General features: G+C 62.2%; 48 protein-coding genes (1 of these 48 running past the window's edge). 23 read left to right on the top strand and 25 right to left on the bottom strand.

The features are described from left to right. From GWK63_RS06030 to GWK63_RS06015, 4 genes are all read left to right on the top strand, one after another. On the top strand, nt 1-5,131 hold the 3' portion of the coding sequence (locus tag GWK63_RS06030) for a GH36-type glycosyl hydrolase domain-containing protein (RefSeq protein ID WP_099963243.1). It extends 3,419 nt beyond the left edge of the window; 5,131 of the gene's 8,550 nt are visible here — the last part of the coding sequence; the start codon falls outside the window, past its left edge; its stop codon occupies nt 5,129-5,131. Between the two features lie 236 nt (nt 5,132-5,367). Next, nucleotides 5,368-5,643 (top strand): hypothetical protein, encoded by a 276-nt coding sequence (locus GWK63_RS06025; protein ID WP_007398078.1) that lies wholly within the window; start codon nt 5,368-5,370, stop codon nt 5,641-5,643. A 162-nt stretch (nt 5,644-5,805) separates the two neighbouring features. After that, nucleotides 5,806-6,150, top strand: a complete 345-nt coding sequence (locus GWK63_RS06020; RefSeq protein ID WP_034930591.1) for a hypothetical protein — start codon at nt 5,806-5,808, stop codon at nt 6,148-6,150. Between the two features lie 258 nt (nt 6,151-6,408). Continuing rightward, complete coding sequence (locus GWK63_RS06015; RefSeq protein WP_166498136.1) at nt 6,409-6,567, top strand: hypothetical protein; 159 nt, start codon at nt 6,409-6,411, stop codon at nt 6,565-6,567. Between the two features lie 145 nt (nt 6,568-6,712). Here the strand turns inward: GWK63_RS06015 and GWK63_RS06010 are convergent, their stop codons facing one another. The 8 genes from GWK63_RS06010 to GWK63_RS05970 form a co-directional block, all read right to left on the bottom strand. Continuing rightward, on the bottom strand, nt 6,713-6,922 hold the full coding sequence (locus GWK63_RS06010) for a hypothetical protein (protein WP_007398075.1): 210 nt from the start codon (nt 6,920-6,922) through the stop codon (nt 6,713-6,715). A 644-nt stretch (nt 6,923-7,566) separates the two neighbouring features. After that, nucleotides 7,567-8,346 (bottom strand): IS21-like element helper ATPase IstB, encoded by a 780-nt coding sequence (istB, locus tag GWK63_RS06005; protein WP_003630803.1) that lies wholly within the window; start codon nt 8,344-8,346, stop codon nt 7,567-7,569. After that, complete coding sequence (gene istA, locus GWK63_RS06000) at nt 8,336-9,859, bottom strand: IS21 family transposase (protein ID WP_035366403.1); 1,524 nt, start codon at nt 9,857-9,859, stop codon at nt 8,336-8,338. The genes istB and istA overlap by 11 nt, the downstream gene beginning before the upstream one ends. A 209-nt stretch (nt 9,860-10,068) precedes the next feature. After that, complete coding sequence (locus tag GWK63_RS05990) at nt 10,069-11,562, bottom strand: MFS transporter (RefSeq protein ID WP_007398071.1); 1,494 nt, start codon at nt 11,560-11,562, stop codon at nt 10,069-10,071. After that, the gene (locus GWK63_RS05985) at nt 11,559-12,998 is read right to left on the bottom strand and encodes an FAD/NAD(P)-binding protein (RefSeq protein WP_039998809.1); all 1,440 of its coding nucleotides are present in this window, start codon (nt 12,996-12,998) and stop codon (nt 11,559-11,561) included. The genes GWK63_RS05990 and GWK63_RS05985 overlap by 4 nt, the downstream gene beginning before the upstream one ends. 14 nt (nt 12,999-13,012) lie before the next feature. Beyond that, nucleotides 13,013-14,176 (bottom strand): FMNH2-dependent alkanesulfonate monooxygenase, encoded by a 1,164-nt coding sequence (ssuD, locus tag GWK63_RS05980; RefSeq protein WP_007398069.1) that lies wholly within the window; start codon nt 14,174-14,176, stop codon nt 13,013-13,015. Between the two features lie 2 nt (nt 14,177-14,178). Beyond that, nucleotides 14,179-15,609: an LLM class flavin-dependent oxidoreductase gene (locus GWK63_RS05975; RefSeq protein ID WP_007398068.1), complete on the bottom strand. Its 1,431-nt coding sequence runs from the start codon at nt 15,607-15,609 to the stop codon at nt 14,179-14,181. Continuing rightward, nucleotides 15,606-16,883 carry an acyl-CoA dehydrogenase family protein gene (locus GWK63_RS05970; protein WP_007398067.1) on the bottom strand — a complete coding sequence of 426 codons (1,278 nt, stop codon included), beginning with the start codon at nt 16,881-16,883 and terminating at the stop codon, nt 15,606-15,608. Before GWK63_RS05970 ends, GWK63_RS05975 begins: the two co-directional genes overlap by 4 nt. An 800-nt stretch (nt 16,884-17,683) precedes the next feature. Here GWK63_RS05970 and GWK63_RS05965 point away from each other — a divergent pair. The 3 genes from GWK63_RS05965 to GWK63_RS05955 are packed head-to-tail and all read left to right on the top strand — an operon-like array spanning nt 17,684 to nt 19,706. Further along, entirely contained in the window at nt 17,684-17,968 is a 285-nt protein-coding gene (locus tag GWK63_RS05965) for a hypothetical protein (RefSeq protein ID WP_099963244.1), read from the top strand. Next, nucleotides 17,968-19,452 carry a PepSY-associated TM helix domain-containing protein gene (locus GWK63_RS05960; RefSeq protein WP_007398062.1) on the top strand — a complete coding sequence of 495 codons (1,485 nt, stop codon included), beginning with the start codon at nt 17,968-17,970 and terminating at the stop codon, nt 19,450-19,452. Before GWK63_RS05965 ends, GWK63_RS05960 begins: the two co-directional genes overlap by 1 nt. Continuing rightward, nucleotides 19,449-19,706 carry a hypothetical protein gene (locus GWK63_RS05955; RefSeq protein ID WP_007398061.1) on the top strand — a complete coding sequence of 86 codons (258 nt, stop codon included), beginning with the start codon at nt 19,449-19,451 and terminating at the stop codon, nt 19,704-19,706. The genes GWK63_RS05960 and GWK63_RS05955 overlap by 4 nt, the downstream gene beginning before the upstream one ends. A gap of 36 nt (nt 19,707-19,742) precedes the next feature. On the opposite strand, the gene GWK63_RS05950 is transcribed toward GWK63_RS05955, so the two are convergent. The 4 genes from GWK63_RS05950 to GWK63_RS05935 all read right to left on the bottom strand — a co-directional run bounded on the left by GWK63_RS05950 (nt 19,743) and on the right by GWK63_RS05935 (nt 23,332). Next, complete coding sequence (locus tag GWK63_RS05950; protein ID WP_051672061.1) at nt 19,743-20,126, bottom strand: hypothetical protein; 384 nt, start codon at nt 20,124-20,126, stop codon at nt 19,743-19,745. Nucleotides 20,127-20,293: 167 nt separating this feature from the next. After that, nucleotides 20,294-21,301: an FAD binding domain-containing protein gene (locus GWK63_RS05945; protein ID WP_007398058.1), complete on the bottom strand. Its 1,008-nt coding sequence runs from the start codon at nt 21,299-21,301 to the stop codon at nt 20,294-20,296. Further along, nucleotides 21,298-21,795, bottom strand: coding sequence for a (2Fe-2S)-binding protein (locus GWK63_RS05940; RefSeq protein WP_007398057.1), 498 nt, complete (start codon nt 21,793-21,795; stop codon nt 21,298-21,300). Before GWK63_RS05940 ends, GWK63_RS05945 begins: the two co-directional genes overlap by 4 nt. Before the next feature lie 184 nt (nt 21,796-21,979). After that, nucleotides 21,980-23,332: an LTA synthase family protein gene (locus GWK63_RS05935; RefSeq protein WP_223846658.1), complete on the bottom strand. Its 1,353-nt coding sequence runs from the start codon at nt 23,330-23,332 to the stop codon at nt 21,980-21,982. 336 nt (nt 23,333-23,668) lie between these two features. On the opposite strand from GWK63_RS05935, the gene tmpT reads away from it, so the two are divergent. After that, the gene (gene tmpT / locus GWK63_RS05930; protein WP_007398053.1) at nt 23,669-24,310 is read left to right on the top strand and encodes a thiopurine S-methyltransferase; all 642 of its coding nucleotides are present in this window, start codon (nt 23,669-23,671) and stop codon (nt 24,308-24,310) included. A gap of 21 nt (nt 24,311-24,331) precedes the next feature. On the opposite strand, the gene GWK63_RS05925 is transcribed toward tmpT, so the two are convergent. Next, the gene (locus GWK63_RS05925; protein WP_007398052.1) at nt 24,332-25,132 is read right to left on the bottom strand and encodes an alpha/beta fold hydrolase; all 801 of its coding nucleotides are present in this window, start codon (nt 25,130-25,132) and stop codon (nt 24,332-24,334) included. An 89-nt stretch (nt 25,133-25,221) separates the two neighbouring features. After that, complete coding sequence (locus GWK63_RS05920) at nt 25,222-26,586, bottom strand: amino acid permease (protein WP_039998806.1); 1,365 nt, start codon at nt 26,584-26,586, stop codon at nt 25,222-25,224. A gap of 428 nt (nt 26,587-27,014) precedes the next feature. Between GWK63_RS05920 and purU the strand changes: the two genes are divergently transcribed. Together purU and GWK63_RS05910 are read left to right on the top strand one after the other, a co-directional pair. Next, nucleotides 27,015-27,893: a formyltetrahydrofolate deformylase gene (gene purU, locus GWK63_RS05915; protein WP_007398050.1), complete on the top strand. Its 879-nt coding sequence runs from the start codon at nt 27,015-27,017 to the stop codon at nt 27,891-27,893. Between the two features lie 119 nt (nt 27,894-28,012). Beyond that, entirely contained in the window at nt 28,013-28,603 is a 591-nt protein-coding gene (locus GWK63_RS05910) for a hypothetical protein (protein ID WP_039998737.1), read from the top strand. A 133-nt stretch (nt 28,604-28,736) separates the two neighbouring features. Here the strand turns inward: GWK63_RS05910 and GWK63_RS05905 are convergent, their stop codons facing one another. After that, nucleotides 28,737-29,633: a fructose bisphosphate aldolase gene (locus tag GWK63_RS05905; protein WP_007398048.1), complete on the bottom strand. Its 897-nt coding sequence runs from the start codon at nt 29,631-29,633 to the stop codon at nt 28,737-28,739. 492 nt (nt 29,634-30,125) lie between these two features. Beyond that, nucleotides 30,126-32,588: a TonB-dependent receptor plug domain-containing protein gene (locus tag GWK63_RS05900; protein WP_172459710.1), complete on the bottom strand. Its 2,463-nt coding sequence runs from the start codon at nt 32,586-32,588 to the stop codon at nt 30,126-30,128. Nucleotides 32,589-32,938: 350 nt separating this feature from the next. Between GWK63_RS05900 and GWK63_RS05895 the strand changes: the two genes are divergently transcribed. Further along, entirely contained in the window at nt 32,939-33,877 is a 939-nt protein-coding gene (locus GWK63_RS05895) for a LysR substrate-binding domain-containing protein (RefSeq protein WP_034932589.1), read from the top strand. 4 nt (nt 33,878-33,881) lie between these two features. Here the strand turns inward: GWK63_RS05895 and GWK63_RS05890 are convergent, their stop codons facing one another. After that, on the bottom strand, nt 33,882-35,378 hold the full coding sequence (locus tag GWK63_RS05890) for an aspartate ammonia-lyase (protein WP_083824430.1): 1,497 nt from the start codon (nt 35,376-35,378) through the stop codon (nt 33,882-33,884). Between the two features lie 237 nt (nt 35,379-35,615). Between GWK63_RS05890 and GWK63_RS05885 the strand changes: the two genes are divergently transcribed. Next, nucleotides 35,616-36,818: a pyridoxal phosphate-dependent aminotransferase gene (locus GWK63_RS05885; protein WP_039998736.1), complete on the top strand. Its 1,203-nt coding sequence runs from the start codon at nt 35,616-35,618 to the stop codon at nt 36,816-36,818. Nucleotides 36,819-37,066: 248 nt separating this feature from the next. Here the strand turns inward: GWK63_RS05885 and GWK63_RS05880 are convergent, their stop codons facing one another. From GWK63_RS05880 to GWK63_RS05865, 4 genes are read right to left on the bottom strand one after another with little or no spacing between them, the layout of a single operon-like run. After that, nucleotides 37,067-37,534 (bottom strand): acetyl-CoA carboxylase, encoded by a 468-nt coding sequence (locus tag GWK63_RS05880; RefSeq protein WP_039998735.1) that lies wholly within the window; start codon nt 37,532-37,534, stop codon nt 37,067-37,069. After that, complete coding sequence (gene accC / locus GWK63_RS05875; protein ID WP_039998734.1) at nt 37,531-38,898, bottom strand: acetyl-CoA carboxylase biotin carboxylase subunit; 1,368 nt, start codon at nt 38,896-38,898, stop codon at nt 37,531-37,533. The genes GWK63_RS05880 and accC overlap by 4 nt, the downstream gene beginning before the upstream one ends. Further along, nucleotides 38,895-39,341, bottom strand: coding sequence for an acetyl-CoA carboxylase biotin carboxyl carrier protein (locus GWK63_RS05870; protein WP_007398036.1), 447 nt, complete (start codon nt 39,339-39,341; stop codon nt 38,895-38,897). The genes accC and GWK63_RS05870 overlap by 4 nt, the downstream gene beginning before the upstream one ends. Nucleotides 39,342-39,346: 5 nt before the next feature. After that, entirely contained in the window at nt 39,347-40,102 is a 756-nt protein-coding gene (locus GWK63_RS05865) for an SDR family oxidoreductase (RefSeq protein ID WP_007398035.1), read from the bottom strand. 405 nt (nt 40,103-40,507) lie between these two features. On the opposite strand from GWK63_RS05865, the gene pxpB reads away from it, so the two are divergent. The 7 genes from pxpB (at nt 40,508) to GWK63_RS05830 (ending at nt 47,420) form a co-directional block, all read left to right on the top strand. After that, on the top strand, nt 40,508-41,140 hold the full coding sequence (gene pxpB / locus GWK63_RS05860; RefSeq protein ID WP_083824429.1) for a 5-oxoprolinase subunit PxpB: 633 nt from the start codon (nt 40,508-40,510) through the stop codon (nt 41,138-41,140). Continuing rightward, complete coding sequence (locus tag GWK63_RS05855) at nt 41,137-42,147, top strand: 5-oxoprolinase subunit C family protein (RefSeq protein ID WP_007398033.1); 1,011 nt, start codon at nt 41,137-41,139, stop codon at nt 42,145-42,147. Before pxpB ends, GWK63_RS05855 begins: the two co-directional genes overlap by 4 nt. Next, on the top strand, nt 42,144-42,911 hold the full coding sequence (locus GWK63_RS05850; protein WP_039998733.1) for a LamB/YcsF family protein: 768 nt from the start codon (nt 42,144-42,146) through the stop codon (nt 42,909-42,911). The genes GWK63_RS05855 and GWK63_RS05850 overlap by 4 nt, the downstream gene beginning before the upstream one ends. A 160-nt stretch (nt 42,912-43,071) precedes the next feature. Continuing rightward, nucleotides 43,072-43,998 (top strand): DMT family transporter, encoded by a 927-nt coding sequence (locus GWK63_RS05845; protein ID WP_007398031.1) that lies wholly within the window; start codon nt 43,072-43,074, stop codon nt 43,996-43,998. A gap of 72 nt (nt 43,999-44,070) precedes the next feature. Beyond that, nucleotides 44,071-45,324 (top strand): MFS transporter, encoded by a 1,254-nt coding sequence (locus GWK63_RS05840; RefSeq protein WP_007398030.1) that lies wholly within the window; start codon nt 44,071-44,073, stop codon nt 45,322-45,324. Between the two features lie 262 nt (nt 45,325-45,586). After that, on the top strand, nt 45,587-46,624 hold the full coding sequence (locus GWK63_RS05835) for a Dyp-type peroxidase (protein ID WP_007398028.1): 1,038 nt from the start codon (nt 45,587-45,589) through the stop codon (nt 46,622-46,624). Nucleotide 46,625: 1 nt separating this feature from the next. Next, nucleotides 46,626-47,420 (top strand): family 1 encapsulin nanocompartment shell protein, encoded by a 795-nt coding sequence (locus tag GWK63_RS05830; protein ID WP_007398027.1) that lies wholly within the window; start codon nt 46,626-46,628, stop codon nt 47,418-47,420. A gap of 142 nt (nt 47,421-47,562) precedes the next feature. Here the strand turns inward: GWK63_RS05830 and GWK63_RS05825 are convergent, their stop codons facing one another. The 4 genes from GWK63_RS05825 to GWK63_RS05810 form a co-directional block, all read right to left on the bottom strand. Continuing rightward, nucleotides 47,563-48,501: a DMT family transporter gene (locus GWK63_RS05825; protein ID WP_039998732.1), complete on the bottom strand. Its 939-nt coding sequence runs from the start codon at nt 48,499-48,501 to the stop codon at nt 47,563-47,565. Between the two features lie 140 nt (nt 48,502-48,641). Then, nucleotides 48,642-49,562, bottom strand: coding sequence for a helix-turn-helix domain-containing protein (locus tag GWK63_RS05820; protein WP_223846657.1), 921 nt, complete (start codon nt 49,560-49,562; stop codon nt 48,642-48,644). Nucleotides 49,563-49,720: 158 nt separating this feature from the next. After that, nucleotides 49,721-50,611: a transporter gene (locus GWK63_RS05815; RefSeq protein WP_039998801.1), complete on the bottom strand. Its 891-nt coding sequence runs from the start codon at nt 50,609-50,611 to the stop codon at nt 49,721-49,723. Between the two features lie 796 nt (nt 50,612-51,407). Then, the gene (locus tag GWK63_RS05810; RefSeq protein WP_007398020.1) at nt 51,408-52,328 is read right to left on the bottom strand and encodes a LysR family transcriptional regulator; all 921 of its coding nucleotides are present in this window, start codon (nt 52,326-52,328) and stop codon (nt 51,408-51,410) included. A gap of 158 nt (nt 52,329-52,486) precedes the next feature. On the opposite strand from GWK63_RS05810, the gene GWK63_RS05805 reads away from it, so the two are divergent. From GWK63_RS05805 to GWK63_RS05790, 4 genes are all read left to right on the top strand, one after another. Next, nucleotides 52,487-52,966, top strand: coding sequence for a lipocalin-like domain-containing protein (locus tag GWK63_RS05805; RefSeq protein WP_007398019.1), 480 nt, complete (start codon nt 52,487-52,489; stop codon nt 52,964-52,966). Between the two features lie 596 nt (nt 52,967-53,562). Then, on the top strand, nt 53,563-55,062 hold the full coding sequence (locus GWK63_RS05800; RefSeq protein WP_007398015.1) for a carbohydrate porin: 1,500 nt from the start codon (nt 53,563-53,565) through the stop codon (nt 55,060-55,062). 147 nt (nt 55,063-55,209) lie between these two features. Next, complete coding sequence (gene glpK / locus GWK63_RS05795; protein ID WP_039998799.1) at nt 55,210-56,709, top strand: glycerol kinase GlpK; 1,500 nt, start codon at nt 55,210-55,212, stop codon at nt 56,707-56,709. 35 nt (nt 56,710-56,744) lie between these two features. Further along, nucleotides 56,745-57,584 carry an MIP/aquaporin family protein gene (locus GWK63_RS05790; protein WP_007398013.1) on the top strand — a complete coding sequence of 280 codons (840 nt, stop codon included), beginning with the start codon at nt 56,745-56,747 and terminating at the stop codon, nt 57,582-57,584. The last annotated feature ends 87 nt before the right edge of the window (nt 57,585-57,671 follow it).

The raw sequence follows: 57,671 nt of genomic DNA, 5'->3' as shown, positions 1-57,671 counted from the left end.
GGCCAGCACCTGCCAGCGCTGGCAGGAAAACGGACCGGAAACCGACCCGTGGCGCGAAGGTACGGCTGATGCGCTGAACATCGCCATTGCCGACCTGACCTTCCGCGATGGCACGCGACTGAGCCACGGCCCGGCGGAACGCCAGTTGCTGCGGCGCCTGGCCGCATTCAAGAACAGCGTCCTGTCCGCCCCGGCGCGCTCGGCCACGGGCCTTGCGGCACTGCTGGACCACGGGCGCGCCCTGGTCCAGCAGGCGGCCCGCCTGCCCCCCGTGGCGGATGCCGCCACCGGCACGGACCGCATGTTCTGGATATCCGCCCCGCTGCGCACGCTGGAAAGCCACCAGCGCGACATGGACACGGACCTGCACGCAACGCTTGGCGCGCGACTGGGCGTGATCGCGCACAAGGCGCGGCGCATGGCGGAGGAAATGGATTTCCGGTTCCTGTGCAATCCCGCGCGCAAGCTGCTTTCCATCGGCTATCTTGTGGCGGAGGACGCACAGGATGCCAACTGCTACGACCTGCTGGCATCCGAAGCGCGGCTGGCGGTCTTCCTTGCCATAGCCAAGGGGGACATGCCCGCCCATGACTGGTTCCGGCTGGGGCGGCCGATCACGCCGGTGGGCAATGGCGCGGCACTGGTCTCGTGGTCGGGGTCGATGTTCGAATATCTCATGCCCTCGCTGGTCATGCGCGCGCCCATGGGCAGCCTGCTGGCACAGACCAACATCCTGATCGTGCAGCGCCAGATCGCCTACGGGCAGGCACGCGGCATTCCGTGGGGCATATCGGAATCCGCCTATAACGTGCGGGACCTGGAATATACCTACCAGTATTCCAATTTCGGCATTCCCGGCCTTGGTCTCAAGCGCGGGCTGGGGCTGGATACGGTGGTGGCCCCCTACGCCACCATGCTGGCGGCGATGGTGGACCCGAAAAAGGCGGTCGCCAACCTTTACACGCTGGAGAAAACCGGCGCGCTGGGCCGCTTCGGGCTGTATGAATCCCTTGATTACACACCCGGGCGCGTGCCCGATGGCAGCACGGTTGCCATCATCCGCGCCTATATGGCCCACCATCAGGGCATGTCCATCCTGGCGGTGGCGGATGCGGTGATGAACGGGATCATGCGCACGCGCTTCCATGACGACCCGGTCATCGCCTCGGCCGAACTGCTGCTGCAGGAACGCGCGCCCCGCACCGGGGCGGTGGCACGGCCCCTGCCCACCGAGGAGGCGGCCCCGCCCCCCGTACGCGCCATCAGCGCGCCATCGGGACGGTACATGGACCATGCCGAGACACTCTCCCCCGTCACGCATCTCCTTTCCAACGGGCGTTACGTCGTGATGCTGACCGCGGCGGGGTCGGGCTACAGCCGCTGGCAGGGTCAGGCCATTACACGCTGGCGCGAGGATGCGACCTGTGACGATTATGGCCAGTACATCTACCTGAAGAACCGCCGGACCGGGCAGGTCTGGACCGCGGGCCTGCAGCCGGGGCGGACGCGGCCCGATGAATATGGCGTGGGCTTTCATGAAGACCGTGCCGAGTTCGCCCGCCGGGACGGTGTCGTGACCACAACGCTGGAAATACGTGTCTCGGCCGAGGATGACGCCGAGATCCGCCAGCTTTCCATATTCAATGGCGGCAGCGAGACACTGGATATCGAGATCACGTCCCATGCCGAACTTGCCCTGTTGCCACAGGCGGCGGATCTTGCGCATCCGGCCTTTACCAAGCTGTTCGTGCAGACGGAATACCTGGCTGGCGCCCGCGCGCTGATCGCCACCCGCCGCAGGCGTACCCCGGACGAGGCGGAAATATGGGTCGCGCACCTGATCATGTGCGACACGCCTGTCGAGGTCGAGACCGACCGCGCACGCTTCATAGGCCGCAGGCGCACCGTGCATGACCCTGCCGCACTGGACACGCCAGCGCCCCCCGCCGGGCATACCGGCACGGTGCTGGACCCGGTCTTTTCCATCCGCACGCGCACGGCCATCCGCCCTGGCGCCATGGCGCGTGTCACGTTCTGGACCCTGGCCGCATCCAGCCGTGCCGCCCTGATGGACCTGATCGAAACACATCGTGACCTGGCCGCCGTCGAGCGTGTCCGCACGCTGGCCTGGACACAGGCGCAGGTCCAGCTGCGCCATCTGGACATGACGCCCGCCATGGCGGACCTGTTCCAGCAACTGGCCGGGCATGTCATATTTGCCGCCCCGACCCTGCGCGCCGGTTCCGCCACGATAGAAAAGGGCGCGGGTCCCCAGCCACTTTTATGGGAGCAGGGCCTGTCGGGCGACCTGCCGGTCATGGTGCTGCGCATAAGGGAAAACGCCAGCACGGATATCGTGCGCATGCTCTTGCTGGCACATGAATACTTCCAGCTCAAGCAACTGGCGGTGGACCTTGTCATCCTTAATGAACATCCGGCCTCCTACCTGCAGGACCTGCAGGTCTCGCTGGACCAGCTTGTGCATGGCAGGCCGCGCGCGGGCAGTGGCGTGGGATCCGTACGGGTGCTGCGCGCGGACCTGCTTTCCCCTGCCGTGCGCAACCTGATCCTGTCGGTGGCGCGCGTGGTGCTGGACGCGGACCGGGGACTGGCCGAACAGCTGGGCCAGGCGGAACGGACCCTGCCGCGCCCGTTCGGGACAGCCCCACGCCAGCCACGGCCCGAAGCCACGGATTTTGGCATGCCCGCCGTGCCGGCACTGGAATTCTTCAATGGCCATGGCGGCTTTGCCCGACAGGGGCGTGACTATGTAATCGTGCTGGGTCCCGGCCAGACCACGCCCGCGCCATGGATCAACGTGATTGCCAATGATACGTTCGGCTTCCAGGTCTCGGCCGAAGGCAGTGGCTATACATGGTCGGGCAACAGCCGCGAGCACCAGATCACCCCCTGGTCCAACGACCCGGTAAGCGACCACGCGGGGGAGACCTTCTATTTCCGCGATGAAAACACCGGCATGCTGTGGTGCCCCACCGCCGCCACGCGCCGCGACCCGCAGGCAACCTACGTGACCCGCCATGGCCGTGGCCATACCCGGCTTGAACGGATTGCCCACGGCATTGCCAGTTCCCTGCTGCAGTATGTGCCCGTGACGGACCCGGTCAAGATCACGCGCATCCAGCTTCACAACCAGTCGGAGCGGCCGCGCACGCTGTCCGTCACCGCTTATGTGGAATGGGTTCTGGGCGCCGCGCGCAGCGTGACGGCCCCCTTCGTCTCCACCACCATGGATGCCGAGACGGGGGCGCTGTTCGCGCGCAACCGCTGGAAGCCCGAATATGCCAGCCGCGTGGCCTTTGCCGATATTGGCGGCTACCTGAGCGCAAGTTCGGGTGACAGGGGCGCGTTCATCGGCCGCAATGGCACGCTGGACAGGCCGCTGGCCTTCAGCCATCCCAACGGCGTGCAGGGCCGCACCGGGGCGGGACTGGACCCGTGTGGCGTGGTGCAGACCGTGGTCACCCTGCCACCGGGCGGACGGGCGGAAATCGTGTTCCTGCTGGGGGAAGGCGTGGATGAGGACCATGCCCGCGCACTGGTCAGCCATTATCGCGGCACCGACCTTGACGATGTGCTTGCCACGGTCGAGGCACACTGGAACCAGGTGACCGGCGGCATCACGGTCAGTACGCCAGACCGTGCGATGGACATCATGCTCAATGGCTGGCTGCTGTACCAGACACTGGCCAGCCGCGTGCAGGCGCGCGCGGGCTTCTATCAGGCCAGCGGGGCCTATGGCTTCCGTGACCAACTGCAGGATGGCATGGCCCTGGCCGCATCCTGCCCGCAGCGCGTGCGCGCCCACCTGCTGCGCGCGGCGTCACGCCAGTTTGTGGAAGGGGACGTGCAGCACTGGTGGCTGCCCGATACCGGGGCGGGCGTGCGGACCCATATCTCCGATGACTGCGCGTGGCTGGCCCATACGGTGGCGCATTATGTCAATGCGACCGGCGATGTCGCGGTGCTGGATGAACCGCTTCCCTTCCTTGAAGGACCGGCGCTGCCCATGGACGAGCATGACCGCTTCATGATCCCGGCCCGCTCCGCCCGGACCGGCACCCTGTTCGAACACTGTGCCCGCGCGCTGGAACACGGCATGGCAGTGGGCGCGCACGGGCTGCCGCTTATGGGCACGGGCGACTGGAACGACGGCATGAACCGCGTGGGCGAGAAGGGACAGGGCGAGAGTGTATGGCTGGGCTGGTTCCTGCACGCGACACTTGCCAGCTTCATCCCGCTGGCGCGCGCGCGCGGCGAACATGCACGCGCGCAGGCATGGCAGGACCATGCCCGCGCGCTGGCCACGGCGCTGGAAGCCACATGGGATGGTGACTGGTACCTGCGCGCCTATTTTGACGACGGCACGCCACTTGGCGCCCATACCAGCGCGGAATGCCAGATCGATGCCATTTCCCAGTCCTGGGCCGTGCTTTCGGGGGTGGCGCCGCTGGAACGGGCGGAGCATGCCATGCGCTCGGTCATGGCGCGGCTTGTACGCGGGCAGGACGGGCTGGTCCTGGTGCTGGCCCCCCCGTTCAACACCATTGGCCCCGATCCGGGCTACATACGGGGCTACCCGCCGGGCATACGTGAAAACGGGGGCCAGTACACCCATGCGGCGCTCTGGACGGTCATGGCCATGGCGGCACTGGGTGAAGGGGACCAGGCGCATGACCTGTTCCACATGCTCAACCCGGTCAACCATGCCCTGACCCCCGCCGATGTCGCCCGCTACCGGCTGGAGCCATACGTGGTCGCGGCCGATATCTATTCCACCCCGCCCCATGTGGGCCGGGGCGGATGGTCATGGTACACCGGATCGGCGGGATGGATGCAGCGCGTGGGAACCGAGACCATACTGGGCATCCGCATCATCGGCACGCAGCTTGCGCTCAACCCGTGCATTCCGCGCCAGTGGCCACAATTCTCGGCAACCCTGCGCTGGCGGACGGCGACCTACGGCATTACCGTGCATAATCCGCACCAGCTCTGCCGGGGGACAGGTCACATCACGCTTGACGGCACGGCCCTGCCCGCGGGCGCCATGATCGACATGGTGGATGATGGCGCGACCCATGCCGTCATAATAACACTGGGCGCCAACGCATAGGGTCCCGCCCTGTATACTGATGCAATACTGCCTGAACGGCTGCAGCATGCATCCCGCGTATTTATTTGGCTCCCGCCGCCGGACAGTCCAGAACCATCCCCACCGCGCACCGTTAAGCTCCTGACGGCATGACACGAGGGCCGGGCCGTTTGCCTGCCCCTCTGACGCCACGCGCAGGCCACCTGCCGCCCGGCGGCATATGCACCTGTCGTGCCCCCCACGCAAAGGATGCAACCATGGCTTATGACATACATTCCCGCACGCCGCCCTGTGGTGTCGTGCTGTCTCCCCCGCAGCAGGGCACGCCACCGCATACGGCCCCACCGGGACATGGCGGCCCCCGCGCGGGTGAGGACGAGCCGGAATCCACCCTTGATAATGATGAAAAGATAGAAAAGACCAGCCATCGGGACACCCGGCGCGACAGCCCCGGCAGCCGCCCCGGACCGCATGCCGATACACCGGACGCACCCGGCCACCCGACCGGCCCGCAGGGACAGGCACCCTGCTGAGCGGCACGATATGAGGCGTGATGGTATTGACGGCAGTGTTTTCATGCCCCGGTGCGCCCCACGGCAGTATTCACCGGGACAGGACAGTCCGCATGCAACCTTCCCGCGCATGATTTCTTTAATGAGCAGTATATTCTTCCCGACACGAAAAGGCATGAGCAAATGGCCAAGACAATCCGTTCAGCCCTGCTGGCAGCCCTTATCGCCAGCACCCCCGCACTGGCCCTGGCCCAGTCCGACATGCAGACTGGCCCGGCCCCCACTGCTGATTCAGCAGCATCGCAGGTGGGCAGGAACCCGCCTTCAGCCACATCGCCCTCAGGCGGGCGCGTCGAACCGTCCGACAGGCTGTGGAACAACCCGCGCACCGTCAGTGAACAGCCGGGCACACAGCCACCCGCCAGCACTTCCTCCGGCGGCATGCACCGTCACGGAGGGGCCGAAGCCGGACGCAGCAGCCGTGGCGGCAACAAGACCCCCTCCCCCGCCGATAGCAGCGAACAGTAAGGCCCGCCGCCACCGCGCGCGCCCCGTCCTTCACGCATCAGCCAGATGAGAACGGCCATGTCGATACCGTATGCTCATATGTCCAGCCAGCCCCCCCTGCCCCCGCCCGCGCCACCCGGTCCACGGGGCTGTCCCCCCATGGCGCCGGACAGGTCGCAGCCCATTGATGCGCCCTTCCCCCCGCCGCCCCCGTTACAGCACCACGGCCGCCCCTTCATGGCGCGCAGGACCGGCTCCATCCGGCAAGGAATACTGAAAATGCACAAAGATCCGCCCCCCGAGACGGAAAAGCAGCCCACCCCGGCCCAGAAGCACGAAGATGAAGGCCGCGATGAAGCGCTGGATGAAAGCTTTCCCGCCAGCGATCCGCCCGCGCAGGGACGCACGACCGAACCGAACAGAAGGCCCGGCAGGTAGCAACGGCCTGTCGCCGCCCGTAAAGCCAATCCCGGCCGGCCTGTCCCACCTGCGGGCCAGGATACCGGTCAGGCAACTGTTCCCGAACCATTCCCAACAGCCCGGACATCCAGTGTCCGGGCTGTTCTGTTCTTCCATATCCGTCCTATGACGGCTGCTGGCCATGCACCGTATGGTTACGCCTGTACAGGCGGGCAACCTGATGGGTCAGGTCATCGGCGCTGCGCAGCGTGCGGTTATGAAAGGCGCGTACGCTGTCATGTGCCGCGTAGAAACGCCGGGTCACCCGGTCCGCTTCCACGATGACGGTGCCGACAAATGTGCCGTCCACCTCAACAATACGGGATTCAAGCATCGGATTACTGCCCCTGTTCGGCTGCGGTCAGGGCCGCAACCTGTGCCCGGCAGGATGTCCGCCGGCTGTTCTAGTAAGTGCCGCCCCACATGCCAGGCATCGGGGCATGGATGTTACATCGACCGATGCGGCACATTCGCATGGCTGGCTGGCACATGGCAGATCCCCCTGATCGGTATGACGCCACGACATGAGGCGCTGGAGCCGGATCATACATGCCGGGCGGGGACGGTCAACATATTATCTTTATGATAAGTGTTATTTTTTATATAACATTTTTTATGTTGTTATGCCCGCAGGATGCCGCCCGTCAATTGCCAGTCCGAAAATTATATATTTATATACAATATGTTAATTAAATTTCCGGGCCAGACCGGGCCGCTCTTCACCTGTTTTATCTGAAAGCGCCCATCCTACAGGGGCTTCCCGTCATTCAGGGGCGCAAGGACGCTGGCGCCGGTTAAATCCTTTATTTTTTGTTATATATTTTTATAACATTTTTATTCGCATAATTTAAGGATATGCGCTAGGTTAATCACGTTACATAACAGGGTGAAATGTTGATTTTCACTGAGAACTGACCCGGGTTTTTCATCAGGAATTGACCCAGCCAGATGCTATTTCAGGCATAGTCGGGCGGGCGGTCAAGAAGAGGATTTATCCTTCCTGTTTTTTGACGCGGCGGTGCTGGCGCGGAACCTGTAGCTGTCATTTCCTGTCTCGAGGATATGACAGTGATGGGTCAGCCGATCGAGGAGCGCCGTCGTCATCTTCGGGTCACCAAAGACGTCTCCCCATTCACTGAAGCTCAGATTGGTTGTGATGATGACACTGGTGCGCTCATAGAGGCGGCTGAGCAGATGGAACAGCAGGGCGCCCCCAGACGCGCTGAAGGGGAGATAACCGAGTTCATCAAGGATCACGAGATCCAGGCGGAGCAGCCTGTCGGCAATCTGCCCGGCCCGATTGGCAGTCTTCTCCTGTTCAAGAGCATTGACCAGGTCGACCGTTGACCAGAAGCGCGCCTTCTTGCGGTGATGGGTAATCGCCTGGATGGCCAGGGCGGTCGCCAGGTGGGTTTTCCCGGTTCCCGGGCCGCCGATCAGCACGACATTTTCGGCACGCTCGATGAAGTCCCCGCCATGAAGCTGGCGGACCATGGGCTCGTTGACCTGGGTGTCGGCAAAGGAGAACCCAGACAGGTCCTTGTAGGCGGGGAACCGGGCTGTCTTTGTCTGGTAGGCGATGGAGCGCACTTCGCGTTCGGCCAGTTCCGCCTTCAGAAGCTGCGAGAGAATGGGGATGGCCGCCCCGAAGGCGGGCGCGCCCTGCTCAATGAGGTCAGCCGTGGCCTGGGCCATGCCATACATCCGCAGTCCACGGAGCATGACGACAAGTGAGGCGGCGGCAGGATCATGACGCATGGCGACTGTCCCCACGCAGGATGTCATAGCGCCCTGTATCGGCGCACGGTTCGTGTTCGAGCACCAGGGCCTGTGGAGCATCAAGCCGGAGAACCACGGTTCTTTTGGCATCAATCAGGCGATGCAGCGTATTGAGAACATGGGTCTTGGTCGCCACGCCATCTTCAAGAGCCAGTTCAACCGCGCAGAGGACGGCCTGCTCATCATGCTGCAGCACCAGGGCCAGGATTTCAGCCATTTCCCGGTCGCCTCCAGGCCGCCTGAGCAGTTGATCCTGCAGGGTCCGGAAGGCGGCTGGCAATTCGGTAAACGGTGCGCCATTGCGCAGGGCGCCCGGTTTGCGCTGGATGACCGCCAGATAATGCCGCCAGTCATAAACCGTGCGGCCTGGCACACCATGCGAACGCGTGATGATCCGGTCATGCACGCACAGAACCTGCCCTTCGGCGATAATGCGCAGCTTGTCAGGATAAACCCGCAGGCTGACCGGACGATTGGCAAAGGAGGCCGGCACGCTGTAGCGGTTGCCTTCGAACTGGATCAGGCAGGTTGGTGAGACGCGCTTGGTCTGTTCGACAAACCCGTCAAAGGGACGCCCCGGCACCATGAGGTGGGGACGTTCGCTTGCATGGACCTCGGAGACGCTACACGGCAATCCAGCATGCCGCAGCCGTTCCCAACGGTCCAGGCAGCGGGCTTCCAGCCAGGCATTCAGCGCCCCCAGATCGGGAAAGGCGGGCAAATCCTGCCAGATCTGGCGCCGGGCATCCTGCACGGTCTTCTCGATCTGCCCTTTCTCCCATCCGGCTGCCGGATTGCAGAAGGTCGGCTCGAACAGGTAATGGCTGGCCAGGGCCATGAAGCGCAGGTTGACCTGACGCGCCTTGCCCGACCCAATCCGGTCCACGGCCGTCTTCATGTTATCAAAAATACCCCGCCGCGGCACGCCACCGAGCACGCGGAAGGCCTCGGTAAGCGCATCAAAAAGCATCTCGTGGGTCTGTAGGGGATAGGCCCTGAGTATGAAGGCCCGGCTGAAGGACAGTTTGGTGTGGGCAACCTGCAGCTTGACGCGACGGTCGGCAATCACCGCCCAGTCCTCGCCCCAGTCAAACTGGAAGGCTTCCCCGGGCTGGAAGCACAGGGGCACGAAAACACCCCGGCCCGTTGTCTGGCGTGCCTGGTGCTGTTCGTGTTTCCACTGCCGGATGAAAGCAGCCACCCGTCCGTAGGATCCATCATAACCCAGTGCCACAAGGTCTTCATACAACCGTCGCGCCGTGCGCCGGTTCTTGCGGGATCGGGCGGCTTCCAGAACCAGCCATCCCCTCAATTTGTCAGCAAACGGGTCCAGTCGGCTGGGACGTTCGGGAACCTGGAACCGCGGTTCAATGCTCTCTGCCCGGAGATATTTCCGGATCGTATTGCGTGACAGTCCCGTCCGGCGTTCGATCTCGCGGATCGGAAGATGATCCCGGCGATGCCACCGGCGGATCACACTCAGAAGCTCCATGTCAATCACTCCAAAAACCCCCCAGCAAATGATGCCGGGGAGTGTGAAGGCATGGGTCAAATCTCGATGAAAATTTCCGCCCTACCCGGGTCAGTTCTCAGTGAAAATCAACACAGTGCCGCCATGCCGTTGCGGAACGTCTCGACAGAGACCGACGTCTCGTCCACCAGCCTGTAACCGGACGGTGCAATCATGTTGTTCATTATTGATCAGTTCCCGATATCAGAGGAAAACAGCAGTTCCGGGTCCGCCGGAACGGTGTCGTGCTGCGTGGCCCGGACGGGTTGCCGCAGGGCGGGGTCCATGTCCGGGTCGTAGCCGAACACGTCCCAGCGCGAGAGGCAGGTGATCACCACGCCTGCCAGCGGCGCCAGCAGTACCAGCCAGAACAGGGCCGGCCCCATCTGCGCGTTCATCCACGGAAAGGACAGCAGCACCAGCGTCCCCCCGATGCCCGACACCAGTCGCGCAACCCCTATGCCCATGCCGCGCAGTTCGGTGGGATAGCTCAGCGTGGGATAGACCATAAGCTGGCACCCCGGCCCGAACCCCTGCGCGAACAGGAAGGCGGCAAACCCGGCCAGTGCCGCGACAACGCCCACCGTGCCATGCGGCACGCCGGTCACGGCCAGCAGCCCCACCCCTGCGACCTGCATGATGTAACCCGCCAGGATGATGGGCCGCGAGCGCACGCTGCGCGCAAGCCTGACCCCCAGCAGCCCGCCCGGAAAGGCCACGGCAAGGTTGAGCAGGATGGAAATCACCACCACCTGCACCGCACTGGCATGCATGATGGAAACCAGCAGGGTGGGCAGGCCGAAGATGATGATGTTGTAGGACATGGCGCTGATCAGCGTCATGCTGCACACCAGCAGCCCGCGCCCCAGCAGCGGCTTTCGTACCAGCCGCCACGGGTCCGCCTGCACCACAACCGGCGCCCGGCCCCGCGCGGGCTGGACAATCGGGTCAACCCCGTAGGAGCGGCGCAGGATATCCGCCGCCCGCGTCAGGTCACCCCGGCGGGCGATCCATACGGGGGATTCACTCATGTAACGCCCACGCACCAGAATGATGGCCAGCGCCGGAACCGCGCCAAACGCCAGCGAGGCCCGCCACAGCCAGTCCGGATGGGTGGCCGGCAGCACATGCGACAGCACGAACACGATGACAAAGCAGGCGGATGACGCGGCATACCATGTCGGGCACCATGCCGCCGCATGCGCCGCCTTGCTGCCACGTCCCTCCAGCCGCGAGAATTCCGACAGGAAGGCCATGGCCACCGGCAGGTCCATGCCCACGCCAAAACCCATGGCGAAGCGGGCGGCAATCAGGATACCGGCGGTGGGCGCCAGCCCCGCCACCAGGGCCGCGATGACAAAGCACACCATGTCGGCCATGAAGACGGCATAGCGGCCAATACGGTCCGTCAGCCACCCGCCTGCCAGGCTGCCCGCGATGGTCCCGGCATTCAGCGCCGCCGCCACCAGACCCGTCTGGAACGCGGACAGACCGAAATGGGCCTGCACATCCGTAATGCCCCATGACAGGGTGGTCAGGTCATACGCATCCAGAAACACACCCCCCAGCGCAAGCGCCACGACCATGCGCGCATGGCTTCCCGCTGCGGGACCGGCGTTGACAAGGGCGGAAATGTCATCCGCGTCGCGCACGACGGGACGCGCGGTAGAAAACTGTGCTGTCATGTCGTTGCCCGTTCCTGATAAGGGTAAGAAACACCGGCGCGCGCAGCCGCAAGCGTGCTGATGATTACGGCCAGTTTCTCGGCGTAATGCGTGACTTCGGGCAGGCCCATCAGTTCGCCAAAACGACCGCGTGCAAGCGGGCCTGCCACAAACAGGCTGCCTTCATGCCGCCCGCCTACGCAGGCGCGGCCCAGCGCATCCACATGCAGGCCAAGCCCCGTGGCATCCACCTCCACCAGCCCTGCGGCCGCAAGCCCCCCGATATAGGGCTGCATGTGCATGATCGCGCCATGCGCGGGGCCGGTAGTGGTAATGATGGCATCATAGCAGGCTTCCCACGCGGGCGAACTGCCATGGCGCAGGGTAAGGGCAAACTGCCCGTGCCGCACCCGTGCCGCCACCACGCGGGCGGCACGAACATCCAGCGTGCCCGCGCGTTCACGCGCACGCAGCACTTCATCAGCCTGGGGGGCGATGCGGAAGCGGTGCGTATCCCAGAACGGTCGCAGGTGCCGGATCAGCCGCCTGCGTTCCGGCACCGAAAGGGCTGCCCAGATATCGGGGGCCTGCGTGCGGATGCGGTCAAATACGGCCTGCCATGGCTGGCCTGCGTGCCGGGCCAGTTCATGGCGTATGCGTTGCAGCAGATGGCGGGCCGTGCGTGCAGGCGGCGAGATGAAATCCCCCACCGGCTTCACCGCCCCTGTCGCATGCCCGTGCGAACGTTGCCCACGCCGTGAAATGGCCGTGACCCGGCCCGTATGCCCGCGCGCGGTCAGGCTGACGATCGCATCGGCCATGCTCAGCCCCGACCCCACAACCAGTACGCTGTCGGTACGGCGGATATCATCCAGCGCACCGGCCTGCCACGGGTTGGTCACGAGTATGGGGTGCTGGCCGGGATGCAGGTCCAGCGCACGCAGCACGCCCGGCGGTTGCGGGGCGGGATGGCTGGTGGCAATGACCACGATATCGGCTGGCAGGGAAACACCCGTCGCATCGGTCACGATCCAGCCGCCATCGGGCACCCTGTGCACCCCCGTCACCCTGCGGCGCAGATGCGTCAGCACACCCGCATGCAAAAGCGGGGCCAGCCGGTCGGCCACGTACCGGCCAAACACGGCACGGGCGGGGAAAACATCGCCATCCGGCCGGGTGGCCGCCGGATCATCGGCCAGCGCGCCGGTCCCGCGTATCCAGTTGATGAAGTCATCGGGCTGGCTGGTATCGATGCTCATGCGGGTGGCTGGCACATTCACCCGGTGCTGCGGATCGCCAGCGCCATAGGCCAGCCCCGCCCCAAGGAAGGGACGCGGCTCGAACACCGTCATGCGTTTCGGGCCACCGCCATCACGCGCCAGATGCCATGCCAGCGCCGCACCGCTGAACCCGCCGCCAATAATGGCGATATGGGGGATGTGAGGGGAAGATGACATGGCGCGCCCCACACTCACGCAGCCCGGGTGGGACGGTGGTCACCGGCGATCGTCTCGCCAAACGGCCCCATGTTGTTCAGGTTTGACCGGCCACGCACGGGATGGGCGGTGGGCAGGTTGGGCAGGACCAGTTCACCGAACTGATAGGCTTCCTCCAGATGCGGATAGCCCGAGAAGATGAAGCTATCGATGCCAAGGCGGCGGTATTCATCAATCCGTTCGGCCACCGTATCGGGGTCACCCACCAGCGCCGTGCCTGCGCCACCGCGCACCAGGCCCACGCCCGCCCACAGGTTGGGACTGATTTCCAGCCTGTCGCGCTGGCCACCATGCAGCGCGCTCATGCGCGACTGGCCCACGGAATCCATGCGGGCGAAGACCGTCTGGGCCCTGGCGATGGTGGCATCATCCAGATGGCTGATCAGGCGGTCGGCCACATGCCAGGCTTCCTCCGCCGTTTCGCGCACGATTACATGCAGGCGGATGCCGAATGATACCTCCCGCCCCTGTGCATGGGCCAGCTTGCGCACATGGCTGATCTTTTCGGCCACCTGCGCGGGCGGCTCGCCCCATGTCAGGTATTTGTCGATTGATTTGGCAGCAACATGCGCCGCTGCTTCCGATGAACCGCCAAAGTAAAGCGGTGGCCCGTTTTCCTGAAAGGACGGGAACAGCAGGCGGCCATCCTTTATGGTGAAGTGCTTCCCTTCAAAACTGACATCCTCGCCACGCAGGAGCGCGCGATAGATATCAAGGAATTCATCGGTGATTTCGTAACGCGTCGCATGGTCGGCAAACAGGCCATCGCCCGCGTTTTCCGCCGGGTCGCCCCCCGTTACGATATTGATCAGCAGCCGCCCGTTTGAAAAACGGTCCAGCGTTGCCGTCATGCGCGCGGCAAGGGTTGGGGAAAGCAGGCCCGGCCGCACAGCAATCAGGTAGCGCAGCCGTTCGGTTACGGGGGCCAGGGCGGAGGCCACCACCCAGCTGTCCTCGCAACTGCGGCCGGTCGGGATCAGGACACCGTAATAGCCCAGCGCGTCGGCTGCCCTTGCCACCTGCTGCAGGTAGGGCAGGTCAACCGGGCGCCCGCCCTTCTGCGTGCCCAGGTAGCGGCTGTCGCCATGGGTGGGCAGGAACCACAGCACATTGATCTTGTCGGGAATTGCGTAGGACATGCTCATGACGCCTTGGAAAATGTTTCAGATGGAAAAAGCGGGGACGCCGGGGCGTGCAGGGCGGCGGGATCACGGTAGCGGCTACCGAAATGCTGTTCGGGCAGGCGCGCGCGGCCTGCGCCAAACAGGCGTTCACGCAGGGTCTCGCCCGGCGTGTAGGCCGTACGGTAGCGCCCGCGCCGCTGGAGTTCGGGGACGACCAGATTGATGAAATCCCGCGCGGTCTCGAATGTGTGGTACTGGCGCAGGTTGATGCCATCTATGCCGTCGATGTCCAGCCAGCGCTCGATTTCATCGGCAATCCGGTCCGGCGTGCCGACAGCGAAGAAGCGCCCCTCGTCAAACGATGCGATCTGGCGCAGCGCGCTGCCCACCGTCTGTTCGGGATGGAAACGCCGGCCCATATTGCCAAATGGCACGCCCTCGCGTTTCAGGATGTCACCGATGCGGGCATCGGCAGGGTAGCGGCGCAGGTCAATTTCCGCCTGAGCATGCACCAGCGCGCCTTCCACGCTGTAATACCGGCGGTATGTCTCCAGCTTCTTTTCCGCCAGAGACTGCGTGGTATCGGCAATGATCCCGGCCATGACGATAAAACGGATGTCATCGCCATTACGGCCATGGGCACGGGCGCGTTCGCGCGTGCGGGCAATATTGGCGCGCACCGCTTCGGTCGTCTGGCCGCCGATGAACACGACCTCCGCATGGCGGGCGGCGAATTCCAGCCCGTCGGGTGATCCCGTCGCCTGGAACAGCACCGGCGTGCGCTGCTGGCCAGGCGAGACCAGATGCGGACCCGCCACACGGAAGTGCCGGCCCGCGTGATTGATGGGCCTGACCGCATCGGGATTGGCATAAAGGCCCGCCCGCGCGTCATTCACGACCGCATCGTCATCCCAGCTGCCTTCCCACAGCTTGTACAGCACATCGAGATACTCATCGGCGATGGCGTAGCGCTGCGTGTGGGGGATCTCGTCATCCAGCCCGAAATTGCGCGCGGCACTGCGCAGATAGGATGTGACGATGTTCCACCCCACGCGCCCGCCGGTCAGCAGGTCGAGCGTGGCCATGCGCCGGGCAAAGGCGAAGGGTGGCTCGTAAGTGGTGGAAAAGGTCACGCCGAACCCCAGGTTTTCCGTCACCGCCGCCATGGCGGGCACGACCATCAGCGGGTCCAGATTGGGGATCTGCAGCCCCTCGCGCAGGGCGGCGGCGGTGCCATCGCCAAAACGGTCATAGGTGCCGACGACATCAGCCAGGAAGACCGCGTCGAACAGTCCTTCCTCAGCCAGTTTCGCCACTTCAAGCCAGTAGGACATCTCCCCGAAGCGATGCCGGTTATTGCCGGGCGCACGCCACATGCCGTGCACGATATGGCTGACGCAGGCCATCTCGAACAGGTTGACGTGCAACTGTCTGGCGCGCGCGCTCATGCCACGCGCTCCGGATGCTGCCGCGCGGGGTCGGCCTGCGGGGCGGCATCGGTGGTGCGCGCGCGCCACTGGGCGCCAAAGGCCGTGCCGTTGAGCACAAGGTCACCCAGTTCACGCTGCCGCTGGACCAGCGGGTTGTGCGAGGCCAGCGTGCGCGCATTGCGCCAGTGCCGGTCCAGCCTGCGGGTGGCGCTGGTGGCCGATGCGCCACCGACTTCAAACAGCAGGTTTGCCGCTTCCAGCACCTGGGGCGCCACGATCTGCTGGGCCTGATAGGCCTGTACCTGCGCCAGGTCGAAGGCAGGGCCGCTTTCCTGCCCCGCCGCCCATGCCGGGAATACGTTCTCCAGCCCGGCGGCCACCTTTTCCACCAGCGTATCAGCCGAGAAGGACAGTGCTGACAGGCGCCCCACCACACCCTGCACCAGCGGGTCATGGCGCTGGGCCACCTGCCCCGGAATGCCAAAGGTGCGCGTGCGCGGGCGCACGAAGGCTGTGGCATCGCCCACAATGGCCCGCCCGATACCGGCAAGCGTGGCCAGATGGAAAAGCTGGTAATAGGTGGTGAAATATTCGTTGGTGGGAAAATCGGCCAGTGGGGTGCGCCCCAGGATGTTCCCTTCCGGCACGGCCACGTTTTCAAAAATGGTGGTGCCGCTGCCGGTCAGGCGCTGGCCAAAACCGTCCCAGTCATCGACACGGGTCACGCCGGGGGCCGTGGCGGGCACGGCAAGCTGGATACGGTCCACCCCGTCAGTCGCTACCGCCACGATCCATGAGGCATAGAGTGTGCCGGTTGAATAATACTTGGTGCCATCCAGTCTCCACCCCTCCCGTCCCGGCCCGGGCGTGAGCGTTGTCGCGGTGCCGGTGCTGTCCGTCAGTTCCGCCATGGCAGCCCCGAACAGGGCACCCTGCGCCACCCGTTCCAGCCAGCGCGCGGCCTGCGGGCTGTCGCCTTCATGCAGCCTGCCTTCGACAAAGGCGAAATGGGCGCGGAAGATCTGCGGCAGGTTTGAATCCGCCTCCGCCAGTTCCGCCAGCAGGGCAAAGGTCTCGGTCAGGGTGGCACCCGTGCCGCCATGCCGCACGGGCACACGCAGGGCACCAAACCCCGCATCAAGCAGCCAGCGCACCGCGTCATGGGCCAGGACACGATCCTGCTCGCGCGTGACCGCGCCTTTGGCAATCCGCGCGAAAATGGGGCGCAGCGCCTGTGCCGCCAGCTCAGTCCGGGGGGAAAAACCGCGTGTGGGATGGACCCGATCTGTCATGACAACCTCATCATATGGAGGATATTACTATTTTTAGTGAGTGTTTAACTGATCCAACATTAACAACCGATTCATGTGAGTCAATTATATAATTTACGTTTAATGTGATTAATAAAAAAATAAATGCGATATTATGCTGTAATTTATCGTAAATTATGGTTCTTTCCGGCAGGTCTAAAGTTTAACTTACTGTTTTTAAATTATTTTATTTAAGATTAAATACCGTTTTAAATTGTGTTTTGTTTTTCTCATGACAGCCATCCGCTGCCGCATCCATGACGGAAGTGGCAATCCATCGCACCCTGCCATCTGATGGTGCGGGCAGGGCCTGCCCCTTTCCCGATTGCGGTTATATTTTCCGGAACAGGGCTGCGGCGGGCTCCGTGCCGTTCGACCGGTTTTCCGGCGGCATGTTTTACGTTTTTTATTAGTGAATAAACCTGCCAGCATGAGTCCGGTGCCGCGCAGGTCTGAAAGACGGGACATCCGTCGCATGCAGGGCCCGGATGCCCGGCAGGCCATGGAAGCCGTCCGCGCGCAGGCTGAACGGCCTTTTGGGGGATGCTGACAAGAAGTCACATCCCAAAATGCCTTTATGACGCGCCGATATTTCCGGGCAGGTTTTCAGGCCCACGCGCGGGGCCTGTGCCGGCGGGAAGGCGCGGGCGCGGGGGAAACAGACGCCCGGCCATAAAATGCCTGTCAGGCCCTTCGCAGCGGGACCTGTTCTGTGGCATAGACAAAAAATGCAAATGCGTCGCATTTATATATCAAAGCGTAACAGAATTCCGGCAACGGCCATGGATGCGCGCCGTCGCCCTGCCATGCCGGCGTGGAACAGGCCGGGCAGTCTCGTACTGGCCTGCCTGCTGTCCTACGGCGTTGCGCATCTGGTGGTCATGGACATTGTCCGGCTGCCCGGCCCAGCCAGCGGGGAGGCCACCGCGCTGGGCCAGATCATGGCGCTTGCCCTCCTGCCGGTACTCATTGTGCTGGGCTTTGGTGCCCATGCGCGCCATGTCGGGCTGTTTGTTGTGGGGGGGTGCGGTCTTGCCGCGGCCCTTGTCGGGGCTGTGCTGTCCTGATGCGTGAGACGCTGCGCACCCGCATGGGCTGGCTGCATGCCTGGACCGGTTTTGTGGGGGGGCTGGTCATGGTATGCGTATTCGTGACCGGCAGCCTGTCGGTGTTCGATACGGAAATCACCCGCTGGATGCAGCCCGAAGTGCGGGTGGCGCCCGGCACGCCCCTGACGCCCGCCGCGCTGGATGTGGCGGCCCGGATGATCCATGAAGGGGAAACCCACGGCATACCGGCTTTTCTGGCGCTGCCATCGCCCCGTTCCCCCACGCTGAAAGTCCTGCATTATGACGGGCGTGAATTCACGGGTCCCCAGCTTGACCCGCAAACGGGCGTGATCATACCGGCACGGCAGACGGCGGGGGGAGAGTTTTTCTTCCGCTTTCATTATACCCTGTGCATGCAGGGGCCTGCGGGTATCCTTGCCGTAGACATTCCGGCAATCGGCCTGCTTGTTGCAATCGGCTCGGGCCTTGTCATTCACATCCGGGCACTGCTGCCCGACATCGTGCTGCTGCGCCTGTCGGCCACGCGCCTGCGGGCATGGCTGGATGCGCATCTGCTGACGGGCGTGCTGTTCCTGCCCTTCATGGTCATGATCACCTATACGGGCGTGCTGGTGCATGTGGACAGGCTGCTGCCCGCCATTCCCGTGACCAGCCTGTGGTCGCAGGGCAGGCCGGTATCCCGGTCCACGGCCATCCGTCCGCCGCATGTGGCGCCGTCCCCCGTGTTCCAGCCCCTGCCCCCGCTTGCCCCCCTGCTGGCGGCCGCGCGTGCGCCGCTTGGCGGTCGTGAAGCGGGCTTCATCCTTTTTTCTCCCGATCACCTGAGCATCTTCGCCAGTGACGCATCAGGCCCCTTCCTGACGCGTGACCATGCCGATTTCCACCTGCCTGATGGCGCACTGCTGGCCACGGCCGCCACCAGCGGTTCCATCGCCCGCTCCGTGCAACTGCTGCATGGACTGCATTACGCCCGCTTTGCCGCAACGGGACTGCGCTGGCTGTATCTTGTGTCCGGGCTGTGCGCCACGGCGGTCATTGCCAGCGGGCTGGTCCTGTTTGGCATGAAACGGCGCCGTGACCGGGGGCATACGGTGGCCTTCCGCATCGGGGAAGGACTGACCATGACCACCCTGGTCGGGCTGCCCGCCAGCCTGTGCGCCCTGCTATGGGCCAGCCGCCTGCTGCCCGCAACGCTGCCGGGACGCGACGGAACTGAAATAACGGTATTTTTTACCGTATGGGGCCTGTGCGCCCTGCATGCGCTCACCTGTGCCGTAACCGGGCGTGGCCTGCGGGCGTGGCGCACGCAGCTGGCCATGTCCGCGGTGCTGGCGGGCGGGCTGCTGCCCCTTGACGGACTGACGGCCCCCGCGGCACTACATGCCGCGCCCGCCATCCATGCGGCGGTGGATGGCATGGGGCTGGGTGCCGCCAGCCTTGCCCTTTATGTCCTGTCGCACCTGCGGGACAGGGCGGCATGACCTTTCCTGTCGCCCTTGCCGCCTGTCTTGCCGCCTTTCTGTGCCATGCCCTGCTGCATGGCCGTCGCTACAGGCTACCCGCCCCCCCGCCGGGCCTGCGCCCGGTGGCGTATCTGCTACGGATGGCGGCCCCGCTGGGCGCGCTGGCCGGGGCCGTGGCCAGCCATGGCGTGACGGGCGCACTGCTATGGTTCGCGGCCGCATCCCTTGCCGGGCTTGGGGCGGGGCTGCTGCTGGCCACACGACAGTACTGAACGCCCGTCGCCCCCTTCATCCGGCCCGCAGGCCTTTTACCAGCCACCCCAGCCCCATCCCCCGACATACCCCCCATACGGATAGCCATAATAGCCGGGATAACCGTAGACAGGATAATCGTAGGGATAGGGTGGCGGACCATACCAGCCGGGTCCACGGTCCCAGCCGCCCCCCCAGCCACCACGGCCGCGATCCCAGCCGCCACCGCCACGCGGGCCGCCGCCACGCGGTCCACCAAAACCCGGACCACCATGGCCACCACCTGGCCCACCAAAGCCGGCACCACCCCCATGCCCGCCCCCACCGGGGCCACCGCCACCGGGGCCGTGCTGCGCGTAAGCATCAGCCGGTACCATGACCGGTGCCGCAGCCAGTGCCATGGCAACAAAAGCCACAGTCCATGCTTTCGTGTATTTCATTGTGGTACTCCTTCACCCTTAACCTGCTACACGGACACGACGAAACAGTGGCGGAATGTCACATTACTGTATCAGTATCACATTGATCCTGAAGCGCAGCCATGAAGAACCTGCATGTCATGCTTATGGAAAGATGGCAGGCGCCCCGCCATGGGCATGGCGCATGCTCAGGGCATGCCAGCGCATGGCTGGCATGGCGGACTGCCCGTAACAGCCTGCCACAGGGCACGCTGGATGACCCGGGGGGCCAGGGCCAGCCTGTCGGCATTGCCCTGATCATGCACGGCACCATGCAGCAGGAGCCGTGCCACATCATGGAACAGGGTGGCCGAGGGGGACCGGCCACGCAGCATGTCCTCCACCGCCGGGACATACCATGGCCGTGTTGCAACGCCCCCCAGCGCGACCCGTCCATGGCGGATGACGCCGCCCTCCATTTCCAGCCCGACCGCCACCGATATGATGGCAAAGGCACAGGTGCGGGATTCACGGATCTTGAGATAGGTATAATGGCTGCCAAACGAGACCGGCGGCAGGTCTATGCCCACCACCAGTTCATTCCTGCGCAGGACGTTCTCGACCCACGGCGTGCGACCGGGCAGGCAGTGGTAATCCCGGATGCGGACCTGCCGCGCGCCACCTGGCCCGAACAGGTTGACCCGGGCATCCAGCGCGGCCAGCGCCACGCACATATCGGATGGAAAGGCCGCCATGCAGTCCGGGCTGGTGCCCAGCAGGGCATGCACGCGGTTGCGTGCCCCGATTGCGGCACAGCCCGCGCCCGGTTCACGCTTGTTGCAGACGGTGCCGATATCATAAAAATAATGGCAGCGCGTACGCTGGTTGATGTTGCCCCCGTTGGTCGCCATGTTGCGGACCTGCGGGCTGCCCCCTGCCAGGATGGCAGCCGCCAGCAACGGATAGCGCGCCCGCACCAGCGGATGGGCCGCCGTGCGGGCATTGGTGGCCAGGGCCCCCAGTCCCACCCCCCCATCCGGCAGCGGCCTGATGTCCCCCAATGGCAGGGCCTTGATGTTGATGACATATTCCGGCTGCTCGACATCCGCCTTCATCAGGTCGATCAGGTTGGTGCCGCCCGCCAGATAGCGACTGCATGGTGGCGCCTGCACCACCGCGCCCAGCGTGACTGGCCGGCTGTATGCAAACGCCCTCATGCAACACCTTCATGTCTGGAGCGGCTCATGGATACCGGTTCCTCACGCGCCTGGCCGCCGCAAAGGCATGGACTGGCGTGTATGAAAGCCTCGATCTCCGCAGGGCTGGGGGGCTGTCCGTCCGTGGCCTGCGCAAGCAGGCACAGGAGGCGCGCGGGCAGGCATGCGCTGCACACCTGCGGCCCCGCCGCCGTGAGCAGGCGCTGCCGGATATGATGAAGAAGGCCCGATCCAGGGGGAAAAAATGCCTCGGCTGTCACCACTTCAGCATCGGGAACCGAAATGGCCAGAACAAGGCAGCTCTGGACAGGCACACCATCAAGCAGCACGGTACAGGCACCGCAATGCCCATGATCGCAGCCCTGTGTGACAGATGTCAGGCCAAGGCATTCACGCAGCAGGTCAAGCAGGATGACGGTGGGTGGCACGTCCTTACGGAAAAGCGCGCCATTCACCTTCAGACTACAGGTACAGGCATTGCGCGTGGCGTTCATGCTACCTCGCTTGTGGAAAGGCCGGGTACAACAGGGGCATTTCCTTCAAAGCCCGATGGCCCCGAGGGTTTCCCCCAAAATGCCTCACCTGTTCTTGAAGCCGGGCGGCCATCCGTTCAGGATGGCCCCTTACGGCCTGCCGGCTGGGCGTTTGTTCCTGACCCTGCCGGTGCCCGTTCCTTCTTTATGCGGGTTTTACGGCGTATTCCAGAATCAGGGCATGCAGCCCGGCAGGCGACAGCGAAACGGTTTTCCCGGTGCTGTGATGGCTGTCCTTTCCTGGCCCCAGGGACACGGCGACATAAGGCACGTCACGTTCGGCCACCGGGCTGAAAACCCCCGTGATGGAAGGCCGGTGGTCACCGAAAAAGACCAGCAGGATATTCCTGTCCATGCCCGACAGGGCCTGCATGAGGTCAGCCAGCATGCGGTCACTGTTACCCAGATGGCGCAGATAATTCGCAAGTCCCAGCGCCGGCTGTGAACTGGCGGCCCATGGCCCGTGGTTTTCCATGGTCACGGCATAGACCAGCACAGGCTCGCGTGCCGCACGGACAAGAGCCCCGATACTGTCGCCCAGCGCCATGTCACTTATATAAGGCATGTCGGTGCTGGCCGTGTGGGCATAGGCTTCGGGTCCGATCATCCGCTCAAACCCGCATGCGGGCATAAGCTGGTTGCGGTTGTAGAAACGTATGTCATGCGGATGCATGAAGACACCATGATACCCCGCTGCCTTCAGGCGGTTGGGCAGGGCATAGGAACTTTCCTGCGCGGCAGTCAGGAACGGGTCAAAGGCGCGAAAGCCCAGTTCGGCCTCCGTGCGGCCATACAGCACACCATATTCGGAACGCATGGTATAGGCGCCAAACCCGCTGACCTGCAGTTCCCCCTGCTGGCATGCCCACTGGCGGGCCCGGGCAAGGCCGGGCATGGCGACAGGCCCGACCGATGCCGGCAGGGGCAGACGGGCGGGGTCGGCAAATGACTCGCACTGTATGACCACCACCGCGTCATACGCCGCCCGCCCCGGCAGGGGCGGGACGGGCGGCGGTGTCCTGCTGGCCTTCCACTGCTTCCAGTACAGGAAGGTAATGCCCGGCAGGCCAAAGCGCTGCAGGTCCTGTGCCAGATCGGCGGCAGGCACCCATTTCGCTGCGGGCAGGCCACGAATGCCCAGCATGGCCATAACCGCCATGAACAGCCCGGCAAGATGGGGCACAGGTTCCGGCACCACGAAGAAAAAGGCGCCAACCACAAGGAACAGCATGAAAACGACAACAAAGATACGCGCATACCATGGTATGGAAAACAGGTAGAATTTGGGATGCTGCAAAAAACTGCGGGCGACGAAAAGATCGCTGAACAGCAGCGGTTCCCCCAGTATGCCATATTTTATATTGGATACGGATACGAATACGACTTCAGACAGGACCGCCACCAGCAGCGAGACCACGATATTGCCGGTCAGCGCCAGCAGCAGGCCAACCGTGAACAGCGCACAGAGCATGTCGATATAGACCCGCCGCGGGGACATGGCCTTTCTGCCATCCCGTGTCCTGATTCCTACGGTCTCGATCAGGGGCGCGACAACGCAGATACAGGCCACAGACAGAAAAAACATCATGTACATCAACAAAAAACCCTGACCGGCATCACATGTGTTCCCCGGCTGCATGAAAGGGACCATGCCGTGCGGGACAGCCACCGTTGAACAAGCCATCCCTCATGCCACAGCGGCGGCAGGGTTTCCACCCGCCGCACATCCGCCATGGCGCACCGGGCGACAGCATGGACAAAGAATGCTACGAAAGGATGGAGCCGCCAGACGCCAGCGCGCGCCACTGGAAACCACAGTCATGAAACCGGACGGATGGACAAGACTTTCTGGCATGCCAAATGGCAGCGCAACGAAATCGGCTTTCACGAGCCACAGCCCAATGCCCTGCTCATCCGCCATTTTCCCGCCCTCCACCTGTCCCGGGGCGCACGGGTCTTCGTGCCGCTATGCGGAAAAAGCCTTGATATCCACTGGCTGCTGGCACAGGGGTATCAGGTGGTGGGATGTGAACTCAGCCCGCTTGCCGTCAGGCAGCTCTTTGCCGAACTGGGCCTGACACCACATGTTTCCACCTGCGGCCGCGTGACCCGTTACATGACGGGGGAGCTGTGTGTATTCGCCGGTGATATATTCGACCTGACACCGGATATGATGGGCCGGGTTGACGGGGTATATGACCGTGCGGCCCTGATCGCCCTGCCCCCGGCACTGCGCGATGCCTATGCAGCCCACCTGCCCGCCCTTACCCGTTCCGCCCCGCAACTGCTGGTCTGCCTGGATTATGACCAGTCCTGCCGCGCCGGGCCGCCATTCAGTGTGGATGCCGCTGAAGTCAGGCAGTATTACGCTGCGCTTTTCAACCCTGTCTGTCTTGCCACCGTTCCGGTTCCGGGCGGCCTGAAGGGCATATGCCCGGCACGGGAAGTGGTCTGGCACCTGATCCCCATCCGCTGACACCGTGGCGGCAGGGCGTGCCTAGCGCGTCCCGCCGTGGTCGGCGCTGGCAAAGGCCTGTATCAGGGCAAGGAAGGCTGCCGGGTCCTGTACATGCACCCAGTGCCCCGCATCCCTGATGACATCCAGCCGGTAATGGGGAAAAAGCTGCCGCATGACCGGATAATTGGCAGGCTGGATGTAACGTGAGTGCCCGCCCGCGATGAACAGCGTGGGACCCTCATAATGCACGCCCGGCGCAATGGCAGGCCAGCCGATGATGGCGGGCATGGATGCGGCAATCTGCTGTAGCCCGATGCGCCAGCGCGGATTTTCACCCAGTTCGAGATTCATCAGCATGAGATCACGCACCGGCCTGTCCGCAATGACCTGCCCCAGCCATGCCTCCGCCCCGGCGCGGTCAAGATAGGCTGGCAGTGGCAGGGCTTCCAGATCGTGGGCAAGCTGGCGGGACTGGGCAAATCCGCCCTCCCCTGGCGCGATATCGGCAACGACCAGGCAACGGACATCCCGCGGATGCTCCAGCGCCAGCATCATCGCGGTCTTGCCCCCCATGGAATGGCCGATCACCATGGCGGGAAGGGCGGCATGCGCCACAAGGGTTTCATGCACGTCCATGGCCATGGTCGGGTAATCCATCATGCCATGGGGGCTCTTGCCATGGTTGCGCAGATCCAGCGCAAGGGTGCGGCGGGTCCCGGCCATGCGGCGCTGGAAAAAGCCGAAATTGCGCGCCTGCCCGAACAGACCATGCAAAAAGACAACGGGGGGCCGGGACAGGTCGCCATTGTCGGGGCCAAGTTCGATCGTGTTGAGCAGCATGGGCGGGAAGGCTCCATTTTTATAATGTTGCGGCCAACCTTAAAGGGACCATGCCCGCCATGCCTTTCATATATCCGTGGGCATGGCCGTCAGCCCCGCCGGAACAGCCACCGCCTTGCACCATAGGCCATAATAAAGAAAAACGATGTGCCCAGGCTGGCAACGGCAACCGGGCGCTGCGCGTGATCGAGCAGCATGGCGGCAAAAATGACCGCGACCCCGCCCAGCGTCATGAAATTGAGGGCCGGAAAGAACGGAATGCTGAAAAAAAGCCGCTGCTCATCCGGCGGCACGCGCCTGCGGATCACGACATAGGCCGTAACGATAAGCGAATAGACCAGCAGCATCACCCCGCCGCTGCAACTGAGCAGGAAGGCGAACACCGTACCGGGCGCCAGAATGGAGGAAAAGGCCACCAGCGCCCCCGCAACGGAATTGGCCATGATGGCATTGACCGGCGCCTTCTGGTCCGCCCTGCGCCGGAACAGGGCGGGGGCATCCCCATGGCCTGCAAGCTCCGCCATGACGCGGGAGGTGATGTACAGGCTGGAATTCATGCATGAGAGAATGGCCGTCAGCACCACGATCCGCATGGCGGGCGCCGCACCGGGAATGCCCATGACCTGCATCGCCTGCACGAACGGGGACTGCCCGGGCACCACATCCGACCATGGCACGATCATCACGATCAGCGCGACGGAAAGACTGTTGAACGCCACAAGGCGCAGCCCCAGCGTGCGCGTGACACGCCCGACATTCCTGGCCGGCTCGGCTGACTCCCCTGCCGCGACCGTGGCTATTTCCGAGCCGATCATGGCGAACAGGACCGTAGGCACGATGGATACCATCGCAGCCATGCCATGGGGGAACATGCCGCCCGCCCTGGCGGGATTCCACATGGCCGGCACGCCGGGCGCGAAGACATGGGCAAGGTACAGCACGCCCGCCGCGATGAAGAACAGGATGCTGGCAACCTTGATCAGCGAAAGCCAGAATTCGCATTCGCCAAATATATGCACCGCCGCCAGATTGACCAGTTCCAGCGCAACGATCAGCGCTGTCGCCAGCAGCCAGACAGGCAGGCCGATCCATTCGTGCAGGATGATCGCACCCGCTATCGCTTCGCTCCCCAATGCGACCAGCCAGAAAAACCAGTACAGCCACCCCGCCGTAAAAGCGGCCGCCGGGCCATGGGCTGCGCGGATATAGGCGATAAAAGAGCCTTTGCCGGGGTTGGCCACGACCATTTCCCCCAGCATGCGCATGATCAGCATGACCAGCAGGCCAACCCCGGCAAAGGCCAGCAGGGCGGCCGGACCCGCCGCCGCGATGACGGCACTGCTGCCCACGAACAGGCCGGCGCCGATGGCACCGCCAAAGGCGATCATGATGATATGGCGCTGCCTCAGGCTGGACACGGGCCGCGCCGAAGGCAGATTCCTGACTGGTGTCATACCGGGTATCGGTTCCTGAAATGGCAGAAGGGCAACCGGCGCCCCATGCTGGCCCGCCGGGGGCATGCCCGCCCCGTCATGCACCCTCCCCACGGGTCAGGCGGGACCGTGCGCGGGCGGGACATCACGGCCGGATCGGGACGCCCGGCCCCTGGCCGGACGGGCGGACGGTTCACCCCAGCCACACACCGCATCCGGGCGGGAACGCAGCCCCGCCGGTCAGAAATTGTTTCGGTTTCATTCCTCCCATAGGACAGGAAGCCATGCTGCCTGTAAAGGGGGACCATGCATGCGGGTAGGGTCTGCGCGAAAGCGGGGTGCCTGCACGCCCGTACCCGTGCCGCCACCCGGCCCCGTCCCCTCCACAAGCCGGCCCAAAGGTTGTATCAGGAGCGTCCCGCCGCCCGTAACCAAGTGGACCCCATTTTATGAACGCGCCCGCCCCGCCATCCGCCACCTTCATCCTGACCCTCAGCTGCCCCAACCGGCCGGGTATCGTGGCCGCCATAAGCCAGCACCTGTATGAGCGCGGCGCCAACATAACCGAAGCCCAGCAGTTTGATGACACAGGCAGCCGGCAGTTCTTCATGCGGATCGTGTTCGAGCTGGCGCGGAAGGAGGGCCTGCTTCATACCCTGCGGACACAGTTTACCGATATCGCCAGCAGCTTTTCCATGTCATGGACCCTGACCGATACCCGCCACCGTCCCCGGGTGCTGCTGCTGGTTTCACGCTTCGATCACTGCCTGGTCGACCTGCTGTACCGCTGGCGCATCGGGGAACTGCGGATCGAGCCGGTCGGCATCGTTTCCAATCACCCGCGCGAGATATTCGCCGACGTGGATTTTTACGGCATTCCCTTCCACTACCTGCCCGTTACAAAGGACACGAAAGCCGAACAGGAAGAACGGATCTGGTCGCTGTTCACCCACAGTGACGCGGAACTTGCGGTTCTGGCCCGCTACATGCAGGTGCTGTCCAACGCAATGGCGGCCCGGCTGAGCGGACGGTGCATCAACATCCACCATTCCTTCCTGCCCGGTTTCAAGGGCGCGCGCCCCTATCACCAGGCCTTCAGCCGGGGGGTCAAGCTGATCGGGGCTACCGCGCATTACGTGACCAGCGACCTGGATGAAGGCCCGATCATAGAACAGGATGTGGAGCGTATTTCCCATGCGGACTCACCCGATGACCTGATCCGCAAGGGACGCGATATTGAACGGCGCGTACTGGCCCGGGCGGTCCGCTTCCATATCGAACGGCGGGCCATCATGAACGCCAACAAGACCATCGTGTTCACGCCCTGACCCCTGCCGGGGCACCCGGGCCGGACAGGACCGCAACACAGCCATCTGATCCTGCCTACGGGACAGGGTTGCCCTGTTTGGATACAGTCCGTTACATTATGGATCGTAACGGGAAACCCATGAAAAAAATATTTCTGTGCACTGCCGTCCTGGCCATGACCGGCTGTGCCTCCAACCCTTCGGATATCGGCGCGCAATATGTAAGCCCGGAACCCTATCTGCAACAGAGCTGCGCCCAGCTTGCCCACATTGACCAGGCCGACACGCAGGACCTGGCCTCGGCCGAGAAGCACCAGCGCCGGATGCATCAGTCCGATGAATGGGGCGTGGCCCTGATCGGCGTGCCGGTTGGCAGCATCGGGGGAGACCGGCACAAGGATATCGGCCGGCTGAAAGGCGAACTGGATGCCATACACACGGCCGAACGGGGCAAGAACTGCGTTGGCAGCTACAGCCCGGCCGACTATAACGGCATGCCCTCAGCCTATCCCGCCACGCCTTCCGCCAGGGGCCTGTCCACCGGTGTGGACCCTGCGGATGGCGCTGCCGTGACCACCGGTTCCACCGCCGCCCGGCAGGGCGTCGCCACCCCCGGCACGACAGGCAGCGGCGTGCGCGCGCCATCGGATACGGGCTACAGCGCACCGGCCTATTCCATGCCCGCGGCGGGATATTCCTCGCCTTCGTATTCCGACAACCCGTTCCGCTAAGGGCAGCGGACCCATGGCTGTCCGGCATCCCGCCCGCGCAGCCACGCGCGCAGGGGCATTTTTGTGAACACCGCCACGCACACCGCTTTCCGAAAAAAGCGCGCCCCTGCTAACTCCGTTTCAGAAAAGTTGTTTATACTTTCTGCGACGACGCCTTGTATATTTCATCAATCGAGGCGGCAAGCGCCTGATTGAACTGCTCATCCGTCATCTGATAGCGCAGTTCCTCCAGCAACGCGCGTGAGAAGCTGGCAATCATGCCATGGTTGGCGGCCAGGCGCCTGCATGCCTCATCGCGTGGGTAGCCGCCCGACAGGGCCACGACACGCTGCACACGCGGATGATTGACCAGATCGAGATAGAGGTCTGGCTTTTCGGGAATGCTGACCTTGAGCATGACCTGATATTCACCCGGCAGCGCTTCCAGCCCACGCCTGAGTTCCGCATGCAGAAGGGCCTCGGCCCCTGCCTTGTCCGGGCTTTTGATCAGCACTTCCGGCTCCAGGATGGGGACAAGGCCGTGCGCGGCAATCTGCTGCGCCAGCGCGAACTGCTGCTGCACGATGGCGGCCACGCCAGCAGGCTCGGGCAGGCGGATGACCGAACGCGCCTTGGTGCCATAAATACCCAGCCTGGCCGCATGTTCCAGCAGCACATCCAGGCCGGGAATGGGCTTCATCATCTGGACGCCGCCGGCTTCGGCCTCCAGTCCCTTGTCCACCTTCAGGAAGGGCACGACGCCACGCTCCTTCCACAGATAGGTCGGGGTCGGCACACCCTCCACCAGTCCGTTCATGGTCTGTTCAAACAGGATGGCGGCAATGATCTTCTTGCCCGTAAAGGCGGGCGACGTGATGACCCTGACCCGCATCTGGTGCATGAGCGCGAACATCTCGGCATCATTGCTATAGGCGGTATCGGGAATTCCATAGTGCCTGAGCGCGCCAGGTGTTGATCCACCGCTCTGGTCCAGCGCCGCGATGAAACCGGCGTGCCCGGACATGTTTTCCTTCATCTGAGCAATCGACATAACCCCGTGTCCTCCCTTTCAGCAATCAATTCCCATGATCAGAACATCTTAAATGTCATATGGTAGACATACGCCTGTTTTTTAACGTCTCCTTCCCGGAAAATTTCCTCCCGGCACTGCCATCGGGAACGGGCATGCAGGTTTCCGATCCGTCATGCCTATCATGCCGCCCCGTTTCCGCAAAATCATGATACCGGGGAATCAGGACGGGACCGGTACCAATAAAAAACCGGACTGGCGGGCGGTTGTCCCCCTGTCCGCGCCACTCCTATCCACGCCAATAGATGATCCTGAAAAAAATCATGCAATGACATGGCAGCCGTACCGGAGCGAACAGGGTAACCAAAAAAAATCCCGGCCGCAGGGGCCGGGAGCATGATTTCATAATGTATTCATAACCCTGTCCATTCATCCGTCCCGCACGGCCTGCAGCCGGGATGGGAAAGGCATGCTGACAGTCAGGATCTGGCCGGCAGGCCCCCTGCCCGCCCCCTAGAAATCAAGCGATGTCTTGACATAATACATGCCACCACTGAAACCATAGGGGGAATAGGACGGGTATTTTGTCAGTCCCTGCTGTGTATTGGATACGGCGGTCGGCACACGGGTCGGATACTTGTTGCCAATATTATTGGCACCCACGCCAATGGTCCATTTCGGCATCACCTTGTAGTCAACTTCCAGGTTGGTGATGAAGGCGGGGTTCTGTTCAAACGGCACGCCACCGGGGCCGGTCGGGGCGGCCATGTAAATGATGGAACCGTACCGCATTTCCTGCGCAAAGACCGACCACTTGCCATACTGCCAGTTTATGCTGATCTGCTCACGGTTCTTGGGGGCCGCGTGCAGCACCATTTCCTTGGTGTATTCATTGACCAGGCTGCTGCGGGAGGAACGGATTTCGTTATCGGAAAAGTTGATGCCCATGGCAAAGCGGAACTTGCCATAATGGCTGGTATGCAGGGTATAATCCGCGCTGAAATCGCCGCCGAAAGTCTGTGTATTATACAGATTGGCGTAATAGGAAAGCGATGTGGCACTTTCCAGGTTGTAATACTTCAGGGCATCCACCAGGGCCGTATCGCTTGAATCAACGCTGTAGGTCTTTGTGCTGCCCAGACGGTCGTTGATCGCAATATAATACAGATTTCCCGTTACATGGAAATTGTCCACCGGCGTCGCATCAAGCCCGATTGTATAGCTGCGCGAGTATTCACCCTTCATGGTGCCCGCACCAAGGGATTTGGCAATCGCGCTGTTGGCCGGAACCTGGTCAACCGTATAACCGGGATAGGGTGCCGAATAGAAATACGACATTTCCCCCAGCGTCGGCGGCCGGTAACCGCTGTTGATGTTGGCACGGATGGCCCAGCGCTTGTTGAAGTTGTAACGCGTGCCGACCGACCCGGTTTCAACCGTGGCAAGGTTGTTGTAGCTGGCGACACGGCCGCCCAGGGTCCATTCCCACTTGTCGGTTACATAGAAGTCAAGGTTGGCAAAGCCTTCATACACGTCACGGTTCTGGTTCGTCACGGCCAGCGGCACGTTACCGGGATGGTCCGTGGCCCCCAGCCCGCTCCATGACGCGGTTTCGCCCTCGGTCATCTGGAACGTGTCGTGACGGTATTCCGCGCCAAACTTCAAATTGATGTCACGGGGCAGGAAGCCGGTCCTGAAGGAGCGTGACCCGCGCAGGCCCGTTGTCAGTTCCGATGAAATGGACGAACCATCATAGAACGACGTCTGGGTGCTGCCGGGGATGGACACATTTTCTGAATCCTTTGTGCCATACTGCTGCGCATCGCGGCCGTAGGTCACATAGGCATCCCATGCGAAGCCGAATTTGCGGGTACGGATCCCGTTATCGGTCTCGAAATCATACTGGTCCATGGTGATGTAGGGCTGGTCGCCATTGGGATACAGGCCGGTATTGATCCATGTATCCGTGCTGGCGGCGCTGCGGTAGGTCTCGGCCACATTGGCACGACGGTGCGAGAAGGTGGACGTGCTGTAGAAACTGAACCCGTTGCCAAACGGCACGGACATATTTTCGCTCAGTGTTTCCAGTGTGGATTTGGGGATGCCCAGGCCACGCTGCACATTGCGGTTTGCCGTTTCATTACGGGAATCATCGAACAGCGTGCCATAGAAGTCACCGCCGCGCGTGGTTGGTAACTGGTGGGTGACCTGCGCTGCCAGATCCAGATAGCCGCCCTTGTTGCCGATCGCCATGGCATAACTGGCCGAACCATCCAGCGCCTGGCCATCGCCCGCGTAATACCCACTATTCTTGAAGTTTATGCTGCCGCCATGCGTATCGCGCTTGAGCACGATATTGACCGCCCCCGCTATCGCATCCTGCCCGTACAGCGCGGACGCGCCTTCCGTAATCACCTCGATATGGTCAATCGCGGTAATGGGGATGAGCGAGATATCGGCAGGCTCACTGCCCCAGTTGGTGCCGGAGTTGGAGTTGAAATTGGCACCGATATGCCGGCGATGCCCGTTGACCAGGATAAGCGTATCGTCAGGTGACTGACCACGCAGCTGCATGGTCTGCACAAAGGAACTGGCACCGCCCCCCGGCAGTGCGGCCGTGGTGATGGCCGGGTTGGCCTGCGCCAGCGCGGACAGCACGTTGCTCTGCCCGGTCTTGAGCAGTTCAGCCCCCGTCACCACCGTGACCTGCGTCGTGCTGTGCCGCGCGGTTGCGGGCGAAAAGACGGAATTGGTCGAATGCCCGCCCACATGAATGACTTCCGGCGTGGCGGAAGCCCGGACCGACGTCGCCACGGCATGCGGAGCCGGTGGTGCCACAGCCTTTTTGGTAGCAGGCCTGTAATGTTTTTCCGGCGTGTAGGACGGTGTCGTCGCAGCCTTGCCAACGGCAGGCGCACATGTACCAAACGCCACCCCAGCCACCAAATATAACTTCCGTTTTGATAGGCCTACCATTGCATCCCCCTGATACCGCCGGACTATGTCGTAACGAATATGTGTGAGGTTATGATACGGATACGTTATGATGTGGCGTCATATAGATTATTAATATCTTGCTTGCCCGCAGGCTTTTTCCATTATCCCGACAACACTACATGACTGGAAATACATTCTATTTTTATTTTCCCGCCACCAGTCATCCATCAGGCGCGGATGCTGCCATGGCCGCGCGGCGGCAGGCGTGACAGGGGGCAGAACGTTAATTTAAAGAAACATTTTCATTACATCATTGTTTTTGTTGACATATTGCAAGGTGAATCCTATCCTTGGCAAAATGCAACCCGCGCATGGGAATGGAGTTCCAGTTGGATATACGACGGCTTCAGGCTTTTGTGAAAATAATCGATCTGGGCAGCATCTCCCGTGCGGCCGATCTGCTGAATATTGCCCAGCCCGCCCTGAGCCAGCAGCTTGCAACGCTGGAAAGCGTGTTCAAGCAGAAACTCGTCATCCGCAGCAAAAGCGGTGTCACCCCTACAACCGCGGGTTCGGAACTCTATCGCCATGCCCAGACGCTGACCAAGCAGTTCGACCGCGCCATGGTGGAAATCAGCCAGGGCGCGGGGCCGCTTGTCGGCAAGGTCTCGGTCGGACTGTCTCCCTACAGCGCGGGGTCCACCCTGTCGGTCGAACTGCTGCGCCGGGTACGCGCACGCCTGCCCAACATTACGCTGCACCTGACCGAAAGCTTTGATGACATCTATAGCGAACTGATCATGACCGGGCGGCTGGACATGGCGGTCATCCATGGTGCGGGGCCGATCAAGGGCGTCATCTTCACGCCGCTGATGAAAGAGGAGTTCTTCCTGCTGGCCCCCCACGGCCTGGAATTCCCCCAGGATGACGCCGGGGCGGTCCAGCTGGTGGATATCAAGGACATTGCCCTTCTGCTGCCACCCAAGCACAACTTCGTCCGCAAAAGCGTTGACATGGCGTTCCTGCGCAAGCAGCTTGAGCCACATATCGTGGCAGAAATTGAAGCGCTCAGTACCCTGCAGGGCGCCATAGAAGAAGGGATCGGCAGCACGATCCTGCCCTGGTCGGTGGCAAGCCGCATCATGGTACCGGGCCGGTCGCGTATCTACCCGCTGCGCAATCCGGTCATACAGGAAGATGTCTCCCTCTGCATTCCTGAAATCATTCCGGAAACCGAGGCATCGGTTGCCGTGCGGGAACTGCTGATCGAACTGGCCCGCGCCATGGCCACATCCCGCAACTGGCCCGGCACGCAGGCCACCACCTGACCATTCAGCCTGCCTGGCCATGCAGGTTGGGCCGGGTCAGGGCTTCGGGACGCAGCAGTGTCGCCAGTTCTTCACGCGACAGGTACTTCTCCTCCACGATCAGATCCACCACCGTGCGCTGCTCGGCCAGGGCCCGTTTGGCAATGGCGGCGCATCTGTCATATCCCAGCACCGGCACCAGGGCTGTTACGATGCCGATATTGATGTCGGACAGATGCTGGCAACGGGCCGTATCGGCCGTAATGCCCGCGACGCAGCGAGTGGTCAGGATATTGATCGCGGCCCGCAATGTGCTGATGGATGAAAACAGGCAGTAGCCAATCATGGGTTCGAAGGCATTCAGCTGCAACTGCCCGCCATCGGCGCACATGGTAACGGTAAGGTCATGCCCCGCCACCAGATAGGCAACCTGGTTGACCGCTTCGGGTATGACCGGATTGACCTTGCCCGGCATGATGGACGAACCGGCCTGAACGGCGGGCAGCACGATCTCCCCCAGTCCCGCGCGCGGCCCGCTGGACAGCAGGCGCAGGTCACTGGACATCTTGGACAGCTTGAGCGCCAGACGCTTCAGCACGCCCGAAAAGAGTACGAAAACCCCGACATCCGATGTCGCCTCGATCAGGTCCGGCGCGCTGGACAGGGGCCGTCCGGTCAGTTCCCGCAACTGTGCTACCGCAGCGCCGGCATATCGGGGGTCGGTATTCAGGCCCGTGCCGATGGCCGTGCCGCCCAGACTGATCTGGCCAAAGGCACGGGCATGGGTTTTCAGGCTGTTGATCTCGGTTCTGATCGCGGTCTGGAACGCCCGGAATTCCTGGCCCAATGTCATGGGCACGGCATCACGCAACTGCGTGCGCCCCACCTTGAGAATGGTGGCAAACGCATCCGCCCTGTCACCCAGAGCCGCCGCAAGCGCCTCCAGCGCAGCCACCAGCGGGTCAACCGCCAGCCACAATCCAAGCCTGAGCGCGGTCGGATAGACATCATTGGTCGACTGCGCCATGTTGACATGGTCGTTGGGGTGAATGAAGGCGTAATCACCCGGTTTCTGGCCCAGCACCTCAAGGGCTACATTGGCAATGACTTCATTGGCGTTCATGTTGGTGGACGTACCTGCCCCACCCTGCATGGCATCCACCACGAAATGCGCCCGGTAGGCAGGATCGGCCAGGATGCGCGCACAGGCGGCATCAATCGCCCGTGCGCGCTGCGCATCCAGATAGCCCAGTTCCAGATTGGCCCGTGCCGCCGCGCGCTTTACCGTAACCAGTGCCTCGACCAGTTCCGCAAAGGCGCCGACAGGGGTGCCACTTATGGGAAAGTTCTCACACGCACGCTGGGTATGCACGCCCCATAACGCGCCCGGCGGCAGCGTGACTTCCCCCAGCAGGTCACGCTCCCTGCGGGCAGGCCCTTCCGCGCCGCGCCGTGATGATTCAGACAGGACATCGGGCCGCCGTACCGTGGAAGCGGACGCGCAGGAGGATATATCGGTCATCTTGACTACCACTGGCTGGAATGATCCCGACAGGAACACGCCCCTACGGGCGGCAGCAGCGCCCTGAAACGGTTCCTTCTGTCGCTGATCGTATCGGTGCCGACCCGCTTTGCCCCCATAGGATTGTTATATGGGGTCAGACAATTTTCGGCGGTATCTAATCCTGTCCGAAACGATTTACGGTATGCGCCGACGCGCGCGCGCTCATTCATGTATTCAAGACCGGAGAGACCGTTAATGCCTGGCTTTGCAGACCGACTGAATGGAATAGGAATCTCGGCCTCCGCCGCCATGACCGACAAGGCTTCCGAACTCAGGGCGGAAGGGCTCAGGATCATCAGCCTGTCCTCCGGTGAACCTGATTTCCCCACGCCCGTCCATGCGGTGGATGCCGCCATAGCCGCCGCCCGCGCGGGGGATACGAAATACCCGCCGCAGGCCGGCAAGCCCGCGCTGAAAAAGGCCATCCAGGCCAAATTCCAGCGTGAGAACCACCTGGATTACGCGCTGGATGAAATCCTGGTGGCCAATGGCGCCAAGCAGATCATCTATGACGCCATGATGGCGACGATCAACCCCGGTGATGAAGTGGTCCTGCCCACCCCGTACTGGATCAGCTATGCCGATATCGCCCGTCTCGGCGGTGCCAGCATCGTGCAGGTTCCGTGTCCCGCCAGCAACAATTTCCGGCTGTCGGCTACCGATCTGAATGCGGCCATTACGCCAGCAACCAAGTGGCTGGTCCTGAACTTCCCCAGCAACCCGACCGGCGCGTGCTGCCCGCGCAAGGACATGGAGGAAATCGCCGCCGTCCTGCTCAAGCACCCGCATGTCTGGATCCTGACGGACGATATCTATGAGCATCTGGTCTATGATGACTTCCAGTTCTGCACACTGGCGGAAGTCGAACCGCGCCTGAAGGACCGCGTGCTGACGGTAAACGGTGTTTCCAAGGCCTATGCCATGACCGGCTGGCGTGTCGGTTTCTGCGGTGGGCCGCGCGACCTGATTGCCGCCATGAACAACATGCAGGGCCAGTCTACCAGCGGCATCAACACTTTGGCGCAGGCAGCGGCCCTGGCCGCGCTGGAAGGCCCTCAGGATTTCCTGAAGGATCGTGCGGCGGAATACCAGGCGCGGCGTGATCTGGTGGTCAGCCTGCTCAATGCCATTCCCGGCGTGCAGTGCCATACCCCGCAGGGGGCCTTCTATGTCTATCCCGATATCAGCGCGTGCATGGGTAAGACCAGTGCCGGGGGCCGCAGGATAGAAAACGATACCGATTTCGTCATGGCGCTGCTGGAGGAACAGCAGGTGGCATCCGTGCAGGGTGCGGCTTACGGTATGAGTCCCTTCTTCCGCATTTCCTACGCGACCGATACCGCCACCCTGCGCGAAGGCTGCCGCCGGATTGCCGAATTCGTGACCGGCCTGAAGTAAAGTCAGGCCGGAAACTGCTTGAAAAGCCAATCCACGTAGCATCCGGCAAGCATAAGGGTTTTTTTGGTGAAGCTTTTTTCAAAAAGCTTCAAAGACCGTCGCCTTTTTGAAAACAGGCGACACCCAAAACCTTTTATTATTTTTGAATAATTTATAACACGAAAGGCCGGGCGCACCTGACTGGTGCGCCCGACCTTTCCTGATTATGCAGGTCAGTGCCAGCGGAAAGACCTGCCCGTGTAACCTGTCTAGTCCTGATGGTCGGGACGGATCTCAAGGATTTTTGCGCCGTAACCCAGCAGCGCACCGGGCTGGGCCACAACATCCACCACTTCGCCACTTACGGGTGCCCGCACGGGCAGTTGCAGGCTTTCCAGGGTCAGGAGTGCGACGACATCATTCCTGCTGACCTGCGCCCCCACGGGCGCGAAGGGCACGTCACGCAGGGGATGGGTCAGGCACAGATGCCCGAAATAGGGCGCCGTGGCGGCAACCGTATCCACTGCCTCGGCCAACCGTGCCGGAGCCGGCAGCCTGTCCTGCCCCTCCTCAGCCTGTGCGGCCTGCGGCACGCGGATCAGCAGCCTGATACCGGCATCATTCGACAGCTCAAGCGATTCAAGACCCGCATCAGCAAGCCAGCCTGCAATCCGGGCAATCTCGTCCGGATCAGGCAGTGTATCAAACGCCGGGATCAGCTTTGGCGCGTTGTTCATGATTCCGTTCTTTCCGCAAGCCATCGTTCAAGGTAGTGGATGTCCACGCCCCCCTGCTGGAACTGCGGGTCCGCCAGCAGGTCCTGATGCAGGGGAATATTGGTGGACACCCCTTCCACCCGCATTTCCGCCAGCGCCACGCGCAGGCGTGCAATGGCTTCCGCCCGTGTCGCCCCGTGGCTTATGATCTTGCCGATAAGGGAGTCATAATAAGGCTGCACCGTATAGCCGCTTACCACATGCGTATCGACGCGGATTCCCGGCCCGCCGGGCAGGTCCCAGCGCGTGATGGTGCCGGGCGATGGGAAAAAGGTCGCGGCATCTTCCGCATTCAGGCGGCATTCGATGGCATGGCCGTTCTGCCGGATATCCTGCTGGCGGATATGCAGCGCTTCCCCCTGGGCAATACGCAGCTGTTCGGCCACGATGTCGATGCCGGTCGTCTCCTCCGTAATGGGGTGTTCGACCTGCACGCGGGTATTCATTTCAATAAAGGCGAATACCCCGTCTTCATACAGGAATTCGAACGTACCCGCCCCCCGGTAGCCAATACGGCGGCAGGCTTCGGCACAGCGTTCGCCAATCCGGGCAATCGTGTCCGGTTCTATGCCCGGCGCCGGCGCTTCTTCCAGCACTTTCTGGTGGCGGCGCTGGAGCGAGCAGTCCCGCGCGCCAAGCCACAGGGCGGTGCCGTGCGTGTCACACAGTACCTGAATTTCAACATGCCGCGGCTTCTGCATGAAGCGTTCAAGATACAGGGTCGGATTACCGAAAGCCTGCTGGGCTTCCTTGGCCGTAAGCGTGACCGCCTGGGTCAGTTCATCGGGTGTCTGCACCACCCGCATGCCACGCCCGCCACCACCGCCGGATGCCTTGACAATGACCGGGAACCCGATCTCACGCGCAAGGGCGTGCACTTCTTCCATATCGGCGGGCAGGGGGCCGTCGGAACCGGGCACGCAGGGCACACCGGCATCACGCATGGCGCGCTTGGCGGTAATCTTGTCACCCATCATGCGGATGGATGCGCCCGTGGGGCCGATAAAGGTCAGGCCCGCCGCTTCGACCGCATCGGCAAAATCCGCATTTTCCGAAAGGAAGCCATAACCGGGGTGGATTGCCGTGGCACCCGTAAGCTTTGCCGCAAGCAAAAGCCCATCGGGGTCCAGATAGCTGCGCGCGGCCGCTGGCGGGCCAATGCACAGCGCCACGTCGGCTTCGCGCACATGGCGGCTTTCGGCATCCGCTTCCGAATGGACGGCAACGGTCTCAAGGCCCAGCTTGCGGCAGGCCCGCTGGATCCGCAGGGCGATCTCGCCACGATTGGCGATCAGGACCCTTTCAAAACGCACGGGCTTACTCATGCCAGACGGAACAGGGGGGTGCCTGCTTCCACTTCCGCGCCGTCTTCCACCAGGATTGCGGTAATCCGGCCCGCCAGCGTTGCCTTGACCGCGTTGAACACTTTCATTGCCTCCACCAGCCCTACCTGCTGTCCTTCCTTCACCTCGTCCCCCACCGTTACGTAAGGCGGCGTGCCGGGGGACGAGGAGAGGTGAAAAATGCCGTATGAGGGCGATTTTATGACCCGCCCTTCGGCCGGGGTGGCCTGCGCGGGCACGGCGGCGGCGGACAGGGCCGCCCCTTTCCCGCCAACGGATGCGGGCGCGCGGGACACGGCCACATGCGGCTGCGGGGCCGCGCCGCGGGTTATGCGTATTTTCCTGCCATCTTCCTCGGCCTCAAGCTCCGCTACCGGAGTGTGGGCCAGCAGGTCTATCAACCGCTTGAGCTGTGGGATATCCACTGGCGTTACACCGCTTCAGCCGTTTTCTTTGCGAAATTGAGACCACCCACGACCTGCATGGTCGGCAGCACTTCCATGAAGCTGACATTCATCCGCTGCGGCGCCAGCACGGCAAAGGCGACCGAATTGGCGATATCCTCGGGCAGCAGTGATTCATATTCGTCAAAGAACCGCTTCTTGGCTTCCGCCATGTCACCGATCAGGCGGCCGAATACTTCGGTTTCCACCCGCGCGGGCGAGACTTCCGTCACCCGGATATGCTTGCCAAACAGGTCACAGCGCAGTTGCTGGGACAGGGAGTGTACCCCTGCCTTGGTTGCATGATAGACCGTGTTGCCACCGGCAAAGGCGTAATGCCCGGCAATCGAGCTGATATTGACGACATGCCCGCGGTCGCGTGCGATCATGCCCGGCAGCACAAGACGGGTCAGCTGCAGGACGGCGCGCAGGTTTACATCCACCAGCGCGTCGATATCCTCCACCGTGGTCCTGGTGATGTTGCCGGTGCGGGACTGACCGGCATTGTTGATCAGGACATCGATTTCCACGCTCTTGACCAGCGCCTCGATCCCCGCCTGGTCGGATACGCTGAGCGCATGCGCAATGCAGCCGGTTTCTTCCGCCAGCTGCGCCAGCCGCTTTGCGTCGCGTGCCACGGCATGCACTTCAATCCCCGCCTCACTCAGGCGACGGACAATTGCGGCACCAATGCCAGATGACGCGCCAGTAACGAGAGCGGTACGATACGGCTGGTTGCTCATTGTAATGGGACCCAATCCTGCAACAGAGAAAAATCCGCCCGGCCACGCAATGCGCGACCGGGCACAGAGTATTGTTTCATGCTACCGGCGCCAAAACCACAGCGCCAAGAGCAGTTCGTTCTTACGCCATAACATAATACGATACCAACGCTACGCCATTGAGCCATAAGATTATCCGATAGCCTCACAGCAAGAATTGCACTGGCCATCATTACCGAAACCCCCCTACCCTTATCTTCAGGCACCGGGCGGCCCGACTCCCGTTTCGTTACGGTTGTGATCCTAAAATGCCCCATCCTGCCCCTTTCCCACGGCATGGCGGCACTGTTCTAGGGACTGTGTATTTTGAACACGGATACGACGCGCGATCTGGAGCGCACCACGGGCCTGGCCCCCGCCATCAGCATGATCGGTACCCGCGCCATGCTGTTTGAAGCCCCCGGCGCGTTCACCATGGCCAGCCAGCGCCGGATATGGGCACTGATGCAGGCGGCACAGGACCGGCCGGACGTGGCCGAACTCATTCCCGGCGTGACCAACCTCATGCTTGTGTTCACCCATCCCCCCCATGACCCGGAACAGGTGGCCGGCTGGCTGCGCCACCAGTGGGCAACCCTGCCCGAACGGCATATCAGGGGCCGCCTTTTTGAAGTCGGCGTACGGTACGGCGGCACGCTGGGGGAAGATCTGGCGGCCGTGGCGGAACATGCGAACCTGTCCCCGCGGGAGGTCATCGCCCTGCACCATGGCAACGACTACACGGTCTGTGCCATTGGCAGCGCGCCGGGGTTTGGCTACCTGCACGGGCTTGACCCGCGCATCGCCACGCCGCGCAAGGCAGTCCCCTCGCTCAACATGCCGGCGGGCACCGTGACAATTGGCGGCATGCAGGCCGGCATTTCCGCACTGACCGGACCCAATGGCTGGAATTCCATCGGGTATGCCGAACTCTCCCTGTTCGACCCGCAGCGCGATCCGCCATCCCTGTTCGCCATCGGGGACCGCATCCGCTTCTATCCGGAAAGCATAGACCTGTGATCACGATCCTTGAAACACCCCCCCTGAACACGGTGCAGGACCTGGGTCGGCCGGGCTATCGCAACCTGGGGGTCGGCTCGTCGGGGGTCATGGACCCACTGGCGCTTGAGGTCGGCAACATCCTGCTGGGCAATGCGCGCGGGGATGCCTGCATTGAACTGCAGACCTATCCGTTTTCCATACGCTTCGATGCCACGACCAGCTTTGCCATAACCGGGATCGATGCCGAAATCACGCTTGATGGCATGAAAATCCTGCCCTGGTCGGTCGAGACCGCAGGGGCAGGCCAGGTCCTGCGGGTCGGCCCGCCCACATGGGGGGCGCGTGGTTATGTGTGCGTTGCGGGCGGGATTGACGTGCCCGGCGTGCTAGGTTCACGCAGCACGCAGTTGCGCGGTGCGTTTGGTGGGCTGGATGGCCGACCACTGGAAGCGGGTGACACCCTGGCCACGGGTGCCACCACCCGTCATCTGTCCGGCTATGGTGCCCTGCCCCCCACGGTGGCCGTGGGCGACGAATATGATGAGGGCGAACCCCGCACCGTCAACCTGCGCGCCATTCCCGCAACGGACTATGCGCTTTTCACCCCTGATTCCCAACAGCGGTTCTGGCACACACCCTGGCGCATCACGCCCCAGAGCAACCGCGTGGGCTACCGGCTGGCGGGGGAATCATTGCGCCTGCATCATGCGGTTGAACTGCGCTCCTACGGCATCGTACCCGGCATTGTGCAGGTTCCCCCGGCAGGCGAGCCGATCGTGCAACTGGCCGATGCCAACACGGCGGGCGGCTACCCCCGCATCGCCACGGTGATCGAGGCCGATCTGTGGCGGCTGGCGCAGGCGCGTATCGGCACGCGCATCCGCTTCCATGAATGCACCCACCAGCAGGGCGTTGCCGCCATGCAGCCGGTTGCGGCCTATCTGGATGACCTGCGGATGATGGTCGCGCATTATCAAAAATCCGCCCGGTGCCGCAGCGGCGCAAAGGCAGGAGAGAAGGCATGAAGATCGATCTCAATTCCGATATGGGCGAAGGTTTCGGCCGCTGGCGGATTGCCGATGATGACGGGCTGATGGACACCATTTCCTCCGCCAACATCGCCTGCGGCTTCCATGCGGGGGACTATGCCATCATGGACCGTACGGTCAGGCTGGCAAAGGAAAAGGGCGTGGGTATTGGCGCCCATCCCGGCCTGCCGGACCTGATCGGCTTTGGCCGCCGGACCATGAGCGTGTCCGACGCGGACATGGAAGCCATGATGACATACCAGATCGGCGCGCTGCAGGGTATTGCTGCCCGGCATGGCCACCGTGTCACGCATGTCAGCTACCACGCGGCCTTTGGCACCATGGCCAACGCGGATGAAGCACTGGCCCTGCGTCTTGTGCGCGCCATTGCCGCACTGGACCGGGAACTGACCGTGTTCTGCATGCCCGGCCAGCCCACGCAGCGCGCGGCGGAAAAGGTGGGCCTGCGCACCCGGACCCTGTTCCTGGCCGATCGCGCCTACCTGCCCACGGGCGCGCTGGTACCACGCGGGCAGCCAGGTGCGGTCATTCACGACCTGGCGGCGGTACAGGCACGGGTCAGGCAGTTCCTGCATGACGGCTGTGTCACCACGATTGAAGGAAGCACGCTGCCCGTCAGCGCGCGTTCCATCCTTGTGCATAGCGACACGCCCGGCTCACTTGAACTGGCCCGGGCCATCCGCAGCGAGATCGAAGCCAATGGGGGCGTGCTGACGCCTGCAAACCAGATTACGGACTGATCCGTTCCTGTCCTGATCGATGCTTCCGGCATGGCGGGATCGATGCGGGGCTTCACGCAAAGCGTTACCATATCGTAACATAAATCCGGCATCCAGCCGGTATTTCTGGTCCATCATGAACTGCACCTGCCTATATGTCGTGCAACGGGGTTAAGACAGAATGAAGCATGACCTGAAGCGCGGCGCACTCCTGCTGGCATCGGCCACCCTGTTCACGGCAGCCCTGAATGCCCTGCAGAAGCTGACCGGCACGCAGCTCCCGGCGCTTGAGATCATTTTCTTCCGCAACCTGTTTTCACTTCCCTTTGTCCTGCTTATTGCGGCGCGCACGAAGATAATCCTTAAGACCCACCATTTTGGCGGCCACCTGCTGCGCTCGGTAGTGGGGCTTGTCAGCATGATCATGGTGGTGGTGACGGTGACCCGGCTGCCGCTGGCGGAGCAGCAGGTACTGTCCTATACCCAGCCGCTTTTCCTGGTCCTGCTGTCCATACCGCTGCTGCATGAAAAGCCGTCCCTCCAGCGCTGGATTGCCGTCTCCATCGGGTTTGCGGGCGTGCTGGTGGTGGCGTCCGGCAAGGGGTTGCTGCACGGCAGTGCGGCCACTGTACCCAACTGGGCCTATTTCGTAGCCTTGGCGCAGGGCGCCGTGGGTGCGCTGACCACCATGCAGATCCGCCAGCTCTCGGCAACCGAGGCCAGCACCACCATCGCCCTGTGGCAGGCGATCCTGATGACGCTCATGACCGCGCTGCCGCTGCCCTTCATCTGGACCACGCCAGGCATGACGGATGCCCTGTGCCTTGTGGCCGTGGGCGCCTTTGCCGGCATTGCCCAGGTCTTGCAGACCGAAGCCTTTGCTTCAGCACAGGTTTCCGCCATTGGCCCCTTTGCCTATTCCGGCCTGCTATGGGCCGGGCTGATCGGCTGGTTCGGCTTTGGTGAAGTCCCCGGCGTGGCCATGATGTGCGGTGGCCTGCTGATTGTGGGTTCCGGCGTGTGGATGCTGCGCCATGACCGCCCCGCCCGGCAGCAGGAGGCGGTGGCGACAGGCACCATGGATGCCGCAACCGGGACACCACCGTGATGGCAGCCAGTCACCGCGGCGGTACCGCCCTGCCCCCCCTTCCCGTTCATGACCCATCAGGAGTCAGGTAGCATGATGACAGGTGACGCTGCGACCAGCGCGCGCGAAGCGCGGACCGTCCCTTCCCGTTACGTGTTCTTCGTCCTTGTCTTTCTGATGTATGTCATCAGTTACGGGGACCGCGCGGCACTTTCCATCGCGCTGCCCACGCTGGGAAAGGAATTTACCCTGACCCCGGTGCAGATGGGCTGGGTCTCGTCCAGTTTCCTGTGGTCGTATTTCCTGCTCAACTTGCCCTCCACCATCGTGCTGGACATGGTCGGCGCGCGCGTCATTGGCAGCCTTGCGGTCAGTGTATGGTCCCTGGCCATGCTGCTGGGGGGCATGGTCCATAACATCACCCAGTTCCTCATGACCCGGGTGCTGCTGGGCATAGGGGAGGCCCCGACCTTCGGGGTCGGGGCGACCGTCGTGCGGAACTGGGCGCTACCGCGTGAACGCGGGTCGGTCATGACCGTGTTGCTGACCGGCATGCAACTGGGACTGGCCGGTGGCACGATTGCTGGCGCCTATCTGATCACCCTGTTCGGATGGCGCTTCGAATTCGTGGCGCTGGGTGGGATCGGGCTGCTCTGGGCTGTCGTATGGTGGCTGGTTTACCGCGACCCCGCGCAAAAGGCCACCGCCCCCCGCAGGGAACCCATATCGCTGGCACAGATCCGGGACCTGTTCCGCTCATCCTCCTTTATCGGCATACTGACCGTGCAATGCACCCAGAATTACCTGAATTTTCTGGTCATGTCATGGATGCCGCTCTATCTCATGCACGAACTTCACATCGATACAACCGGAACGGGCACCAGAACGGCCCTGTGCTACCTGTCGGCTGCCATCGGTGCCATCATTATTGGCCGTGTATTTGAACAGGTTGTATTCCGCAATGAAATTCATCCCCCCCGGCGGCGCTATATTGTCGCGGCCTGCCTGACCGGGGCTTCCACGATCGGGCTTCTGCCCCATTTCCATACCATGGCCCCCATCCTGCTGGTCCTGTCGGTTTCGCTTGCCTGCCTGATTGCCGCCAATGGCGCCAATACCGCGCTGCTAACCGACCTGGTGGAAGATGGCCAGAAAATCGGCACCGTTACCGGTGTCACGTTGACATGCAGCAACTCCCTGGGACTGCTTTCACCCATCCTGACCGGCTACATCGTCTTCTATACCGGCAGTTTTGACATGGCATGGTACATGTGCGCGGCCGCACTGATCATGGCGGCACTCGTCTCGCTCATGCTGGTCCGCGCGCCCATCAGGATGAAGGGATAGGTTTTCCGGCTACGGCATGCGCGCCACTGGGGGCGCGACTGACGCGCAGAAGCCACTCATGCCCCGCATGCCCGTTTTTTATTTGTGGCGTTACAGGGATAAGGGGATAAAATGATCTTATCCATCCTGTTTATCAGCCTTCCTGTTCCATCGGCGCTCCTGTTATTTTGTCGTGCCGCCTCCCTTGTCACAATCGGCCATACGCCTATGCTGGGTGCCCTGACGTGTTACATCCGTATCACCCACAGGGAGCTTCAGTCCGTTGGCCACACCACAACCCGTTGATACAAAACTGACCCGGGCCGCCATTTTTCTGGTCCTGACCCTGACCGGGGCCAAAACGGCCGACCAGACGGTCCGGGACCTGATGGGCGATCTTTCATCGCTTCAGCGTGCTGTCGGCTTCCGGATTCCCGATGGCCAGCTCAGCTGCATCACGGGCATCGGTTCGGATGCATGGGACCGGCTGTTTGGCGGCCCCCGCCCGCGTGAACTCCACCCGTTTGTGGAGATCAACGGTGTCCATCATGCACCCTCCACGCCGGGGGACCTGCTTTTCCATATCCGCGCAACGCGGATGGACCTGTGCTTTGAACTGGCCACCAACATCGTCTCCCGCCTGGAAGGGGCCGCCGATGTCGTGGATGAGGTGCATGGGTTCAAATATTTCGATGAGCGTGACCTGCTGGGCTTTGTCGATGGAACGGAAAACCCGACAGGCCAGGCCGCACGGGACGCAACGCTGATCGGAGCGGAAGATACCCCCTTTAGCGGCGGCAGCTACGTCATAGTACAGAAATACCTGCATGACCTGAAGAAATGGGATGCCATACCCACTGAAGTACAGGAGCATATAATCGGCCGCAGGAAAGTATCCGATATTGAACTGCCTGAAGCGGAAAAACCAAGTTACGCCCACAACGTACTGACCAACATTGAAGAAAACGGCGAACAGATCCAGATACTGCGCGACAACATGCCGTTTGGAAAAGTGGGCAGTGGTGAGTTCGGCACGTATTTCATCGGTTATGCCCGTTCACCCACACGGGTAGAACAGATGTTGCAGAACATGTTTGTGGGCAGCCCCCCGGGCAATTACGACAGGATACTGGATGTCAGTACCGCCGTGGGGGGCGCCCTGTTCTTCATTCCCACCGCTGATTTTCTGGATAATGCCCCCGCCTTCCCCCTACCTGACGCGCGACCTGCCGAAACCGCTGGCCCGGCCAAACCCGCGCCGGAGATGGCCAGCCCGCATGACGGTTCCCTCGGGATCGGCTCACTCAGAAAGGACGTCTGACATGAACAATCTTCACAAGCATCTGGCCCCGGTTTCCAGTGCCGCATGGACGGAAATCGAGGATGAAGCCACCCGTACCATCCGCCGTCACCTTGCCGGACGGCGCGTGGTCGATACATCCGAACCCAAAGGAACGGCATTTGCCGGGGTCGGTTCCGGACGGGGCACACGGATCGCGGCCCCCCATGAAGGGATTCAGGCGCTACGCCGTGAAGTGCTGCCCCTGGTTGAACTGCGCGTGCCCTTCACCCTGTCGCGTGAAGAAATTGATGCCGTGGAACGCGGATCATGCGATTCCGACTGGCAGCCCGTAAAGGATGCCGCAAGGAAAATTGCCTTTGCGGAGGACCGGGCGGTTTTTGATGGTTACGCAGCCGCCGGCATCCGCGGGTTACGCCAGGGCAGTTCCAATCCCCATCTAAGCCTGCCCGCTTCCGCCAGGGACTATCCGCACGCCCTTGCCGATGCACTCAATACGCTGCGTCTGGCCGGGGTCAATGGCCCCTATTCCGTCGTACTGGGGGCGCAGGCCTATCTTGCCCTGAACGGGGGAGACGAGGATGGCTATCCTGTCCGCAAGCATGTCGAAAGCCTGATCGACGGCAGCATCATCTGGGCACCCGCCATTGAGGGCGCATTTGTCGTATCGATGCGTGGGGGGGATTTTGCCCTTGATATCGGGCAGGATTTCTCGATCGGGTATCTGGGACATACGGCGGACACGGTTGAACTCTACCTGCAGGAAAGCTTCGTGTTCCGTGTGCTGACAACCGAAGCCGTTGTCGCGCTTGACTGATCATCGATAAAAACACCAGCCCCCGGCTGTCGCCTTCCTGCGGGAAGGCAGCATCCGGGGGCTTTCTTATGCCCTGCGGAACATTTTACGGGCAGGCCCCGGCCCAGCCCGCAAGCGTTGCGGGAACCGGCAACCCGGCCCGTTATCTTTCCCTGCCCGCAGGGAGTACGGACAGGTGCAGCCTTGCCGCACGTCGTTCCTCCAGGGCCAGATGCTCATAATGTATGCGCTGGCGGACCCAGTTCAGCATGCCCGACAGGGTTACAACGGTAATACCCGCAAAGGTCCAGCCATCCAGCGGCTGATGAAACAGGAAGTAGCTGAACGCCACCGCCCATAACATCTGGCTGTACTGCGGCAGGGCCACCCGGTTGGCTGGTGCGCGGGCGGTGGCCATCATCATGAACAGTTGCCCCAGTGCCGCCAGAAAACCGTACCCGAACAGGAACATCCACACCCGCGCGCCATGCGGCCAGTGCGCATGCGCGAACATGAGCGCCCCGTCCCCCACCAGCGGCCCGAACAGGCTGGACCCGAACAGCGAGAGTCGTGGCGTATTGTTCCCGGCCAGCCGGTAGGCAGTGACCCCGACCGCATTGGCAACAGCAGCGATCAGGGCACAGAGATGCCCCAGATGCAGCGCGCGCATCCCGGGCCGCAGCACGATCAGCACCCCCACAAACCCCAGGACAACGGACAGCCAGGCCCAACCCGACACCTTCTCGCGCAGCAGGGTCACGGAAAGGATGGTGACAAAAAGCGGCATGAGAAACATGAGCGACAGCGCTTCAGGCATGGGCAGAAGCATGAAGGCCTCCACACTGGCGGCCGTGGCGGCAAAGGTTGCCACGGCCCGGACCAGCCACATGCCCGGATGCCTGGGAGAGAAAATATCAAGGTAGGATTCACTGGGCAGGCGGATGAACGGAATGATCAGGAAACCGAATACCCCGCCGGAGAACGCCACCTCGAACGGGTCCAGTTGCCCGGCCAGAAGCTTTGAATAGGCATCGCTGATCGAGAATGATGAATATGCCGCAAAGGCAAGCATCATACCTGACGTAAGAAAGGTCAATTTCATCTGTGGCATCCTAACCTGCGGTCAGAAAGGCCATTATAAATACGGGCGGTTAAAAACCAGTGCGGGTAAGGAGAGCCTGCCATGCGTGGCACCCGTTCACCGGGCCGGGGTGTCCATGCCGCACGCCCCGTGCGCCCGGATCAGCGCAGGCCCAGCATCTTCATCTTGCGGTATAATGTCGCACGCCCGATGCCAAGGTTACGGGCCGTCGCGGCTACATTGCCATGCGCCAGCGCAAGGGCGGAGCGGATGACATTTTCCTCTGCCCTGCGAAAGCTGATCCGGTCCTCCACCGCCAGCGTGCCCAGCAGGTTGGGATGCGTGCGGATCATGTCATCCGTCCAGCCTGTCAGCATGCGGGCCCCACGGGTCGCACCGGTCACCTCACCATCGCGGTTGATGGCGACCAGCGATGCGGAACAGCCTTCTGCCGGGCCAAGGCTCAGTATTCTTTCGCCCATATGGTAATCACGGAACAGCTGTTCCTCGATCCGGCGACCGGACTGCTGCAATGTATCCAGCACAAGCGGCGCAACGCCGGCTGTTGCGGGACCGTTGAAGGCGGCAAGGTTGATCACCCCCGCCACCTGCCCCACCGCATTGAAAACCGGTACCGCATAGCTGGCCAGCAGCGAGAAACAGAAACGCCAGTGCTCGCCCTCACCCAGAAAGATGGCGCAGCAGTCCTGCACAGCCGTGCCGATCCCGTTTGTTCCGGCAATCCGTTCATCCCATATCGCCCCTTCCCGCAGGGCAAGCCTGGTGCACAGGGGCAGATGCGCATCATCTATGTTACGTGCCAGGATGGTCGCGTCGGGATCGGCCAGCAACACCATGAGATCCAGCCCCTGCACCAGTCTGAACAGCCGCCGCATTTCCGGCATGGCGGTCCCCAGCAGGGCGGCGGAGCGGTGGCTGACATGACGCAGTTCCGCCCCGGACAGGACCTCCGCCTTCCACCGCTGTGACGGATCAAGATTATAGGAGGACAGGCAGCGCTGCCAGGACTTGATGATCTCGGTCGTGACCGTCCCCTGTAAAGCCGGCCCGGGGCGGGGCATGGGCCGACTGCAAAGCGTATTCATCCCTGTGTATCCCCCTGCACCGTAATCCTGCCTTCCGTCATGCACCTGAGGAGGCCCTGAAGTTTTCCCGAAACGGCTTCATGTAATGATCTGGCAATATTTGAAAACCGTTATCTGGCACTCTACTTTTCATTTTACCACAGATAGACGAATTTCACGTAATATGCATTACTTTCCGGCACGTTTCGCCCATCAACAGAATGCGAATATCGTGTCGTGAAGGAAAGATGCTGTGAAATATTGAACATCGCACCCGCCCCCAGGGTTACCTCGCGGCTGTTGGAATCATCCAGATACTGCCCGGCTGTCCGGTCGTACGTGCCTTTTACATTCTGCCAGTCCAGTGCAAAAAACGGTTCGAACAGACGGGTCGCCTTCCAGCTGAAACGCAGGTTGGTATAGAACACTACGCCGGGGGAATAGGTGTGTCCCCCCTTCACATGTTTGGCAGCCCCCGCCACGGTCCCGGCATCGCCATCGAAGCTGAAATGCTTCCATTCATAGTCAAAAATGAAACTGGAAATGTTGGACCAGTAATTGGGTGATGTCGCATCCCGCGTGCCAACTGCCGTCTGCATGAAGGTCTGGATGCCGAAAGTACTGTGTTTGTTGGGCTTGAACCACGCCGCTGGCCCGACAATGGTCGGGCCAAGCCCACCATAATTCGTGCCATCCGCCAGGCTGTAGCTCTCGCTCTGGATCAGTTCGAAGGCAAAGCCGACATGGGGAATGGCTTCAAAACTGCGGAAGTGCACATATTTCGTCATGCCTGACCAGGTATGGCTGCCCCCCGTCGGCTTGCGCGCGCCCAGACTATTATAGGAATGCCCCGCGGCGTTGCCATCACCGTATTGGACCAGCACGTTGAATGGCTTGAAATCAACCGGCAGGTCATATTCATGGGGGCCGATTATCCCCAGGGTCACATCCGATGCCCTGGCCCCGGACGCAAGGAAAAGCACTGCGGGCGGAATGGTGAGACACAGCACGGCATGCAGCCATACCGCTCTTTCTGTCAGACGCATGGGAGAAATTTCCATGTAAAGCTGCGGCATCCGGCGGGGGCCGGAGTCCTGCACGGTTATTGTTGTTTATTGGGCCATGGCACCATGATGCGTACCATCGGGCATCCGGATGACCGGGGCATGACTGGTGCCTGACCATCCACGGGGGCGTGACGGCTCCGCATGACCTTGCCGTCATTACGATTGAAAGGACGCCGATGATCATCGGCCCTTGCGCGGCCGGACACAACGCCGCTGCCGGTCACAATATTGCCACCGCAATGGTGCCGGCCCGTGCCTGACGGCTGGCTGCCATGTGTCTGAAATCGCGGCATATCATGCATCATGCCGGCCTGGCGCTCCTTTCCGCTGCCATCCGCGGGGCGGACAGCGCGGGCCAGCGCCCACCGGAACGTCCCGCATGGGGCAGGCCGCACGGCCATCGGGCAGGCAGGTATGGCTGCGCCATGCCGCCATGCGGTTGGGGGTATTACGGTTTCGTGCCGGATTTCAGGCGTGGACCCGCCCTGCGCAAACCGGCCCGTTCCCGTTACAGGCCATAACAAAGATGTCAGGAGCGATAATATCTCTCCACTCGTTTCCTGCATGCCGCGTATCTTTCATCGTTCTCCTGTGGCAGCACGATATGTGAAGGTAACGGTTCCCTATCGCGTCCAGCCCATGCCCCTGTTCAGCATGAAGCGCCCGAAAAGGGCCATGCCTTACCCGAATGCCATCACAAAGGTTTGTCCCGTTTCGGCCAGACTGTCTCATATCCGAGACAGTTTTCCGGCCCCGATGGCACCGGAAGGCAGGGTTATCCCTGATCCATGAAGCCTGCAGTGCGGATATAGGGCCGGAGTTCATTCACGAAGGCCCGGACACTGGCCCGTGTATGCTGGCGACCTGGCAGAACGGCGTACAGGTCGATCTTTTCACCCTGCAGGTCTGGAAAGATGCGTACGAGTTTTCCCTCTTCCAGGTCCTGGTACACATCACAGAGCAGTTTATAGGCAATCCCCTGCCCCGACAGCGCCCAGTCATGAATGATTTCCGCATTGGTGGCGGAAAGGCGTGGCTCGACCGTCACCACTTCCGTTTCCGTGTCATTCCCGATGGCCCAGCGGTTGAGCAGGGCCATGGTCTTGTTGCGACGCAGGCACAAACAGTCATGCCGGACCAGCTCACGCGGATGCGCGGGCAATGAACGGCGCCGGATATAGTCGGGAGAGGCACACAATACCCGCATGGTCGAAGCCAGGCGGGTCACCACGGCACCGGGCGTATCAGGCAGGCCCAACCGGAGCACGACATCAAGCGAGTCACTGAAATCATAGACCCCTTCTGATGCCAGGGCGAGATTGATGTTCAGCTTCGGGTGGCGGGCACTGAAAGCCTCGATGAAAGGGGCGATCTGGCGACGCCCCAGTTCCACCGGCGCACCTATGCCCAGCGTGCCCCTTGGCGCACGGGTGGAAGAGGAGATTTCCTCCTCCAGGTAATCAATCTCGGCCACGATCGCCAGGCCACGTTCGTAATAGAGACGCCCCGTCTCACTCAGCCCGAAATGGCGTGTATTGCGGATGACCAGCGTGCTGCCCAGCCTGGCTTCTATGCGCGCCAGCCGCCGCGATACGGCGGCAGGGGACGTGCCCAGTCCCCGCGCGGCGGCCGTCAGGCTGCCTGCATCCACCAACGCACTGAAAAAACGCAGGTCTCCAATTTCATCATAAGACAATTCCGTCGCCTCCCGCCTGCCTTTATTGCGTTTTTCGCAATATTATTTTTCCTTACAGATCACTACCGGCCTGTCCAGGTAAAAGGCATGTTACCGCCGACAGACACCGACACTGCGCGTGCACCGGTGCCAAGCATCAGCGATGGAGACATAAAAAGATGCCCGTTCAGGACACCATGCAGCAGCCCGAAACCATGCTTGAAGGCGAAGAACTGCGGCAGAAACTTGTCGGGACATGGGAACTCGTGTCCTACAGGGTGGAAGAGAAGGAAAGCGGCGCCTTCATCCCGGCCATGGGGCCTACGCCACGGGGCCGCGTCGTGTTCACGGCCGATGGCTGGGTGGCCTTCAACCTTGAGGGCAGCCACCGCCATCCGGCAAAAAATGATGCGGAACGGGCACGGCTCATGAAGACGCTGGTGGCCTATATCGGCCGCTACCGGGTGGAAGGCAACCAGTGGATCACGAATGTCCAGACCGCATGGGCACCTGAATGGGTCGGGACGGAACAGCGCCGGACCGTTGTGATAAAGGACGGACACGCCAATGTCCTGACCCCATGGCGCAAGATGCCCAACTGGGCCGAAGGGCGCCTGTCACGCAGCATAATCCGGTTCCAGCGCGCGGCCGGGGCGTGACGCGGGCCTAAGGTAATGCCGCCTTTGCGCAGGAAGAAGGTGGCGTTGGAAACCTTCCGCTGGTCCCCGCTCCGTTTCCCGGATCAGCCGGGTCCCGTCCGCCTGCATCAGGGGGCAGCCACTGCCGTGTGGCGGCTCCCTGCCTCCTTGAATGGGTGATGCCCGGAACATGGCCCGCATGGAACACGATCCGGATCATGCAAGGGCATCGTACCCGCCGGGCACCAGCAAGGGCGACATGACAGGCCGCGGGGCTATGTCCCGTGCCCGTGTTTTTTCATGGTGTTCCGGTTCACAGGCCATGACCACATGGTCGTGTGCGCTGACCGGGACGGCCGGCAGGAATCCCGGACACATCCACCGAACCATGATCGTAGCGGGGCATATGGAGCGTGGATTGTGATTGATCCTCTCCATTACCGGAGACTGATGTAGTTTTCTTACGAAAGCCATTCTGTTCAAATAAAAATTAAAGAAAAATATCACAAAATTGTGTTATTCATGAATAAAATCTTTCTTCCCCGTGGGCCGATACACACTCTGTTCCTGATAGCCGAACCCGAGGCGCCAGTACGCCCGGGAAGGGAGAGCAGACAATGTGTGTCATCAAGACATGCGCCAATAACGAGAACAAGTCTGCAATAAAATGGAACTTCATCCCCGTCCGCATCAGACTTCTGGCTGTTGCGGTGGGCATGCTGTTCATCGGTTGCACGCTCACGTCCGAAGTATTGGCCCAGACAGAAACAGCCAAGACCGCCTTCACAACCCATTATGACCCGGCCGCCTTTCCCATGACCGAAATGGGGCAGGTGGCGATCGGCCCCCTTGTGCCCATGCTGACCGCCTCCCCCCATCTGTTCGGGGACTGGGGCGGCATTCAGCCATGGCTGACGAACCGGGGCATTTTCCTCAACGTCACGGTCAATGAGGAATATATGGGCAACGTTACCGGCGGCAGGCAGCGCGCCAACGTGGCGGCCGGACAGGTTGCGGGCGCACTGGACATCGACTGGCAGCGCCTGGCGGGGGTTCCGTCTTTCTGGACCCATATGCTGGTTGTAAACGGACATGGCAGTAGCCTGTCCAATGCCATAGGGGACTCGATCACCAATCCTGAAGAAATATATGGCGCGCGCGGCAATGTGGTCGCCCATCTGGTGGACATGTATGCTGACAAGGGGTTCCTGCGTGACCGGATCATCCTTTCGGTCGGTGTCATACCCACGGGCAGTTTCTTCAATCAGGACTATCTGGCCTGTTCGTTCATGAACGTATCGGTATGCGGCAACCCGGCACCTTCCAAATACGTGCCGGGCGGTCGTGACTGGCCATCGGGCAACCTGGGGGCGGTGCTGCGGGTGCGCCCCACGCTGCGGACCTACATCATGGGCGGCATCTTTGCCGTCAGCCCCCATGCCTATAATGGCGGCATATCGGGCTGGGCGCTGGGCCAGGACGGACTGGGCAAGCTTTCCTCGCAGGTCGAGATCGGCTGGAGCCCTTCCTTTGGCCGCCATCATCTGCTGGGGCACTACAAGATCGGGTACTGGTATGACAATTCGCGCTATCCCAACCTGTATGCCGACATAAACGGCAATTCCTTCCAGGCGACCGGACTGCCGCGCCGCTATGAATCCGGCATGAATGCGGCATGGTTCCTGTTCAACCAGATGATCCACCGCAGCGGGGATGGCCTGGCCAACGGCCTGATCGTGATTGGTGGCGCTGACTACACCCAGGGCAGCCAGGTGGCCATGCGCGATCATGAATGGATCGGCCTGCTGCAGAGCGGCACCCCCTGGGGCCGCCCGCTGGATCAGGTCGGGGCCATGTTCCAGTATATGGAAATGGGCCATACCGTCACCCTGCAGCAGGAATCCTCGCTGGCGCTTGGCCTGCCCTACCTGTCCAACCAGTGGGGCGCCGTTTACGGCATACAGAGCCATGAGAACGTGTGGGAAGCCTTCTACAGCATCCATGTGGCCCGTGGCACGGCCTTCCAGCCCGATTTCCAGTATCTCCAGCGCCCGGGTGCCACCACGACCTTCCATGACGCGGCGGTGATCGGGTTCCAGTTCACCACAAATCTCTGACCATCCGCCCCCAGGCGAACGCCATGGACCGCGACAGGGCAGATGCGCAGGCCACGGTTCCATGCGGGGGCTGCCACCCGCGGGCAACGACACGACCAGGTCATGAAATATCATGGACAGAACATAAAAACAAAAAAGGAATGCAGCATGACGGACTACGTTGGCGCGATAGACCAGGGCACGACCAGTTCCCGGTTCATGATATTCGACCGGAAGGGAACAATCGTTTCCGTTGCCCAGAAGGAGCACCGCCAGATCTATCCCCGCCCCGGCTGGGTTGAACATGATCCCATCGAAATTCTTGAAAACACCAATGAAATGATTGGCGCCGCCATGGCGCGCGCCAATCTGGGTGCCGCCAGCCTGGTATCGGTCGGGATTACCAACCAGCGTGAAACCGCCGTGCTGTGGGACAGGACAACGGGCCTGCCGCTCCACAATGCCATCGTATGGCAGGACACGCGCGTGGACCAGCTGGTCAGCGAATATGGCCGCGATGGGGGGCAGGACCGCTTCCGCGCCATTACCGGCCTGCCGCTGGCAAGCTATTTTGCGGGCCTCAAACTACGCTGGCTGCTCGATAACGTGGAAGGCGCGCGCCAGAAGGCCGAAAGCGGACAGGCGCTGTTCGGCACGGTGGACAGCTGGCTTTCATGGAACCTGACGGGGGGGACCAGGGGCGGCATCCACATCACCGATGTGACCAATGCCTCACGCACCCAGCTCATGAACCTGAAAACCTGCGCGTGGGATGAGGATATGCTCGCGGCCTTTTCCATTCCCGCCGCCTGCCTGCCCCGTATCGTGCCCTCCTCGCAGGTATATGGCACGATCACGATCCCCAGCCTGCAGGGCACGAAACTGGCCGGCATTCTGGGCGACCAGCAGGCGGCCCTGGTCGGGCAGACCTGTTTTTCCCCCGGCGAGGCCAAGAATACCTACGGCACCGGATCATTCCTGCTGATGAATACCGGCACCGACCCGGTCCAGTCAAAGGCGGGGCTGCTGACAACGGTGGCCTACCAGTTTGGCACGGAAGAACCCCGTTACGCGCTGGAAGGCTCCATCGCCATTACAGGCGCGCTGGTGCAGTGGCTGCGCGACAACCTGAAGCTGTTTGATCTGGCGACACAGATCGAACCGCTGGCGCGCAGCGTGGCGGATAACGGCGGCGTCTATATCGTGCCGGCGTTTTCCGGCCTGTACGCCCCATACTGGAAGGAGAATGCCCGGGGCGTCATTGTCGGACTGACCCGCTACGTCACACGCGCGCATTTTGCCCGCGCGACACTGGAGGCCACGGCCTATCAGGTGCGCGATGTCGTGGCCGCCATGGAGGAAGACAGCGGCATCGTACTGCGCAGCCTGAAAACCGATGGCGGCATGGTGGCGAACGAACTGCTCATGCAGTTCCAGGCCGATATCCTGAACGTGCCGGTTGTCCGGCCAAAGGTGGTGGAAACCACCGCGCTGGGCGCGGCCTACGCTGCCGGCCTGGCGGTGGGGTACTGGAAAAACATTGATGACCTGCGCGCCAACTGGGAAGTGGACCGCACCTGGCAGCCCACCATGCCGCCGGAACAGCGCGCGCGTTACCTGGCGTGGTGGAAGAAGGCCGTACAGAAATCCTTTGACTGGGCCGAATGAACCCGGCCCCAACCCATATGTAAGGAAACAGGCCAATGAATCGGGTATTCCTGGGCGAGCTTATTTCCGAAGCGCTTGCCGTTTTCATCATCATCGCCTTCGGTGATTCGGTGGCGGCGATGTACCTTCTCTATGATCCCAGCCCGTACCTGCATGCCTACTGGGGCGTGTGCATCGTATGGGGGCTGGGGGTGACCGTTGCCATCTACGCCACCGGATCGGTTTCGGGCACGCATGCCAACCCGGCGGTCACGCTGGCACTGGCCACCTATCGCGCCTTTCCATGGAAAAAGGTAATCCCTTACTGGTTCGCACAGATCGTAGGCGGCTTTCTGGGTGCGGCACTGGTCTATGCGCTGTATTACCCCGTCATCGATCACTTCAATGACATGCACCAGCTTGCCCGCATGAGTGGTGGCGGGGCGGGCGTGTTCTTTACCGCCCCCGCGCCGGGCATAACCCTATGGCATGCCTTCAGTGATGAAATCATCCTGACCGCCATACTGGTATTCGGCATTTTCGCCATTACCGAACAGTATAACGAAATGGCGCCCGGCGCCAATTTCGGTGCGCTGATCATCGGCTTCCTGGTCGCGGCCATTGGCGCCTCCATGGGGTATCTGGAAGCGTGGGCCATCAACCCGGCCCGCGACCTGGGGCCACGGCTGTTCGCCTATGTTGCGGGCTGGCATGAGGCCGCCCTTCCCGCGGCGGGTCACTACTGGTTGGTACCGGTTGCCGGGCCACTGATTGGCGGCCTGCTGGGGGCGACCGCCTATGAATACCTGATCTACCCGTTCCTGCCCGCACAGCTTCGCGCGCGACAGGCCTTGCAGGGCAAGATCGCGGAAGAGACAATCATCATAGGAGAATGAGCCCCCTTCCCCGCCACTGTCACGGGGGCAGGATTTCCATGGCCAGAAAGGGTCCGGCACAGCGACACAAGGGAGTGGACCAGGCAG

It is taken from the genome of Komagataeibacter rhaeticus (genome assembly GCF_011611525.1).
GTDB lineage: Bacteria > Pseudomonadota > Alphaproteobacteria > Acetobacterales > Acetobacteraceae > Komagataeibacter > Komagataeibacter rhaeticus.
This window is presented reverse-complemented; position numbering and strand designations above follow the sequence as displayed.

Bases quoted from the DNA above. Each gene is read 5' to 3' on its own strand.
- GWK63_RS06025 (WP_007398078.1), top strand. From the start codon at position 5,368: ATGGCTTATGACATACATTCCCGCACGCCGCCCTGTGGTGTCGTGCTG.
- GWK63_RS06020 (WP_034930591.1), top strand. From the start codon at position 5,806: ATGGCCAAGACAATCCGTTCAGCCCTGCTGGCAGCCCTTATCGCCAGC.
- GWK63_RS06015 (WP_166498136.1), top strand. From the start codon at position 6,409: ATGCACAAAGATCCGCCCCCCGAGACGGAAAAGCAGCCCACCCCGGCC.
- GWK63_RS06010 (WP_007398075.1), bottom strand. From the start codon at position 6,922: ATGCTTGAATCCCGTATTGTTGAGGTGGACGGCACATTTGTCGGCACC.
- istB (WP_003630803.1), bottom strand. From the start codon at position 8,346: ATGCGTCATGATCCTGCCGCCGCCTCACTTGTCGTCATGCTCCGTGGA.
- istA (WP_035366403.1), bottom strand. From the start codon at position 9,859: ATGGAGCTTCTGAGTGTGATCCGCCGGTGGCATCGCCGGGATCATCTT.
- GWK63_RS05990 (WP_007398071.1), bottom strand. From the start codon at position 11,562: ATGACAGCACAGTTTTCTACCGCGCGTCCCGTCGTGCGCGACGCGGAT.
- GWK63_RS05985 (WP_039998809.1), bottom strand. From the start codon at position 12,998: ATGTCATCTTCCCCTCACATCCCCCATATCGCCATTATTGGCGGCGGG.
- ssuD (WP_007398069.1), bottom strand. From the start codon at position 14,176: ATGTCCTACGCAATTCCCGACAAGATCAATGTGCTGTGGTTCCTGCCC.
- GWK63_RS05975 (WP_007398068.1), bottom strand. From the start codon at position 15,609: ATGAGCGCGCGCGCCAGACAGTTGCACGTCAACCTGTTCGAGATGGCC.
- GWK63_RS05970 (WP_007398067.1), bottom strand. From the start codon at position 16,883: ATGACAGATCGGGTCCATCCCACACGCGGTTTTTCCCCCCGGACTGAG.
- GWK63_RS05965 (WP_099963244.1), top strand. From the start codon at position 17,684: ATGGATGCGCGCCGTCGCCCTGCCATGCCGGCGTGGAACAGGCCGGGC.
- GWK63_RS05960 (WP_007398062.1), top strand. From the start codon at position 17,968: ATGCGTGAGACGCTGCGCACCCGCATGGGCTGGCTGCATGCCTGGACC.
- GWK63_RS05955 (WP_007398061.1), top strand. From the start codon at position 19,449: ATGACCTTTCCTGTCGCCCTTGCCGCCTGTCTTGCCGCCTTTCTGTGC.
- GWK63_RS05950 (WP_051672061.1), bottom strand. From the start codon at position 20,126: ATGAAATACACGAAAGCATGGACTGTGGCTTTTGTTGCCATGGCACTG.
- GWK63_RS05945 (WP_007398058.1), bottom strand. From the start codon at position 21,301: ATGAGGGCGTTTGCATACAGCCGGCCAGTCACGCTGGGCGCGGTGGTG.
- GWK63_RS05940 (WP_007398057.1), bottom strand. From the start codon at position 21,795: ATGAACGCCACGCGCAATGCCTGTACCTGTAGTCTGAAGGTGAATGGC.
- GWK63_RS05935 (WP_223846658.1), bottom strand. From the start codon at position 23,332: ATGTCCCCGCGGCGGGTCTATATCGACATGCTCTGTGCGCTGTTCACG.
- tmpT (WP_007398053.1), top strand. From the start codon at position 23,669: ATGGACAAGACTTTCTGGCATGCCAAATGGCAGCGCAACGAAATCGGC.
- GWK63_RS05925 (WP_007398052.1), bottom strand. From the start codon at position 25,132: ATGCTGCTCAACACGATCGAACTTGGCCCCGACAATGGCGACCTGTCC.
- GWK63_RS05920 (WP_039998806.1), bottom strand. From the start codon at position 26,586: ATGACACCAGTCAGGAATCTGCCTTCGGCGCGGCCCGTGTCCAGCCTG.
- purU (WP_007398050.1), top strand. From the start codon at position 27,015: ATGAACGCGCCCGCCCCGCCATCCGCCACCTTCATCCTGACCCTCAGC.
- GWK63_RS05910 (WP_039998737.1), top strand. From the start codon at position 28,013: ATGAAAAAAATATTTCTGTGCACTGCCGTCCTGGCCATGACCGGCTGT.
- GWK63_RS05905 (WP_007398048.1), bottom strand. From the start codon at position 29,633: ATGTCGATTGCTCAGATGAAGGAAAACATGTCCGGGCACGCCGGTTTC.
- GWK63_RS05900 (WP_172459710.1), bottom strand. From the start codon at position 32,588: ATGGTAGGCCTATCAAAACGGAAGTTATATTTGGTGGCTGGGGTGGCG.
- GWK63_RS05890 (WP_083824430.1), bottom strand. From the start codon at position 35,378: ATGACCGATATATCCTCCTGCGCGTCCGCTTCCACGGTACGGCGGCCC.
- GWK63_RS05885 (WP_039998736.1), top strand. From the start codon at position 35,616: ATGCCTGGCTTTGCAGACCGACTGAATGGAATAGGAATCTCGGCCTCC.
- GWK63_RS05880 (WP_039998735.1), bottom strand. From the start codon at position 37,534: ATGAACAACGCGCCAAAGCTGATCCCGGCGTTTGATACACTGCCTGAT.
- accC (WP_039998734.1), bottom strand. From the start codon at position 38,898: ATGAGTAAGCCCGTGCGTTTTGAAAGGGTCCTGATCGCCAATCGTGGC.
- GWK63_RS05865 (WP_007398035.1), bottom strand. From the start codon at position 40,102: ATGAGCAACCAGCCGTATCGTACCGCTCTCGTTACTGGCGCGTCATCT.
- pxpB (WP_083824429.1), top strand. From the start codon at position 40,508: ATGATCGGTACCCGCGCCATGCTGTTTGAAGCCCCCGGCGCGTTCACC.
- GWK63_RS05850 (WP_039998733.1), top strand. From the start codon at position 42,144: ATGAAGATCGATCTCAATTCCGATATGGGCGAAGGTTTCGGCCGCTGG.
- GWK63_RS05845 (WP_007398031.1), top strand. From the start codon at position 43,072: ATGAAGCATGACCTGAAGCGCGGCGCACTCCTGCTGGCATCGGCCACC.
- GWK63_RS05840 (WP_007398030.1), top strand. From the start codon at position 44,071: ATGATGACAGGTGACGCTGCGACCAGCGCGCGCGAAGCGCGGACCGTC.
- GWK63_RS05830 (WP_007398027.1), top strand. From the start codon at position 46,626: ATGAACAATCTTCACAAGCATCTGGCCCCGGTTTCCAGTGCCGCATGG.
- GWK63_RS05825 (WP_039998732.1), bottom strand. From the start codon at position 48,501: ATGAAATTGACCTTTCTTACGTCAGGTATGATGCTTGCCTTTGCGGCA.
- GWK63_RS05820 (WP_223846657.1), bottom strand. From the start codon at position 49,562: ATGCCCCGCCCCGGGCCGGCTTTACAGGGGACGGTCACGACCGAGATC.
- GWK63_RS05815 (WP_039998801.1), bottom strand. From the start codon at position 50,611: ATGCGTCTGACAGAAAGAGCGGTATGGCTGCATGCCGTGCTGTGTCTC.
- GWK63_RS05805 (WP_007398019.1), top strand. From the start codon at position 52,487: ATGCCCGTTCAGGACACCATGCAGCAGCCCGAAACCATGCTTGAAGGC.
- GWK63_RS05800 (WP_007398015.1), top strand. From the start codon at position 53,563: ATGTGTGTCATCAAGACATGCGCCAATAACGAGAACAAGTCTGCAATA.
- glpK (WP_039998799.1), top strand. From the start codon at position 55,210: ATGACGGACTACGTTGGCGCGATAGACCAGGGCACGACCAGTTCCCGG.
- GWK63_RS05790 (WP_007398013.1), top strand. From the start codon at position 56,745: ATGAATCGGGTATTCCTGGGCGAGCTTATTTCCGAAGCGCTTGCCGTT.